This window comes from Kribbella sp. NPDC049227 (assembly GCF_043197265.1).
GTDB lineage: Bacteria > Actinomycetota > Actinomycetes > Propionibacteriales > Kribbellaceae > Kribbella.
This window is the reverse complement of record NZ_JBICST010000002.1, coordinates 449,361-506,013: the sequence shown is the minus strand read 5'-3', so window position 1 is coordinate 506,013 and position 56,653 is coordinate 449,361. Positions and strand designations below refer to the sequence as shown.

The window sequence follows — 56,653 nt, the reverse complement described above, 5'->3', positions numbered from 1 at the left end:
AGCAGCTCGAGCCCGACCTCCTCGAGGAACTGGTCGTCGCCGGTGACGGTGTAGTGCCGCATCACCGCGTCGGCGATGTCGGCGTTGATGTGGAACGCCGCCGTCCCCGCCGGCCAGTAGCCGGAGCACTCCTGCCCGCGGATCGTCCGCCACGGGAACGAGGCGCCGCGCAGCCCCAGCACCGATGCCCGCTCCTTGGCCATGCCGAGGGTGGAATGGCGCCAGCGGAGTGCGTCGGCCGCCGCGTCGGGCATCGTGTAGTTGAGCACCGGCAGCACGAAGCCCTCGGTGTCCCAGAACGTGTGGCCGTCGTACCCGGCGCCGGTCAGGCCCTTCGACGGGATCGCACGTCGCTCCGCGCGTGCACCCGCCTGCAGAACATGGAAGAGCGCGAACCGGACGGCCTGCTGCAGCTCGGAGTGGCCGTGCACCTCGACGTCGGCGCCGTCCCAGAAGTCGTCCAGGAAGTCGGCCTGCTGCTTGACCAGACCGTCCCAGCCCGAGAAGCGCGCACTGGACAGTGCGGCGGCGACCTGGTCCCGGATCGCCGTCTCCGAGCGCAGGCTCGACCAGCCGTACGCGAGGTACTTCACCACCCGCAGGCTCTCCCCCGGCTGCAGCTGGCAGATCACCGTCGACCGGGCCCAGTTCTCCCGCACGTCCAGGTCCATCGCGTACCGCGCGGGTGCCTCGACCTCATGCGTCATCGCGGCCGCCATCAGCTGCCGGCTCCGGGTGGTCCGGTGGATCAGCACGACACCGTTCTCACCACCGTCGTGGCTGACCGGCTTCAACGGATTGTCCAGTACGGCGGCCACCCGCGGATCGTCGGACAGCTTCGGCTGGCTCTCGTTCGCGACCAGTTCGGACTGGATCACGAACCGGGCCGGCTGGTCCACCGGCTCCACGACGTACTCGATCGCGGCGATCGCACGCTGGGTCAGCGACACCAGCCGGCGGCTGCGGACCCGGATCCGCTTGCCACCGGGTGACGTCCAGTCCACGTCGCGCTGCAGGATGCCGGTGCGGAAGTCCAGGGAGCGCTCGTGCTGGGTCAGGTAGCCGTAGCGGATGTCGAACGGCGAGTCGTCCACGAGCAGCCGGATCAGCTTGCCGTTGGTCACGTCCACCAGCGTCTGCCCCGACTCGGGGTAGCCGTACCCGGCTTCGGCGTACGGCAGCGGGCGCTGTTCGTAGAACGAGTTCAGATAGGTGCCCGGGATCGCGTACGGCTCGCCCTCGTCCAGATTGCCGCGCAGTCCGATGTGCCCGTTCGACAGCGCGAACAGCGACTCGGACTGGGCCAGCCGGTCCATCTGCAGCCGCGTCTCGCGCAGCCGCCACGGCTCGATCGGATGGTGCCCGCGATCGATCATCGACCCTCCAGAAGCTCGGCCAGGTCGCGGACCACGACGTCGGCACCGTGGACCTTGAGCTGATCGGCCTGTCCGACCCGGTCAACACCAATCACATGCCCGAAATGCCCGGATCGGCCGGCGGACACGCCGGCCAGCGCGTCCTCGAACACCGCGGCCTCGGACGGATCCACGCCGAACTTCTTCGCCGCGGCCAGGAACGTGTCCGGCGCCGGCTTCCCGTGCAGCCCCTCGGTCCGGATCGTGATGCCGTCGACGACCTCCTCCACGTACTGCGCCAACTCGGTGACGGCGAGGACCTCGCGGGTGTTGGCGCTCGACGACACCACCGCCCGCCGGAGTCCGACCGCCTCGACGGCCTGCAGGTACCGCCGGGAGCCCTCGAACACGTGCACGCCCTCGGTCCGGATCCGCCGCTGGACTGCCTCGTTCTTCCGGTTGCCGAGACCGTTGACGGTCATCGCGTCCGGCGGGTCGTCCGGTGTCCCGTCGGGCAGGCTGATCCCGCGCGCCGTCAGGAAGTCCCGGACTCCGTCGACGCGCGGCTTGCCGTCGACGTAGGCGTCGTACTCCTTCCGGGCATCGAAGGGCGTGAACGGCCGGCCGTGCTCGTCGGCGTACGTCTGGAGGAACTTGTCGAACATCTCCTTCCAGGCCGCGGCATGGACGGCCGCGGTGTCGGTGAGCACACCGTCGAGGTCGAACAGACAGGCCCGGATCCCCGTGGGCAGTCCCAGCATCTTCCACCTTCTCGTGTCCGGTGAGCGTGCCTCCAGATTAGTCAGACAACAGGGGCGGCAGCCCGAAGGCGGGGAAGCGGGAGTAGCCGAACGTGGTGATCTCGCCGATCAGACCGTCAGCTGTGACCCGGAGTACGTCGAGCTTGAACGCACGGAACTCCGTGTCCCCCGGCCGGCGCAGGTACGACGCCGCGGCCGGCTGCCGGTTCGCCAAGGTGGGCACCAGCCGCCAGTCGCCGTCGCGGTCCGGGCCGAACGCCCGCTCGAACAACGGCAGGCACGCCTCCAGACCCTCGAACGACAACAGGTCCGGCGGCATCGAGACGCGCAGATCCTCGGCCGCGATGGCGACCGCGGCCGCCGCGTCGCATCGCTCGTGCGCGTCGATGAAGCGATCGAGGAGCTCCCGCTCGGCGGCGGTCGGACGGGGCGCGGTCCAGTCGGTACGGCGAGCAGGCAACTGTTGCTGCATCGTCGCCCGGGCCCGCTGCAGGGCACTGTTCGCCGCCGCCACGCTTGTCTCGAGCAGTGTGGCGGTGTCGGTGGCGGGCCAGCCCAGTACGTCCCGGGCGATCAGTGCGGCCCGCTGCCGCGGGGGCAACGCCTGCAGTGCGACCAGGAAGGCCAGTTCGATCGTCTCCCGGTCCACCGCGACCGCGTCCGGCTGGTCGGCGGACGGAGCGATCTCGTCCAGCAACCGGTCCGGGTACGGCTGGAGCCACACCATCTCCCCCGGCGACGCGTTCTGCCTGCGCGCGTGCCGCCGGGTTTCGTCCAGGCACACGTTGGTCGCGATCCGGTACAACCACGCCCGGAAGTACGTGCGGCCGTCGTACCCGTCCCGCCCGCGCCAGGCCCGCAGCAGCGTCTCCTGTACGGCGTCCTCCGCATCGTCGAAGGACGCCAGCATCCGGTAGCAGTGCACATGCAGCTCGCGCCGGTACCGGCCCGCGAGGTCGGCGAACGCGGTCTCGTCCCCCGCGAACGCCGCCTCTTCGAGCGTGCTCATGAGGCCTTGCCCACCTCCTGGACCGTCCAGCCGTTGCCGTCCGGGTCCTGGAAGTTGAGGAAGGTGCCGTAGTCGCTGCGGTCCGGGTGCACTCCGTCCTGCTTGCCCGCCGCGGTGAAGTGGAAAGGCTCGCTGACCTCGACACCGCGCTCCACCAGCTCGGTCCGGGCCGCCTCGACGTCGTTCACCACCAGGTGCGTGCCCTCGTACGTGCCCGGCGCGGCCTTGGTCAATCCGGTGCCGATGGTGATCGAGCACGCGGATCCGGGCGGCGTCAGTTGCACGACCCGGAAGTCGTCACCGGCCCGGTGGTCGACGTCTTCGGTGAAACCGAGCTGCTCGGTGTAGAACTTCTTGGCCCGGTCCACGTCGGACACCGGCACGATCACGAGTTCGAGCTTCCAGTCCATCTGCTGCCTCCTGCGGTCGGGTCGGTCACAGTCTGACCGACGCTGTTGACCGTGTAACGACAGCCGCGGCGGAAACTCATCGGTCCAGCGATGACTCCTGTGCGGCGAAGATCTCCGCGAACCAGTTCAGCTGGGCGAGCTGCTGGTACGTCTGCCCGCCCTCGTGCTCGTTGTACTGGTAGACCTCGATCTCCTTCTGCGCGCTGCCGTAGTGGTTGTACGCCGCGAACACGGTCGACGGCGGGCAGGTCGCGTCCATCAGCGCGACCGAGAACAGCGCCGGTGCGGTGGCCAGGCGGCCGAGGTTGACGCCGTCGAAGTAGCTCAGCGTCCGGAGCGCCGGTTCGACGTGCTCGCGGAACCCCTTCAGGAACCGGGTGATCTCGCCGTACGGGTCCTTGTCGGTGATCTGCAGCGCCCGCTGGAAGTGGCACAGGAACGGTACGTCGGGAGCGCAGCCGAGCAGCTCGATCCCGGCCAGGCCCGCGAGCCCGGCGGCCGCGATCGCGATGCCGCCGCCCTGGCTGCCACCGGTGACGATGATCCGGTCCGGGTCCACGAACGGTGACGTCCGGGCCGCCTCCAGTGCCCGGATCGCGTCGATGAAGACCCGCCGGTAATAGTAGGTCTCCGGGTCGGTGATGCCCGCGGTCATGAAGCCGGGAGTGTGGTTGAGACCGGCGTACGCGCTGTCGTCCGCCGTACTGCTGCCGCCGCCGGTGCTGTAGCCCTGCCCGCGGGTGTCCATCACGAAGTGGGCGTAGCCGGCCTGCGCCCACAGGTTGGTGGCGTGCGGGAACCCGCGGCCGCCAGAGTAGCCGAAGTACTGCACCACCGTCGGCAGTGGTCCGGTCGCCCCGGCCGGCACGTGCAGCCAGCCCTTGATCGGAGCGCCGCCGAAGCCGGCGTACGTCACGTCGTAGGTGTCGATCACCGCGAGCTTGTTGTCCACCTCGGTCAACGTCGCGTTGAGGTCGTCGGTACGCGCCTTCTCCAGGGAGCGGCGCCAGAAATCGACCAGGTCGGCGGGTGCGGCCACCTCGGGCCGGTACGCGCGGAGCTTGTCGAGGGAAAAGTCGAACATGGCCATGGGCAACAAACCTAAGGTGGAACCATGCCTTCGCCCAACCTCGTGTTCATCATGTCAGACGACCACGCCGCGCACGCCATCTCGGCGTACGGGAGCAAGGTCAACCAGACCCCGCACCTGGACCGCCTCGCCCAGGACGGCGTGCGGATGGACGCCACCTACTGCACGAACTCGATCTGCTCGCCCTCGCGAGCCTCGATCCTGACCGGAACGTACAGCCATATCAACGGGGTCGCCTCGATCTACACCGACATCGACTACCGCGTGCCGACGTTCGCGGAGGTGCTGCACGAGGCCGGCTACCAGACCGCCCTGTTCGGGAAGTGGCACCTCGGGGAGCGGCCGGAGTCGGCGCCGCGGCACTTCGACTCCTGGCGGGTGTTCCCGGGTCAGGGTGACTACGTGGATCCGTTGATGATCGGGCCGGAAGGCGCACAGACCGTGCCCGGGTACGCCACCGACATCGTCACGGACCAGAGCATCGACTGGCTCCGGCAGCGCGACCCGGACCGGCCGTTCCTGCTGCTGGTGCATCACAAGGCGCCACACCGGCCGTGGGTGCCGGACGAGAAGCACAAGGAGCTCTACCCAATCGGCTCGATCCCGGAGCCGAGCACGCTGTTCGACGACTACTCCACCCGCAGCCGTGCGGTGCGCAGCGTCCGGATGTCCGTGGCGGACGACCTCGGGGCGGAGGAGCTCGGCGAGGAGTTGCCAGAGGAACTGCGCGGGCCCGAGAACCGGACCGAGCGGATGCGGTGGAAGTACCAGCGCTATCTGCGCGACTACCTGCAGTGCGTCCAGTCGATCGACGACAACGTCGGCCGGCTGCTCGACGTACTGGAGGCCGAAGGGCTGGCCGAGGACACGGTGGTCGTCTACACGTCCGACCAGGGGTTCTTCCTCGGCGATCACGGCTGGTTCGACAAGCGGCTGATGTTCGACGAGTCGTTGCAGATGCCGATGCTGATCCGCTGGCCGGGCCGGATCCCGGCCGGCAGCACCTGCGATGCGATGGTGACCAACGTCGACTTCGCCGCGACGTTCCTGGACATGACCGGGATGGACGCCGCCACAGTTCTGCCCACGTCGCAGGGCCGGAGCTTCCTGCCGTTGCTGCGCGGTGAGGAGGTCGCGGACTGGCCGGACGCCATGTACTACCGGTACTGGGAGCACGACGATCCGAATCACCATGCGCCCGCGCACTACGGCGTACGGACGAAGGAGTTCAAGCTGATCCACTACTACGGCGCCGGCCTCGGCGTACCCGGGTCGTCGGAGCAGCTGTCCGAACCGGAGTGGGAGCTCTACGACCTACTGAACGACCCCGAGGAGCTGGTGAACGTCGCCGACGATCCGTCGTACGCCGAGATCCGGACCGCACTGACCATGCGGCTCGCCGAGCTGCAGCACCACTACCAGGACACCCCGTACGCCGGCCCGACAACTCCGCACCCGCACTGGCCGTGGACCTCATGATGACCAGCACCGCCGAGGTGAGTGCAGCCTTGGGTACGCCGGTGTCCGGTGTGGACGTGCTGGACACGTTTGCGGCGTCGGAGGCCGAGGTCCTGCGGCTACGGGTGCGTTCGACGGGTGGGACCCAGACCACTGTCATCGCCAAGCACGCGACCGGCGCCGGGGTGGCGGCGGCGCGGCGTGAGATCCGGTTCTTCGAGGAGCTCGCGCCGCGGTGGGATCATCCGGCGCCGCGGTTGCTGGGGGCCACGGACGCCGGTGACGAAGTCCTGTTGCTGAGCGAGGACCTGGAGGCGGCCGGCTACCGCGTGGTCGGCGCTGAGGTGTCGGAGGCCCAGTTGCACGGCACGATCGACATGCTGGCGGGTTTGCACGCACGGTTCTGGAACGACGTACCGGAGTATCTGGTCAGCGCGTCGGAGCCGTCGGTGACCAGTTCGGCGCAGGCGTTGCCGCGTGAGGTGATCAAGCGGAACGCCGCGGCGGTGCGCGACGAGGCCGCCCACTTCTTCCCGACCGCGACCGAGCTCGACGACGCGGAGCGCTCAGTGCTCGAGGAGATCCTGGAGCAGTGGGAGCGCCAGTTCCTGGCCCGCGTCGCGGACGGTCGCGCGATCACGCTCGTCCACGGCGACCTGCATTTCCTCGGCAACGTGTTCTTCCGCGCGGACGACGCACGGCCGAAGGTGATCGACTGGTCGGAGCTGAAACCCGGGCTCGGGCCGCACGATCTCGCCTACTGCCTGTCGGTGGTCCCGACCGGCGACCGGCTCGCCCGCGATCGTGACCTGCTGCGGCGCTACTGGGAGGCGTTGCGCGCCGCCGGTGTGGACGACTACAGCTGGGAGCTCTGCGAGTGGGACTTCCGGTTCTCGGTGATCAGCAATCTCTTCCAGTCGGTCTTCCAGCGCAGCGTGCGGTGGTACCGGACGTCGCTCGCCGCCATCGACGTTCTCGACGCCCGGGCGACCCTGATCGCGAAGCCGCCCGTCAGCTAGGGCGGCAGCACCCGGTCGAGCTGGCTGCGGGAGGTGATGCCGAGCTTGGTGAAGACCTTGCGCAGGTGGTACTGGACGGTGCGGGCGCTGATGAACAGGCGGGTGGCGATCTCCGGGTTGGACAGGCCGTCGCGGGCCATCCGCGCGATCTGCGCCTCCTGCGCGGTCAACTCGCTCTGAGCCGGTACGACGCGTTTGCGCGCAGCCGCCCCGGCGGCCTGAAGCTCGCGGCGGGCCCGCTCGGCGAAGCCGGCCATCCCCATCGCGTCGAACATCCCGTGCGCCGTCCGCAGATACTCCCGGGCATCGGTACGACGACGCTCGCGCCGCAGCCATTCGCCATACAGGAGTTGGGCGCGGGCGAGCTCGACCCGCAGCCGGGTCTTGTCCAGGTGGGCGATCGCTTCGCGATAGAGCCGTTCGGCGGTGTCACCCGCACTGACCAGTGCCAGCGATCTGGCGTGGACTCCGAGCGCCCACTCGGTGCCGGTCGCCGTCGCCATCTCGCCGAGCCGCTCGCAGGCGCGGTGCGCCGTGTCGATCGACCCACTGCGCACAGCGGCCTCGACGAGCTCACTCGGGGCGAGCATCATCGACGACGCGTCGCGCGGATCCTCCCAAGCTCGCTGCGCCGCCTTGGCCGCGTCCTGGTAGCGGCCGAGGCCGTTGTCGAGGACCGCGGCCGCCCACTCGGCGAACGCGATCCCGATCCCCTCGCCCCGCCGCGACCCGTCCTTCTTGGTGGCCTCCCCCAGCGCCAGCGTCTCGGTCCGGTCGCCGCGGAACGCGGCCAGCGCGAGCCGACCGTACGGCGCGAGGTTGCCGCCGGTCGCCTCGTTGGCAGCCTGGACCTCGTCGGTCAGCGATGCCGCGGCGACCAGGTCGCCGGCGAACAACGACACATAGGCGAGTGAGGTCAGCGCCAGCGCCCGATCGTTGACCACACCGGTCTCGCGGGCGAGCTGCAGGTGCCGCCTGGACAGTTGCTCCCACCGGTCCGCGTCCCACAGCCGCAGCGCGGTGGTGGTTGCCATCCACAGCAGTTGCAGCTCCTCCTCGACGGACACGTCCGTGCCGAACGCCGCCAGAGCCTGGTGCAGTGTCGGCGCTCCAGCGGCGTACCCGTCCCGGTAGTAGATCGCGTTGCCGTCCAGGAGGAGATCCACCGACCGCACAACCTCCGGCCGCGGTGCCGCGGCGGCCTCGCGGGCCACGTCGATCACGTCGCCACCCGGGGTCGCGAGCCGGCTGGCGAAGATCGCCGCCGACAAGGCATCCAGGTACGTCGCCCGCGACAACCCCACGTCGATGGTCTCGAGCCGCTTGGCCGCCTTGAGCATCAGTTGTGGTGCGTCGTTGCCGCGGTTGGTGAAGAAGGCGAGCTGCGCACGCACGAGGTCGGCCCGGGCCCGCTGCAGGTCGGCCAGAGGCTCTGCCTCGGCCATCGCGAGCATGTCCGCCGCCGAGCCGAAGGCACCGGTCCCGAGCTCCGCGTGCGCGGCCGCCAGCGCCCGGTCCGCGCGCTTTGCCGGGTCGAGCGTCAGCGCTGCCGCGCGTTGGAGGAAGGCAGCCGTCGCGGCCAGTCCACCCCGCGCACTCGCCCGCCCGGCCGACAGCTCCAGCTCGGCCGCGACCTCTTCGTCGGGTCCGGGGGTTGCCTGCGCCCGGTGCCACGCCCGCCGATCCGGATCGGCCTCGGCGTCGGTCAGCTCGGCCAGTACGCCGTGCACCTGACGCCGTTCCCCGGCCGATGCCGACCGGTACGCCGCCGATCGCACCAGCGGATGCCGGAACCGGATCCGCGTCCCGAACTCCGCCAGCCCGGCGTCCGCCGCCGCTGTCGCGGCCTCCGGACCGATCCCCAGCCGCTCGGCGGCACGGCGTACCAGCAAGTCGTCGCCAGACGGATCGGCAGCTGCGAGCACGAGCAACCGCCGGGTCTCGTCCGGTACGGCGTTCACCCGGCGGACGAAGCTCTCCTCGATGTTGCCTGCACCCGGGAGACCGAACCCGCCGGCCAACTGCGCCGCGGTCAGCCCACGCGGCAGCTCCAGCAAGGCCAGCGGATTCCCGTGTGCCTCGGAGACCAGCTGGTCCCGCACCTGGGCGTCGATCGGCACGGTCAGTACGGCGTCCAGCAGCCGATGGGCATCCGAGTCGTGCAGACCACCGATGGGATACCCAGGCACGCCGGCCAGGTCACCGGCGACCGCGCGGGTCGCGAAGACCATCGCGACCGACTCGGCGTCCAACCGGCGGGCGACGAAGGCGAGGATCTGTGCCGAGCACCGGTCGAGCCACTGCTGGTCGTCGACCAGACAGACGAGCGGCTCCCGCTCGGCTGCCTCGGACAGCAGCCCGAGCACAGCCAGTCCGATCAGGAACAGGTCCGGTGCGGGGCCTGCGCTGATGCCGAACACCGTCCGTAGCGCTTCCCGCTGGGGAGGCGGCAGTAGATCGATCCGGTCCAGCACCGGTGCGCACAGCTGGTGCAGACCGGAGAACGCCAGCTCCATCTCGGACTGCACCCCCGAGGCGCGCGTCACCCGGCATCCGGCCGACTGCGTCTCGAGGTAGTCGAGCAGTGCGCTCTTGCCGACGCCGGCCTCGCCGTGCAGCACCAGAGCGCGACTCTCGCCGGCCCGGACAGCGCCCATCAGCCGGTCGAGCACGCCGCACTCCAGGTCGCGGCCCGTCAACTCGATCGCACGCCGCCAACCCGGCGGCTCGGCCTGCCCATGCACGTCCTCACGCTAGCGGCTGGCGAGCATGGGCGGACCTGGCTGGCCAGTGGCGGATGCGGACGCGGATCCCCGTCCCGCAGGCTCATGCCGGGCGCGGACCCGCATTCCGGGCCGCGGATCGCCGCAGCGATCCGTTCGCGTCCGGTAATCCGCTGCCCGCCGAAAGGACCCTCGCCATGGCCACACCACTCCAGGACCGCACCGTGCTCGTGATCGGGCGCGGCGGCGGGATCGCCCGCGCCGTGACCACGGCCGCGCGCGACGCGGGGGCGCAGGTCATCGCGGCCGGCCGGGACCAGGAGGCTCTCGCCAAGGCGTACGCCGACGATCCGGGCGTCCGGACCGAGTACGTCGACCTCACCGACGAGGCCACCATCGCCGCCCTCGGGGAGCGGATCGGCAGCGTCGACCACATCGTCTCGACCGCCTCGGCCCGGGCCCGTGGCAAGCTCGCCGACCTCGATCGGGACAAGGTCCGGCTGTCGTTCGACACCAAGGTGATCGGCCCACTGATGCTCGCCAAGCACCTGGCGGTGCGGATCACCGAGGGCGGCTCGTTCACGCTGTTCTCCGGCGTCGCCGCGGCCAAGATCGCCGTCGGCACCCTGGCGGTGGCCATCACCAACGGCGCGGCCGACGTACTGGCCCGGTCGCTCGCACTGGAGCTGGCTCCGATCCGGGTGAACGCCGTCTCCCCCGGCGTGATCGACACCGGCGCCTGGGACGCCCTCGGGGACGCGGCCAAGGCGGACTACTTCGAGGACATGAGCACCCGCAACCCCGCCCGGCGGATCGGCACCACCGACGACATCGCCGCGGCGGTGCTGTTCGCCATGACCAACACCTTCCTGACCGGTACGACGCTGCGCATCGACGGCGGCGAACCGCTGATCTGAGAGGAGCCGAACCATGGGCCTTTCCTGGCAACAGGGTCCGCTCGCCACCGGTGCGATCGGCCGTTTCCTGGTCCCCGACCCACTGCCCGAGCGACTGCTGTTCGCCGAGCCGCTGCGCCGGCGGATGCGGGTGAAGTTCGGCGACCGGTGGATCGCCGACAGTGCGGACGTCGTACTGCTGCATGAGCCCGCGCGGTATCCGGTGGCGTACTTCCCGATCGGTGACATCGTGACCGGTGTCCTGGAGGCCGCGGAGCGGACCACGCAGCATCGCGACCTCGGCGAGACGACCTGGTACACCGTGACCGCGGGCGACAGCAGCAGGACCCGCGCGGCCTGGCAGCACACCGCACTGCCGGATCACGCGAGCGATCTGAAGGGACGCGTCGCGTTCGCGTGGCGGGCGATGGACGCGTTCTACGAGGAGGACGAACGGATCGTCGGCCACGCCGCCGACGCCTACCACCGGATCGACATCCGGCAGACCAGCCGCCATCTCGTCGTCCGCGACGGCGACCGCGTCGTCGCCGAGTCCACCCGGCCGCTCGCCCTCTACGAATCGGGCTTCGCACCGCGGTGGTACGTGCCGCGCGAGGACGTGGACGACTCGGCGCTGACCCCGGTCGAGGGCCAGACCTTCTGCCCGTACAAGGGTCTGTGCAGCTACTGGGACATCGGCGACGCCCGCGGTGCGGCGTGGGGTTACGAGGACGCCTGGACCGAGGTACGGCGGATCTCCGGGATGATCTCGTTCGAGCCGGACAAGGTCGAGGTGGAACTGGACGGCGCGCGGCTGCGGCTGGAACCTGGGCAGAGCGTGATCTCGCACGGGGTCGACCGCGATCTGACCGTGGAGGAACTGTCCGGATGAGCGATGCGGCAACTGTCCTGGCGGTGAACGTCGGCCGGCCGAAGGACGTCGGCTGGAACGGCAAGACCGTCTACACCGGGGTGTGGAAGGAGCCGGTCGACGGCCCGGTCATGGTCCGGCGGCTGAACATCGACGGCGACGGGCAGGGCGACACCGCCGGGCACGGCGGCGAGATGCGCGCCGTACTCGTCTATCAGATCGACTCGTACCGGTACTGGGAGCAGCACTTCGGGCGGGACGACTTCGTCTACGGACAGTTCGGCGAGAACCTCACGGTCGACGGGCTGCCCGACGACGAGGTGTGCATCGGCGACCGGTACCGGATCGGCGAGGCCGAGTTCGAGGTGACCCAGCCGCGGGTCACCTGCTACCGCGTCGGTATGCGCATGGGCGAACCCGAGCTGCCCGCGTTGCTGGTCAGCCATCACCGGCCCGGCTTCTACTGCCGGGTGATCACGGAAGGGCACATCGAGGCCGGTGACCAGATCGTCAAGACGAGGACCGGTCCGGGTGCCCTGAGCGTCGCCGACACCGACGCCCTGCTCTACCTGCCGAACCGGGACGTCGCGAAGCTGCGCATGGCGACACAGATCCCGGCCCTCAGCCCAGGCTGGCTCGGCTCGTTCCGCGATCTGCTGGAAGAGACCACCACCCCCAAGCCGGCCTGGGACGGCTTCCGTCCGTTGCGGGTGACCGAGGTGATCCCGGAGAGCGCGACCGTCTCCTCGATCCGCCTGGCCGCGGCGGACGGGAGCCGGCTGCCGGCCGCACGCGCCGGCCAGTACCTGACGTTCAAACTCGCGGCCGCCGGTCTGCCGGTCCCGGTGCGGAGCTACTCGCTGTCCTCCTCGCCCGGGACCGGCTCGTACCGGATCAGCGTCAAGCACGAACCGCACGGTGTCGGGAGCAGTTACCTGACCACGAAGCTGCGGCCGGGCGCCGTACTGGAGGTCTGCCGCACCGCGGGGCGAGTTCGTGCTGGAGGAATCGTCCGGTCCGATCGTGCTGCTCTCCGCAGGGATCGGGCTGACACCGGTCCTGTCGATGTTGCACGACCTCGCGGAACAACGCAGTACTCGCGAGGTCTGGTGGATCCACTGTGCTCGGGGTCCGGACGAGCATCCGCTGGCCGCTGAGGCGCGGGAGCTGCTCGGGTCTCTGCCCAACACGCACGAGTACATCTGCTACACCGCGACCGCCGGTCGCCTCACCAAGGACAAGCTGGTCGACCTGGACGTCCCGGTCGACGCAACGGCGTACATCTGCGGACCGGCCGGCTTCATGACGGACATGCGCGAGGCGCTCACCGCGATCGGCATCGATCCGGCCGGCATCCGGACCGAACTGTTCGGCGCACTGCCGCCGACGAACCCCGGCATCACCGACCAGACCACACGACCGCCGCACGAGCCACCAGGACCGCCTGGCAACGGGCCTCTGGTGACGTTTGCCCGCAGCGGCATCTCCACGCCGTTCCGGGACGGGAGTGTGCTCGAGCTCGCCGAGGCCTGCGACGTACCGACGCGCTGGAGCTGCCGCACCGGTGTCTGCCACAACTGCATCACTCCACTGCTGTCCGGTGAGGTCACCTACTCCCCCACGCCACTGGAGCCACCGCCCGAAGGTCAGACGCTGATCTGCTGCGCCCGACCGACCACCGATCTAGTTCTGGACATGTGATGGAATTTTCACTGGAAGTCCTCACCCTGGCCGTCCGCGACGTCGACTACCACCCGCGCGACGGCTTCCGGGTCGTCCAGGTGACCCCGCCCGGCTCGGCCTGTTCGATCCAGTTCGGCGACGGGCTGACGGACGCGGCGCCCGGCTCGGCGCGCGCGAACTACCTCGTGGTCGCCGATCTTGCGGCCGCGCACGGCGAACTGGTTGCCCGCGGCATCAAGGTCTCCGACATCCGGCACAAGTCTCCGGTGGACACCTGGGACGGCGCGTTCGCACCCGGTGTGGACCCCGAACGCCGCAGCTACGCGAGCATGGCCGACTTCGCCGACCCCGACGGCAACACCTGGACCCTGCAGGAGATCAGTCGCTCATGAAGCAGAAGGACCCGGGCGACCTGCCGATGTCCATGGTCGGCCCGGCCAGCAGTCCGCTGCGTGCCTTCCTGCGGACCGAGGCCGCCAGCGCCGCGATCCTGGCGGCCGCGATCGTGCTCGCGCTGATCTGGGCGAACGTCGCCACCGACCAGTACGACGCCTTCTGGGACTGGGTTCTCGCGGTCCGGATCGGCCCGTGGTCGGCCGAGCTCGAGCTGCGCACCTGGGTGAACAGCGGGCTGATGGCGTTGTTCTTCCTGGTCGTCGGACTGGAGGCGCGGCGCGAGTTCGACCTCGGCGAACTGCGGGAGCGGCGCCGGATGATCCTCCCGGTCACGGCCGGTCTGGCCGGCATGGTCATCCCGGTCCTGATCTACCTGGCGATCAACCGCTCGGGCTCCGGTGTGCACGGCTGGGGCGCGGCGATGTCGACCGACACCGCGTTGGCACTCGGTGTCTTCGCGGTGGCCGGGCAGCACGTCCCCGATCGGATCCGGACGTTCCTGCTCACCGTGTTCGTCGTCGACGACGTCGCAGCCCTGCTGGTCATCGCGGTCGCGTACACCAGCGAGATCCACCTGACCGGGCTGCTGGTCGCGATCGCGGCGTACGCCGGGGTCCTTGCCAGCACCCGGCTGGGATACCGGTATCGCTGGCCGGTCTTCACCCTGCTCGCGCTCGTGGTCTGGGCGGGGTTGCTTGCCAGCGGCATCGACCCGGTCGTCGCGGGTCTCGCGGTCGGCCTGGCGACGTCGGCGTACGTGCCGCGCCGGGACGCGTTGGAGCAGGCGACCACTCTGGTCCGGCAGTTCCGCGAGCAGCCGACTCCGGAGCTCGCCCGTTCGGCGACGCGCGAGCTCACCGGGACACTGTCGGCGAACGCGCGGCTTCAGCACGCCTTTCACCGGCTGACCAGCTATGTGATCGTTCCGCTGTTCGCGTTGGCCAACGCCGGGATCGTGATCGACGCAGACCTGCTGAAGGCAGCGGTGACCGCGCCGGTCACGGTCGGGATCGTCGTCGCCTTCGTCGTCGGCAAGCCCATCGCCGTCGCAAGCACCTCGTGGATCCTCACTCGGACCACGCATGGCGCCGTACGTCCGTCGGTCGGCTGGGCCGGCGTACTCGGTAGCGGCATGATCTCGGGCGTACCGTTCACCGTCTCCTTCCTGATCGCGGACCTCGCCTTCACCGGCCCGACGCTGGAGGAGGCGAAGCTCGGCGTGCTGGTGGCCGCCGTCGGAGCGGCAGTGCTGAGCGTGAGCTTCTACCGGCTGATCGGATTGCTGCCGGTCCGCACCCGCACCCGTGCGCTGCTCGGGACCGCCACTCTGCCCATCGACCTCGCCCCACCGGTCGACCCTTCCCGCGACCACATCCGCGGTCCGGCCGAGGCGACGGTGACAGTTGTCGAGTACGGCGATTTCGAGTGCCCTTGGACTCAGATGGCCGCACCGACAGCGCGCGAACTGCTCGCCGAGAACAGTCACATCCGCTACGTCTGGCGGCACCTGCCGCTGCCCGACGTACACCCGCACGCGCAGCTCGCCGCGGAGGCCGCCGAGGCCGCCGGCCGGCAGGGCAAGTTCTGGCAGATGCACGACCTCCTGCTCACCAACCAGCAGAATCTCGAGCTCGACGACCTGCTCGGGTACGCGGTCGACCTCGGCCTCGACGTCGACCGCTTCCGCGAGGATCTCGTCCAGCACGACCACACCACTCGCGTGGCGCAGGACGTCGACTCCGCCGACCGCAGCGGCGTGGCCGGCACCCCGACGTTCTTCATCAACGACCACCGCCACGACGGCCCTCAAGACCTGCCCGTCCTCAACCAGGCCATCCAGCTGGCGTACGACGAGCGGCTGGCTACTTCAACGTGACGCCGAAGCCGGGTTCCTCGGACAGCGTGAGGTGGCCGTCGGCGAGGGTGTAGCCGTTCCCGTCGGTGCCCAACGTGTTGCCGGGGACGCCTTCGATGATGGAGACGTTGCCGAGTCCGGCTGCGATGTGGGCGGCGTACAAGGACTTGAGCGGCATCCCCCAGGCGTGTGGGGAGGCCTCGGCCGACGTCTCGGCGAGGCGTGGCATGGTGCGGCGCCAGGCGGTCAGGCCGTGGCCGACGACGTCCATCAGGGCGACGTCGACGAGGCCTTCCTGCGCGAGCCGGAGGATGTGGTCCTCGTCCGGATCGAACTCGCCGTCGGCGATCTTCGGCTGCCACGAGAGCGTGGCGAGGTGCTCGCGGAGGAAGCGGAAGTCCTCCCAGCGTTCCGCGAACGGTTCCTCGATCCAGTACAGGTGGCAGGTGGACACGGCGGCCAGGTAGGCGGTCAGCGCGTTCGCGGTGTAGCCGTCGTTCGGGTCGACCAGGATGTCCGCGTCCGGGTACAGCTCGCGGGTCAGCAGCGTCACCTCGATGTCGCGCTCGAGGCCTTCCTGCGGGTCCATCCAGCGGTAGCCGCGGCCGAGCTTCAGCTTGAAGTCGCGGAAGCCGAACTCGTGGTCCTGGGCCAGGTTCGCCCGGATCGCGTCCGTCCCGGCCGGCGCGTCCTCCGGGTCCAGGTCGTCGAAGTAGATCCCGCCGCTGTAGCTGCGCACCCGCGGCGACCCGGCCGCGCCGAGCATCGCGTACGCGGGTACGTCGAGGATCCGCGCGGCCAGATCGTGCAGTGGATAGTCGAGGAACTCCGCGGCCGGATCGACCACGCCCCGCTCCGGATCGATCAGCTCGGCCAGGTTCTTGCCGATCAACCGCGCCGGATCACCGTCGTACAGCGGCAGTCCCCAGCCACTGGCGCCGCGATCGGTCTCGACGACGTACGCCGTCGAGGTGTTGCCGCTGCCGTGATGACCGCGGAAGGAGTTCCGTCCGACGGCCCGGAGGTAGCGCGAGCCGACCTCGGCGGTCGTGACGGAGCGGACCACATGCCGGGAGAGAGTCACCCTGGAACCCTACGTCCGACCGGCCGGGCGGCGGATGCGAGAGGCGCGTCGTCGGCCTAGAGTGCGAAGGGCTCGGTGGAAGGGAGTGAGGACCGCTGCGACTCAGCGAACGACCACGCGGTCCGGTGGTGATCGCCACGCTCGCGGTCACCACGACCATCGGTTACGGGATCCTCTACTACGCGTTCAGCGCGTTGCTCGAACCGATGCGCACCGATCTGCGCCTCAGCACCACCACAGCCACCGGTGCCCTCACCACGTCCGTGCTGGTCAGTGCGGCGATGGCTGTGCCGGTCGGACGCTGGCTCGACACCCGCGGCGGGTACGGCGTGATGACCGTCGGGTCGGCGCTCGCCACAGTCGCCGTACTCGCCTGGTCACAGGTCCAGACGGCCACCCAGCTGTACGGCGTCTTCGTCCTCATCGGTGCTGCCTCGGCGATGGTGCTCTATCAACCGGCGTTCGCCGTCATCGTTGCCATCACCGCGCCGGCCCGGCGGGCGAACGCGATCCTCAGCATCACTCTGGTGGCCGGGTTCGCCAGCTCGATCTTCATTCCGCTCGCGGGTCAGCTCATCCATGCGCTCGGCTGGCGGCATGCGGTCCTGGTGCTGGCTGTCTTCGTCGGGCTGACCATTCCGCTGCACGGGATCAGCCTGCGCGGGACCAGACCGACGGCCGCGGTCACGCATCAGGGCAGCACGCGCTCACCGGCCCGGGTACTGCGTGATCCCGGCTTCTGGCTGATCGCGTGCGCCTTCGTGCTGCACAACGCCGCGTTGGCGGTCATCGCCGTGCATCTGGTCACGTACCTGGTGCAGTTGGGGCACAAGCCCACTGTCGCCGCCGGCCTCACCGGACTGCTCGGCGTACTGTCCGTCACCGGCCGGATCGTCACCACGGTGGCCAAGCGGTGGCTGTCCATCACGCTCATCACCGCGGCGGTGATGACGTTGCAAGGCGTCGCGATCGGAATGCTGCCGTTCATCGGGCGCAGCATCATCGGGGCGGCGACCAGCCTGATCCTGTTCGGGCTGGGCTTCGGCGTCGCCTCGGTCGCCACTCCGGCCATCCTGCTCGACCGGTACGGCGACGAGGGCTACGCCACCATCTCCGGCATCCTCGGAACCCCGACCACCGTCGGCCGCGCGACGGCACCGCTCATCGCGGCCGCGCTGGCCGTTGCCGTCGGCTATCAGCCGCTGATCCTCGGCTCCGCGGTGACCTGCCTGGTCTCGGCGGTTGCGCTGGCGCTGACTCGCAGTACGGCCCAGAGTCCCCAACCGGCGTGAGAGGTCACCGCAGACCAGGGTCGGCCCGACGCATCCTCCAGGACACCCAGCACAGTGGTGATCGGGACGTGGTGAGTGAGGTGCGTCCACGCCCAGCGCGTTCGACCACACCACCACACCGTCCGGCGCCAGCGCCCGTACCACTTCGTCCGCGAACAACGGCACATCAGCCAGTACGACGGCCTGCGCGCAACCGTCCCGGACCGGCAACCGCGACGCGTCACCCTGCAGCCGCTGCTGCGCTGACGACCGGCGCAGCATCTCCCAGGTCAGGTCCATGCTCACCACCCGCGGCCACACGTCCTCGATCAGACCGGTCAGCAGACCTGTACCGCAGCCGACCTCCAGACAGAGTCCGTCGGGCCACGGTCCACCACGCCGCAACGCGTCCGCGAGAGGCACGGGCCGGTAGCCACCACGTTCGCCGTCCCACTCCGGTGCCAGCTCGGTGTAGCGCCGTACGACCTCGTCGGCCTGGTCCTGCGACCACGACGACGGGTGTACCGCGAGGTTGAGTGACGCCTGCTGGCTGGCGGCTGCCTCCTTGCGGACCGCCTTGCCGGGATCGGCAGGCACGACTCTGGGCAGCTCACGGATCGCACTCATGCCGTCCATCATGCCGTCTGGCCGTGTCTGTGACCTGGCTGTGCCTGTCACTGTCAGTGCTAGGCAGAAGGGAGTGAGGTACGGCGGGTCCGATGTCACGACAGTGGAGAAACCAACCTCCGAAAGGACTTTCTCCCATGAGTGTCGTCGGCCTGACCACCCCCACGGTCAGCCCCTCGCGGCAGCGCCTGGTGTTGCTGGTGCTGCTGACCGCCGGTTTCACCCTCGCGGTCGACTTCTCCATCCTGAACGTCGCGCTGCCGACCATCGGCCAGGACGTCGGGCTGCCCCTCGCACACCTGCAGTGGATCGCCACCGCGTTCGCGCTCTGCGCCGCCGGCTTCACGCTGCTGTTCGGCCGCGTCGCCGACCTGTTCGGCCGCAAGCGCCTCTTCCTCATCGGCATGGCCGTCCTCGGCATCGCCTCGCTGGCCGGCGGACTCGCCACCACACCGACGATCCTGATCGCAGCCCGGATCGCCCAGGGCCTGGCCACCGCCGCGGTCACCCCGGCCGCGCTGTCGCTGCTGACCACCTCGTTCCCCGAAGGACCGCAGCGGGAGCGCGCGCTCAGCCTGAACGGCGCTCTGATGGCCGCAGGCTTCACCACCGGCGCCATCCTCGGCGGCCTGCTGACCGACATCCTGAGCTGGCGCTGGGCCTTCTTCATCAACATCCCGGTCGCAGCGATGGTGCTGCTGCTCGGTCCGCGCACTCTGGTCGAGGGCCGGCCGAAGGACCGGCTGCGGCTGGACGTCTGGGGCGCACTGACCGCGACCGGCGGCCTGCTGGCCCTCGTGTACGGCCTGACCAGGGTCGGCGAGACCTCCTGGACCGACGCCCATGCTCTGATCGCGCTGGCGGCGGCGGTCATCCTGCTGGTCGGCTTCCTCCTGGTCGAGCGGCGGGTGCAGGACGCGCTGGTCCCGCTGCCGGTACTGCGTCGTCCGTCGGTCCGGTGGGGCAACCTGGCCGGTCTGCTCGCGTTCGCCACCGAGACCTCGCTGGTCTTCCTGCTGACCCTCTATCTGCAGAAGGTGCTCGGCTACTCGCCTCTGACGACCGGTCTGTCGTTCGCGGTCCTCGGAATCGGCACAGTCCTCGGCGGCCTGGTCGCACCGAAGGTGCTGGGCCGGATCGGCTCCCGCAAGACGATCGTGACGGGCTTCGTGCTCCAGGCAGCGGCCACTGTCCCGCTGGTGCTGCTAGGCACCTCCAGCGGATGGATGGTTCTGTTGCTCATCACCACGTTCGTGGGCGGCGTGGCCAACCTGATCGCCATCGTCGGCTTCATGGTCACCGCGACGTCCAATCTGCCCGACGACGAGCAGGGCCTGGCGACCGGTCTGACCACGATGAGCCAGCAGGTCGGCATCACGATGGGCATCCCGGTGATGAGCGCCATCGCCACGGCTGCCATGCACGGCGCCGACGGCCCGGACCAGGTGATCAACGGGGTCACGACAGCCATCTGGGTGAACGCCGGCCTGTGCGTACTGGGCGCCGTACTGACTGGTGTTCTGCTGCGGCGGGCGAAGGGCGGCGAGTGACCATGTGCCGGAATTGTGCCGAGTGGGACCCAGGCACCGGCTCTACGATGGACTTCGTGGAGACCGACCTCGGACACTTCCTGCGCAGCCGGCGAGCCCGGCTGCAGCCTCAGGACGTCGGCATGGTCTCGTACGGCGCCCGCCGGGTGCCGGGACTGCGCCGGGAGGAACTCGCTCAACTGGCCGGGGTCAGCATGACCTACTACACCCGGCTCGAGCAGGGCCACAGCGAACAGGCCTCCGACGAGATCCTGCTCGCCATCGCCCGGGCGCTCCGCCTCGACGACGACGAGACGGCCCACCTGCGCAACCTGGCCCGCCCGTCGAACCACCGCCGCCCACAGGCACCGGAGCCCGAGGCCGCTCGGGACGGCGCCCGCCGCCTGGTCACCGCGATGAGCGGTGTCGCCGCGGTCGCGATGGACCGGCGCAGCGACGTACTGGCCTGGAACTCCACAGCCCACCGCCTGCTGGCCGGCCACTACGACGAGCACAGCCCCGACTCGCCCGACACCCGGCCGAACCTGACCCGGATGCTGTTCCTCGACCCCCACACCCGCGAGCTGTACGTCGAGTGGGAGCTGGAGGCCGAGCGGTCCGTGGCGTCCCTGCGGCTGGTCGCCGGGCGGCACCCGGACGACCGCTACCTGGCCGAGCTGATCGGTGAGCTCTCCATGAAGAGCCCTGAGTTCGCCCGGCTCTGGTCGAGCCACTCCGTCCTCAACTGCTCCTTCGGCACGAAGCTCTTCCAGCACCCGACGGTCGGCCGGCTGGAGCTCGGCTACGAGGCCGTGCAGTTCCCGGACGGCTCCGCCCACCGCCTGCTGATGTACACCGCCCGGCCCGACTCCGCCTCCGCCGCCGCCTTCGACCTCCTCGACCGGGGCACCGCGGACATCACTCCCTGAGCCGGACAGCGCGGCCTGTTGCCAATTGCAACGAAGTCGGGCGAAACGTTTCGGGGCCTGGGGCCGATAGGTCTCAGGAGGGGGTGATCCGGTATGTGCGAGGCGACCCGCAGGATGTTGGCGTTACTGCGGCTTCTGGAGGGAGAGCACTCCCAGTCCACGGCGGCGGACGACGACCTACTGCTGGACACCCATTTCGGCGTCCAGTCGCGGGAGTTCCCGTTCGATCGGTTCTGACCTGCCGACCGGCCGGTCCGCGGACTGGGCGAGGGCGCGTCCGGTGGGCCAGACACGGCCTAGGTATGCTGGCGGGGCTTGACCGGCGGTGGGGCTCGCCGGACCGAACCGTCGCCACCCGGCGGCCAACAGTCCCTACCTGTCGAACCGTGCGGCGCTCGGCGCCGGCGCATGTCCAGGTAGGAGATCGATCGGATGCAGCACGAGCGGACGGACCCGGTTCCCTGGGAACCCGTCGACCCTGATGTCGACCTGCGCCACGACCGCCCGGTACGCCGTACCAGGGACGCCGCTGTCCTGAGCGTCATCGCGGCCGGCGGCGCCATCGGCGCGGTGGCTCGGTATCTGGTCGGCCAAGCGTGGCCGACGCCACCCGGCACCTTCCCCTGGGCGACGCTGGTCATCAACGTCGTCGGCTGCGGCCTGATCGGGATCCTCATGGTCGTGGTCAGCGAGGTCCTGACCCGGCAACGACTGATCCGCCCCTTTCTGGGCACCGGCGTACTCGGTGGGTTCACGACGTTCTCGACGTACGCGCTCGACATCCAGCAACTCGTCGCCGGCCGGCATCCCGGGACGGCTCTCCTCTACCTCGCCGCCACGGTCGCCGGAGCGCTGATCGCCGTCTGGGCGACCGTGACCGCGACCCGGGCCCTGGTCGGGAGGATCCGATGAGCGTGCTCCTCGTCATCGCCGGCGCCGTGATCGGAGCGCCGCTGCGGTATCTCACCGATCGCGCTGTCCAGAAGCGCCACGACTCGGCATTCCCGTGGGGCACGATCTCCGTCAACGTCGTCGGCTCACTGATTCTCGGCGTCGTCGCGGGCGCGAGTATGGCGTCCGCGCTGCCGCATCAGGTCCAACTCGTCGTGGGTACAGGGTTCTGCGGCGCGCTCACGACGTACTCGACCTTCTCGTACGAGACGTTGCGGCTCTACGAGGACGGCGGCCGGTTCCTCGCCGTCGCGAACGTGGCCGTCAGCATCGTCGCCGGTCTCGGCAGCGTCTTCCTCGGCGTCGCGATCAGCCAGGCCATCTGGCCATGATCAGGCCGGATCGTCAGGCCAGGGTCATCGTGACCGAGATCGTGTCGCCTTCCCCGATGCCCTCGGCCTTCCGGACGCGATCCTTGAGCGGGAGCACGTAGCCGCCGTTCTTCGGGAACAGCGACGTCTTCCACTCGGTGTCGCCGATGGTCGCGCGGACCGGCACCACACCCCAGCCGTAGGTGACCGACGCCGCGACCTCCTGCAGTTCCGCTGCCTCGTCCTCCGGCACCGTGACGAAGTAGTACGGCGCCGGCCCACGCCACTCCCAGATCTCGCCCTCGAAGTGCAGCTCAAGAAGGTCCACGCGGCAGATGCTAGCCCCCATTCCGGACGTCTACCTTCCGGAACAACAATCTGGCTCAAGCTGACGGGTCGACGTACCAAGCCGGCAGCTGGACCGGGCGGAGGTCGGTGAGGTCGCCGGGGCGGCTCAGGGTGAGGACCGCTCGCTGGATCTCGGGCCGCGCGTTCAGGGCGTCCTCGACCGCGGTCAGCCGGACCGCGACGTCGGACTCGCGATCGTTGCCGGTGACATCGACCGCGGCGACCAGGAAGACCTTGTCCGCGCCGACCCACTCCATGTGCAGGAAGCTGATCCGCTCGATGGCGTCGTGCTCCAGCAGGGCGCGCAGGACCCGGTTGCGGCCCAGGGGCGAGACCGCCTCGCCGGTGAGGAAGTCCATGTTCCGGCTGATCAGGAACAGCGCGACACCGCCGAGCAGCAGACCGACCACGATCGATCCGATCGCGTCCCAGACCGGGTCGCCGGTGAGCTGGTGCAGCAGGATGGCCAGCGCCGCGATCACGATGCCGATCAGCGCCGACAGGTCCTCGACGAACACCGCACGCAGCACGGGATTCGAGGTCAGCCGGACGTACCGCAGCGGCCGCAGCATCCGCTCGAACGCACCGGCCTTCGTCTGCCGCAGCGCCTGCGCGAACGAGATCCCCTCGAGCACGAACGAGATCCCGAGTACGGCGTACGCCCAGCCGTACGACGTACCGCCCTCGCCACTGTGCAGCGACTGGATGCCGTGCCAGACCGAGACCGCCGCACCGACGATGAACAGGCCGAAGGCGGCGAACATCGACCAGACGTAGCCGACCCGGCCGTACCCGAGCGGATGCGTCGCGTCGGCCGGCTTCGAGCCCCGGCGCTCCCCGATCAGCAGGAAGATCTCGTTCCCGGTGTCCGCCCAGGAGTGCGCGGCCTCCGCCAGCATCGCCGCCGAGCCGGTGATCACGGCCACCACCGACTTGGCCGTCGCGATCAGCAGATTGGCCGTCAACGCCACCAGTACGGTGACGAAGCTCTCCCCGTTACCTGAAGCCGCAGCCTCCTGCCCGGAACTCACTCTCCGACCCTAGCCCGGCGTGTCCAGGAGCGTCGGCAACCTGCCCGACCGCACGGTGTCGTCAGCCCGCGCGGCCCTCGCTGTGCACCGACAGGATGTCGGTGATCGCACGGTTGCACGGCGTCGGGATGCCGAGGATGTTGCCCCGCGCAACCACGTCCCCACTGAGCCACGGCACCTCGAGCCGGTTGCCGCGGTCGAGGTCGTGGTGCATCGACGACGTCATGTCGGCGGGCACCGTGTCGATGAACGCGAGCCGTCCGTCGGCGAAGTCGGCCGGCAGCGGCACACCCTGGGCTTGCGCGACCTGCACGACCTCGTCCATCACGTCGTGCAGGAAGGCGCGAGCCCGCGGGTGGCTGCGGATCGGTCCGATCGGCGTACGGGCTGTGGTCGTCGTACCGGACAGGCCGACCAGGAAGACGAACTTCTCCCAGATGGTCTGCTCGATCTGACCGCTGATCTCGGCATCGATGCCACTGGCCACACAGGCGTCGTACAACTCCTGCACCCGCGCCGAGGTGCTGCCGTCGTACTCACCGAAGACCAGCCTCTGCAGCGGACCGGAATGGCGGATGACGCCGGGCTCGGCGATCGTGGCGGCGATGTAGGCGACGCCACCGATGACGTGCTCAGGGCCGAGAACGCTGCGCAGGATGTCGTCCTTGACCACACCGTTCTGGAACGACACCACGCCGGTACGCTCGGTGAGCAGCGGCTCGATCAGCTTGGCCGATGCCTCGGTGTCCCACAGCTTCACACCGAACAAGACCATGTCGACCGGGTCGAGCTGCGCCGGATCGTCGGTGACCGCGACCGTGGGCAGTTGCGCATCGCCGAGTTGGCTCTCCAGGCGGAGGCCACGGGTGCGCAGCGCCTCGAGCTGGCGGCCCCTCGCGATGAACGCGACGTCATGCCCGGCCAGCGCCAGCCGGCCGCCGAAGTACCCGCCGATCCCGCCGGTCCCCATCACCGCGATCCGCATACAGCCTCCTCGTTGAGCGCCCGTACAAGTTATCGCTCAGTCGGCGGCGGCCCCGAACCACCTCGGGAGGTGCCTCTGCAGATCCTCCTGCGCCTCACCGACCCACGCCACGTGGCCGTCCGGCCGCAGCAGCGCCGCGGGCACGTCCAGTTCCTCGCTGACGTCGACGACGTGGTCGACCCGGTCCGCCCAGCCTGCCACCGACAGCCGGCCGGTCTGGTCGAGCAGGAGCCCGCGGCCCTCGTGCATCAGCTCGTAGAGGCGACCGCGCTTCAGCTCCACGTCCCGCAGTCGGCGGCCGAGGAGTTCGTGCCCCTCGCCGAAGTCGTAGCGGATAGCGATCGCGGTGTTCTTCTCGATCAGGTACCGGTTCACGTCCTCGAAGTCCATCAGCTCCCCCAGCAGCCGGCGTAACGCCTGGGGACCGGGCTCGGTGGACAGCAGCTCCATCTGCGCGCGCGTGTTCACCAGTACGTCGGCGGCCACCGGATGCCGTTCGGCCTGGTAGCTGTCCAGCAACCCCTCCGGTGCCCAGCCGTTGATCTCGGCGGCGAGTTTCCAGCCGAGGTTGAAGGCGTCCTGGACGCCCATGTTGAGCCCCTGCCCACCGATCGGCGGATGGACGTGCGCAGCGTCGCCGGCCAGCAGCGCCCGACCGGACCGATAACTCTCTGCCAGCCGGGTGCCGTCGCCGAAGCGGGACAGCCAATTCGGTGAGTGCGCGCCGAAATCGGAGCCGGCAGTCAGCCGCAACTGCTGCTTGAACTCCTCGAGCGTCGGCGCCTCCGCGCGGTCCTCGGACACCACCGGTGCGCCGGGAACAACGAACCGGAACACGGTGCCCCCGACGTGCATGGCGCCGAACCGCAGCTGGGACTTGCGGACCTCGGTCCCCACCGCGGTCACCGTCTCCGGCGGAGCGGTCACCTCCACCTCGCCGAGCAGCGTGTCGACCCGGCTGGGCTCGCCGGGGAAACCGACGCCGAGCAGCTTGCGCACCGTACTGCGGCCGCCGTCGCAGCCGACCAGGTAGCGCGAGCGCAATTGCGTGCCGTCGGCCAACTCGACGGTCACGCCGTCGTCGTCCTGGTTCAGCCCGACCAGTTCGGAGCCGAGCCGGATGTCGGCGCCCAGCTCGGCTGCCCGTTCGGCCAGCAGGCGGTCGGTGATGGCCTGCGGGATGCCGAGGAGGTATCCGTGTGCGGTGTCCAGTCGCTCCGGAGCCGGCTTGTAGATGCCGGCGAAGCCGCCGACCGGGTACTTCGTGCCGAGCGTGAGGAACCTGTCCAGCAGACCACGCTGGTCCATCACCTCGATACTGCGTGCGTGCAGACCCAGCGAGCGGACGATCTTGGTCGGCTCCAGCGCCTTCTCCAGCACGACCACGTCCACACCGTGCAGCCGCAGCTCCGCGGCCAGCATCATGCCGACCGGCCCGCCACCGGCAACGATCACGTCGATCATGGAATCCCCCTGATTTCCGTAGGTTCTGCGTTTCGGTCGGCGATTCTCCAGCAGAACCCGGGGCTTGCGGCAAGTCCCCCGATGCGTTATAGGTTGATAGTGGCAGGGAGAGTGCGAATCTCCTTGCCTTTCCTTTTGCCTCCTGCACAGGCCGCCACCCCCAACGACGTCTGCCCCCACGCGGAGGCGACGTGGGGGCAGACGACCGGTCTTTCCGGCAGAGAACTAGGTGAAGATGCTGACGCCACCCGGCCCGACCAGCAGGCCGATCACGATCAGCGCCGCGCCCCACAGCACCTGGCCGCGGAACAGGGAGACGATCCCGGCGATGACGAGGATCACCGCGATGATCCACAGAATGAGAACCATGGCCCTTCCCATCAGACGGGCCGGGCGAACACCCGGCAACTGAACTCCCCGTGCTCCGCTCCGGTGCCCGCGCCCGACCCCGCACAAACGGGTGGATCCCGGTCCCACCGGGCGGGGCATGGTCGGCGGCCGGACGGGTACTGGGCCTGGCATGAAGCGCGGTGCGATTCTCGCCCGATTGATCGAGGCGATCACGGTCGCGCCCGTGCAGAGCCATCCGGACGAACTGGGGCGTACCTGTCGCGACCTGCTCGGAGCCGACGGTACGTCGATCACGATCGAGAACTCGGTCACGAACCGCGTCACGCTGACCGCCACGGACTCGACGGCCGCGCGGCTCGAGGATCTGCAGGACGTCCTCGGCGAGGGGCCGGGCCATGCGGCGTACGGCGCGGGCGAGGCGGTCGCGGCGCACCTGGAGACCGACAGGCGGTGGCCGGAGTTCGTCCGCTCGGCACTGGCCGCGGTCGGACCGCTGACCATCCGGTGCTTCCCGATCCGCCCGGGCGGACGCCCGTTCGGTGTGCTCAGCGCGTACGTCGCCGACGGCCGGACGTTCACGGAGAGTGCGCAGAGCTCGCAGTTCCTCGCCGACGCACTCGGTGTCGCACTGCTCAACGATCCACCCACCGGCGACGAACCCGACGACCGCAGCCCGTGGATGTCGCGCGCCGTCGTCCATCAGGCGACCGGGATGATCGCGGGCCATCTGGGCCTGGCCATCGAGGATGCCTCGGCGCTCCTGCGGGCCCGCGCCTACGCCCGCGACGAGACGCTGGCGCGGGTGGCCCGACTCATCGTCAGTCGCCGGCTGCAACTCGACGGCGATCGCTGACCGTCGCCCAGGGCAACGATCGGGTTCAGCGACCCAACGTCGTACTCGGCAACTCGCCGAACTGCTCCCGGTAGGCGGCGGCGAACCGACCCAGGTGGTGGAAACCCCAGCGCGCAGCCACGGCCGTGACGGACAGCTTGGCCGGATCGCCGGCCAGGAGCTCGGTGCGAACCTCGGCCAGGCGCAACTGGCGCAGGTACGCCATCGGTGTGATCCCGAGATGCCGCTGGAAGGCGGTCTGAACGGCACGCACCGTCACGCCGGCGGCGGCAGCGACGTCACCGACGGCGACGTCCTGATCGACGCTGGACTCCAGGAAGGCGATCGCCCGCTGCACTGTCCGCGGATGCGCGTCGCGCCCGTCGGCCCGATCCTGCGCGATCAGCGCCGTGTTCGGGAACGCGGCCAGAACACCCGAGGCGAGCAGGCGCGAGACCGAGGACTGCAGCAGCGTCGACGTCCGTACCGCCGAGTTCGGCAGCACCTGATCGCCCAGGTAGTTGATCGTGCTGACCAGGTGGCGGGCGGCCGCGGCCGAGTGCGGGCGATGATCGAGCAGCCGGACCGGCCCACCGGTTCGGTTGTCAACGCCTGCGGCGCGGGTGAGCAGCGCGGGATCGAACATGGTGATGCTGTAGCGCGACCGGGAGACCTTGCCGACGTACGGGCGATCCGGCGGGGCGAACGAGACGACATCGCCCGGGCCGAAGGTGTCCTGCCAGCCGTCGGTGGCGTGGTCCCGCACCGTTCCCGCCTCGACCACGCAGAGGCAGATCTTGCCGAGCGGGTCGGCGTCGTAGTTCATCTCGAAGCCGATGTCGAGCCGGTCGACGCTGATCGACGCCACCGCCTCGCGGGTGATCCGCGCGCTCACGTCGTCCGTGCTGCCGCCGATCCGCATCTTCGTGTACGCGCGGTTGAGGAACTCCTCGGTGCGCGCCAGATCGCGACTCTCGAATGTCAGGGACTCCATGCACCCATCCTGCGAACAGCCCCAGCGGCCGACTTCTTCAGCCGACCCCAAGGTACGCCAAAGGCGGCGGTGCATCCATCTGGGCATTTGGGGCACAGGGAGGGGTGAGAGGTTGCTCAACGCTCGGGCGGTGGGACGCCTCGAGGTCTGGACCCGTTCAGTGGCGCAGCGGGCCCAGACCGCACCAAACGCTCGTTTCCGGCGGCACAATCCGGAGAACGCAGCCTCCGACGGCCGGAGAACGACAATCCTGGCACGGTCACCGAGTTGTTACCCCGCAGCGAGCCCGGATCTGGTCATAGGACCTGCATGATGACCACGGGCGCTCACACGCGGGCGTCCCTGGTGATCTCCAGGAGCTGTGTGTGACCATCATCGACCCGGACGCCAACGACGCGGCGATGGCTTTCGCCCGCCTGGCGGTCGAGTTGCACGACGCCTCGGGCGTGGATGAGACGGTCGACGCCGTCGTCCAGTTCGCCCTGCACGCGCTCAACTGCACGTACGCCGGCGTGGCGCTGTACTCCCGTGGATCACAGGCGGAGATCGCCGCGATCACCGACCCGGTCGTCGCGGAGGTGTACGACCTGCAGCTCACCTCCGAATGTGGGCCGCTGGTGACCGCGCTCCGTGAACGCACCACCGTGCTGATTCGTGACACCACCACCGACGACCGCTGGCCGGAGTGGGCTGCGAAGGTCGCCGCGCTCGGGGTGCGTAGCGTGCTCGACGTACCGCTGGCGACTGGCGGCGGCAATCGCTCCACGGTCGGCGTACTGGGGCTCTACAGCCCGTCACCTGACGCGTTCGGTCCCGACGACGAGGCGATCGCCCACATCCTTGCGCGGCATGCATCCGTTGCCCTCGCCTCCGCGCGGCACGAGGAATCGATGGCGCAGGCCGTCGATGCCCGCAAGCTCGTCGGTCAGGCCATGGGCATCCTGATGGAACGCTTCGACGTCGACGGCGACCGTGCCTTCGCGATCCTCAAGCGCTACTCCCAGGACACCAACACCAAGCTCCGCGACGTCGCCCAGCAGCTGATCGACACCCGCAAGCTCCCGTAGTACTCGACCTCGCATACGCGCCGGTGACGTGGGGTACCAGACCTGGAAACCACCGGACGATCGAGTAGAGACATGACCCAGCCCTACCGGCGCGAGGACGAGAGCTCCGGCGAGCGACTCGACCGGCACTGGAACGAACTGCTGCAGGAACTGCGCCTGGCCCAGACCGGCACGCAGATCTTGTTCGCCTTCCTGCTGAGCATCGCCTTCCAGAACCAGTTCCAGGTCGCCGACAACTTCACCCATTTCGTCTACGCCTGCACGCTGATCGCCTCGGCGCTCGCAGTCGCCCTGTTCCTCGCACCGATCTCGCTGCACCGCATCGTCTACCGGCAAGGTCTGCGCGACCGCCTTGTGACGATCGCCGACTACCTCCTGCGCGCGGGCCTGGTCTTCCTGGTCACCGCGGTCTGCGGTGGGGTCCTGCTCGCGCTGGACGTCGTCGTGTCCCGACCGGTAGCCGTTGGCGTTGTCATCGCCGTACTGGCGTGGTTCGTCACCTTCTGGTTCGTCATCCCGGCGTACGTCCGGCAGACCCGCGAGCCGGACGGCGTCTAGGGCGACGTCACTCGGTGTGGGGGTGTGGTGAGTGACTCCTCGATGAGGTCGATCATGGCGGCGTGGCGTTTGGCCGCGGTGTCGGCCTGGCCGAGGGCGATGATGTCGAGGAAGACGCGGCTGACGATGAGATCCGCTGCGGTCCGCACTCGATCCGGTTCGGCGACGACGTCCTCGGCGCCGCTGAGGATCTCCGCGACCGTGGTGGTGGCTTCGTCGAACAACTCCGCCGCACGGTCGGCGATCTCGGGACGGGCCTGCGCCTCCCGGAAGACGATGATCCGCGCCGCGCGATTGCGTTCCAGTTCCGCGGCCATGGACGACACGACGGCCCGCAGCCGCCGGTGAACCGACCGGCCGCGTGCGGCGGTCCGGAGCACCTCACCCGGGGTCGGCCGCTCGTGCACGATGGCCAGCAGGAGATCCAGCTTGGTGGCGAAGTGGTAGAACACCAGGCCGGTCGGTACGCCGGCCTCGTGCGCGATCAGCGCTGTCGACGTCGCGTCGTACCCACGCTCGGCGAACAGACGCTCGGCCGTCTCGATGATGGCCTCACGTTTGGAGGAGCGCCCGGAAGCGGCGGCGGTCATCATCAGGCCCGTCCCGGGGCGGGTTGGTGATCACCGTCCAGGTCCGCGGCCGCGTGGGCGGCACGACGGAACGACTCGAACACGTACTTCGGGACCCGCAGACCTCGCCGGTGGGCCCAGAGCAACTCGTGCTCGACCCGTCCGACCTGATCGGCGTAGTGCTGAAGATCCGCGTCGTCACCGGTGACGATGCCCAAGGCACGGATCGCCTTGCCGAACTCCAGCCGCTGCTGCTTGTTCTCGGCACCGACCGGGCCGAACGTCTTGCGCCGCAGCGTGCGCACCAGCCACTTCTGCCAGCCGCCCAACTGCGACCAGAGACCACGGGCGGCGATCTGGTAGTAGGCGAAGTGCCCGGGCTCCTGGCGGCGGATCGGCGCGACCACGGTTCTCGCGACGGCCCGCTCCCCCAGCTCGAGCATGCCGGCATGAAGCTTGTTGTAGGCAAGCACCGCCGATCGCTCGGTGGCCAGCCCGGTCAGGTAGTACAGCATCCGGCTGACGTCCTGTACGGCGCCCACCCGGCCGAGCGCCCCGAGCAGCTTGAGCCGGAACGACACGTCGGTCAGGTTGGGTGCGGTGGGCTCGAGACCGGCCAGGACCTGGAGACGGTCGAGGATCAGGCCGTGGTGCGTCTCCTGCGGCATCCACACGTCGGCGTAGAAATGCTGGTCGACCGCGGGTGGGTCGGGAAGCAGGATGTTGAGCTCGAGAACGTTCCGTTCGACCTCGAGCTCGACCCGCGACATGTAGGACAGGACCGACCCGAACCGCTCGGCGAGCAGGCCGGGCCGCTTCATCGTGTAGTCGACACTGTCGAGCGGGATCGGTGGGTGTTCCTCCCCCAGCCGGTCGACATGGTCGGCCAGCCTCGACTCCTCCCGCCGGGCCTTTCTCCGGCGAGACACAGACACATCCGCAAGCGCCACGGTCGGCACCTCACTCCATCGACAGGAATGCCCCAAGTGCAGCACTGTCGAGCGTAGCAAGATAACTGACTGATCAGTCAGTCAGATCCCTGTGACCTCGCTGACAAGTCCGGACATATCAATCGGCGGCCAATACACCACGGTCCACAGCAGGCCTCCGCCGGGGCCGCGGTGACGTGATCCGCCGGCTGCTGCCTAGCCTCGGCTGCATGGCGATCGAACAGCAGGCCCACGTGCGGATAGCCCGTCCCAGCAGGGATCTGACCGCCGTCGAGCGGTTCTGGGTCGACGGTCTCGGGCTGAGTGTGATCTACCGGAAGTCCGAGGACGGCCACCACCTCCTGATGGTCGGCTGGCCCGAGGCGGGCTGGCACCTCGAGCTGGTGCAGCTCGACGGCGATCCGGTGCGACCGCAGCCGACCGAGGAGGACCTCCTGGTCGTCTACCTGGACGGCCCGGTGCCGGACGAACTGGTCGCACGCCTGATCGCGGCCGGCGGCGAGCTGGTTCCGTCGCGCAACCCGTACTGGGACACGTGGGGCGTCACGATCGCCGATCCGGACTCCTACCGCCTGGTCCTGTGTACCCGGGGCTGGAGCAATCACTGAGCGGTGCTGGATGCGGGGTCGTCGTCGGGCGGGCGGGTCGAGGGGACTTGCAGGACCTCGATGATGTTGATGCCGAGCATGTCGAGGTGGTTGAGGATGCCGGCCAGCGCCGCCTGATCGTCGAGGTGGCCGTGCAGGACTGTCTGCGCCGGTTCGGAATCGGCGGTCATCGAGGGAAAGGCGTCGGTCAGGTCGCGCGACAGTTCGCCCTTGACCCTGATGACGTAATGGCCCATGGGAAGCCCCTTTCGCGTCCCGTTGACACGACTCTGCTGCGGGCCGGGTCCTTCGGCCTCCCCCGGACAGGGGGAGACCGAACGCGGCCCGGCGTCCGGTACCCCCGATTCCTGGCGGCAACTCGCATCCCGGTGCGCTACGTGCTGACGGGATCACGGACGGGCGCGTGGATCACCTGGATCGGGTGACCTCGGCCGCCGAAGTAACGCCAGAGCCGGATGGTGTGGGGAGTGGTACGTCGTGCGCATCCTGTGGGAATGACGGCCCTCGCCTGGAGACGATCCCTGCCGCCACTGCTGTTCGCCTTCCTCACCGTGACAATCTTCTGGCTGCCGGACTCAGCAGCAGCCGGCACCACCGCCTCGCCGGACGACTCCGCCGCGCAAGCACTGGCCGAGCGCTACTCCCCCGTCGTCAAACTGCAGGAGGCGTCGCCGAGGTGCGAGGACGGCGAGCAGTTCCAGCCGACCGACGTCGAGGCCGTGCTCGGCGATCAACAGGTCGCGCTGCGCGGCCCGTGGCGTCCGCCGGACCTGGTCAAGACGCAGCCGATAGGCAAGGACATCAGCCCAGGGTTCCCGGGGCACTTCCTCGACTTCCCGGGTGATCCGCTGCGTCCGGGCTGCACCTACGCCGAGTGGTCGACGCTGATCAACGCGGTCCACCCGGCCACTGTCTATGCCCACGTCGTCGCGGATCCGGCGTTCCCCGGCAAGCTCTCGCTGGAGTACTGGTTCTTCTACGTTTTCAACGACTACAACAACACCCACGAAGGCGACTGGGAATCGATCCAGCTCATCTTCGACGCGGCGACCCCTGCGGCCGCGCTGACCACAGAGCCCACGGCGGTCGGATTCAGCCAGCACGGAGGCGCCGAGCGAGCACGCTGGGGCGACGCCAAGCTCGAGGTCGTCGGCGGAACCCATCCGGTCGTCTACCCAGCAGCCGGTTCACATGCCAACAAGTACGGCCAACGTTTGTACCTCGGTCGTGGCTCGGAAGGGCTGGGCTGCGACGACACCACCCGGCCTCAGGCCGCGATCCGTCCCCGGGTCGCCTACGTACCGCTGGCCCGCGCGGACTACCTGCAGGAGTACCCCTGGCTTGGATTCGAAGGGCGGTGGGGCGAACGGCAGCGCTCGTTCTTCGACGGACCGACCGGCCCGAACATGAAAACGTCGTGGCTCACGCCGATCCAGGACGCCGAGAAGACCTGGCGGGACGACAGCGGTACCGTGCCGGCCGGCACCTTGCTCGGCCCCAGCAGCACAGGCGCCTTCTGCGCCGCGGTCGGCACCGGATCCAACCTGGTCCGCGAAACCCTCGATCGGACCTGGCTGCTGGGCCTGGTACTCGCCGCACTCGTCGGGCTGATCTGGTTCGCGGCGAGCCGTACGCAGTGGACCGATGCTGCCCCTCTGCCCGCCAGAAAACGGCGAGCCTGGGGTCAGACGGTGGTCGCCGCGCTGCGCCTGTTCCGGCAGCGGCCAGGCCTGTTCGCGGGGTTCGCGACGGCGTTCATCGTCCTGAGCCTGGCGACTCTGACTCTCGCCAGGTTCCAGGTGGCCAGACGCGACGCACCCACCGACCTCGGCGCGCCGACCGAGAACGCTCCGGGCTTCTGGGCTTCCTTGGTCACATTGGCCGTCACGATCCTCACGATCGCGGCGTACGTCGTACTGCTCGCGGCCGTCACGAGGGTGCTCGACCAACTGGATCGAGGCGAGACCGTCACCGCGATGGGTGTACTGCGCCATGTCTTCTCGCGCCGCCGGCCACTGACCCGGGTGGCCCTGCAGTACTTCGTCGTCCTCGCAGTACTCGCCTTCTTCGTGGCGACGATCCCGGTGGCCGTCTACTACGCGGCAAGCCGGGCGTTCGCGATACCGGTCGTGGTGGCGGAGGGCTGGTCCGGAGGTACGGCGTTGAGACGCAGCCGGATGCTCGTCCGCGGCCATTGGTGGCGGACCGCCGTACCGCTCGCGATCATCATCGGGCTGGGACTGGCCGTCGGACCGGTCGCCGGGATCGTCCTGCTGCTGGCCACCGATCTGTCGCCCGTCCTGATCAACGTGGTCTCGTCGCTGCTCTTCGCGCTCGCGATGCCACTCACCGGATCGGCCGTCGCCTACCTGTACTTCGACCGCGCCACATCCGTACCGGCTTCACCTGGATCGGGTGACATGTCCGGCGCCCGGCGAACCTATTCTCGGGTGGGCGACGGGAGCGTCGAGCATGACGTGCGATCGGTGCGCTCCGACTCCTGAGTGGGCCAGAGGAGGTCCAGATGGTCCAGGCCGACAACGGACAGCCCGGTCCGGCAGCCACACCACCTCCGGACGGCCGGGGTCGCTTCCGGCTCACTCGCGGCCTGTCCCTGGCGATCCTGGGTGGCGCCGTCGTGGGCGCGTTGATCACGTCCCTCATCTTCGTGCTCGTGGATCGCGACGGAGGATCCGCCACCGCCTCGTCCTCGGCCTCGACGGACTCCAGTACGGCGATGTGCGCGGCCATCCCGGTGGCGAACCAGATCCTGCCGTCGATCGTGACGATCTCGGCCAGCAGCGGCGCCTCGGCCGGCACCGGTTCGGGGCAGATCTTCAAGGACGGCGGTTACATCCTCACCAACGACCACGTCATCTCGGTCGCGGCCAACGGCGGCAAGGTGGCCGTCCAGTACAGCGACGGCACGAGTTCGGACGCCACGATCGTCGGCCGTGATCCCAGCACCGACCTTGCCGTGCTCAAGGCCGCGGACGCCGCGAAGGATCGCCCGGTGATCCAGTTCGGTTCGTCCGCCGAGCTGCAGGTCGGACAACCTGTCGTCGCCCTGGGCGCTCCGCTCGGTCTCGCGAGCACGGTCACCTCCGGCATCGTCAGTGCGCTGGATCGCTATGTACCGGTGCCAGGCGACGGGGTGACCCATCACCTGATCGGCGCCATCCAGACCGACGCGGCCATCAACCCCGGCAACAGCGGCGGTGCGCTGGTGGACTGCTCCGGCCATCTGGTCGGAGTGAACGCCGCGATCGCCACGGTCCCGAACGCGTCCGGCGTCGCCGGCGGCGGAAGCGTCGGCCTCGGCTTCGCGATCCCGGTGGACCTGGCGAGCCCGATCGCCGACGAACTCGTCCGTACCGGGGAGCCTGGACACCCGACGACCGGGCTACAGGTCCAGGAGATCCCGCCTGCCCTCGCGAACGCATCGGGCAACCCGGCCGGTCTCTTCGTCGTCTCGGTCGACGCCGGCGGCCCGGGTGCGAAGGCCGGTCTCAAGGCCGGCGACATCATCACCAAGATCGACGGCCAGCCGGCCCAGAGCAGCGAACAGATCGTCGTCGCGACCCTGACCCGCAAGGTCGGCGACACCATCGAGCTGACCTACTCCAGAGCAGGTCAGACGGCCACCACCACACTGACGCTCGCCGCGCCCTGAGCACTCACGACACGTCGGCGGCCGGTGGGACCGGTTGTGAGGCCAGCAGATCGAGGCCGAGGTGACGGGACAGGAAGCGTGCGGTCCACTGGCCTTTGACGCTGTTCCCCGCGTGGTCCAGCCGCGGTGCGAACGTGCCCAACGCGCCCTTGCCCGGCGAAACGGTCACGATGCCGCCGCCGATCCCGCTCTTGCCCGGAACGCCGACATCGAGCAGCCAGTCGCCAGAGGTCTCGTACAACCCCGCGATCGTCATCACGGCCAGCGTCACCCGGGCGATGTCAGGGTCGATCACCCGTATGCCGGTCGTCGGGCACACGCCGCCGTCCGCGAGCGTGGCGCCCATTACCGCGAGATCCACCGCGGTGACCGCCAGACTGCTCTGCCTGGTGTAGAGCACGGTCGCCTCGACGGCATCACCGACCAGGCCGCCGTCGCTGCGGAGCAACTCGGCGAGCGCACGATTGCGATGGTTCGTCTGCAGCGCGGACTCGAGCACATCCGTGTCCAGGGCGAGCTCATGACCCGCGAACCGGGACAGGCCGTCGACGATGAACCTCCAGCGGTCCTCCAGCGACGTACCCGGCGTCAGACTCGTCGTCGCGATCGCCCCGGGGTTGACCATCGGATTGGTGCGTCCGACCGGGGGCTGTTCCACCGCCTGCACCGAGTTGAACGGCAGACCGGTCGCGTTGACGCCAACCAGGTCGCGCACTGCGTCGACGCCGATCGCCTGACTGACCAGCGCGAAGACGAACGGCTTCGCGACGCTCATGATGGTGAACGGGCTCCGCGAGTCGCCCGCCTCGGCCAACCGGCCGTCGGTGGCCGCGACACACACGCCGAACGCATCCGGGTCGACCCGGGCCAGCGCCGGGTAAACGTCCGACACCGCCCCGTCGCCGATCCCACGGCCCAGCTCGTACGCCGCTTGGACCAGTTCGACCACCGCGACTGTTCCGGGCAGTCCGCCGGTGGAGACGTACCTGTCCTCGGCCGGCATGTCAGAACGGCCAGACCAGAGGGATGATCACGAGAGCCGTCAGCAACCACCACAGCATCACCGGCAGGCCGAGCCTCCAGTAGTCGCCGAAGCGGTACCCCGCCGGATTCATGATCATCATGTTCGCGGGAGTCGAGATCGGGGTCAGCAGCGCCGCGGCACCGGCGACGGCGGTGAGCATCAGAACCGGCTGCACCGAGGTCCCCGTCCCCTGGGCGGCCGCGACCGCGATCGGTGCGACGATCAGCACGGTGGCGGTGTTGCTGACGACCTGGCCGAGCGTGGCCGTGAGGACGAAGAGTGCCAGCAGCAACAAATACGGGCGGCCGGGCCCGACCGCGTCGATGATCAGGTCGGCGATCCGGTCGGCGCCGCCGCTGGTCTGAATCGCTGTGGACAAAGGGATCAGCGCGCCGATCAGTACGACGATCTGCCACGAGATCGCGCGGTACGCCTGCCGCGGCCCGACCACCCTGGACGCCACCATCGCCGTCGCGGCCAGCAGCCCGGCCAGGGCAGGCGGGACCACACCGGTGGCGAGGAGAACGACCATGCCGGCAAGGATCGCGACGGCGATCGACGCCTTCGAACCCCAGGGGACGGCCTGGCGCCGGACGAGATCCGGCGAGTCCACAAGCAGGACGTCGCGGTCCCTCGTCAGCTCGTCCAGGGCAGCCCAGGTGCCGTGCACCAGAAGCGCGTCCCCTTCGGCGAGCTCGGTGGGCTGGTTGCCCCGGTCCTTGGCCATCCGCTGCACCGCGATGATCACCAGGTCGTGCGCCCGGTGCATCCCCGGGAAGACCGTCTCCCCGACCAGTGACGACCGCGGCGGGATGACGACCTCGACCACCCCGGCCTCCCGCGTCAGCAGATCGTCGACCGGCGTCGGCGCCATACACACCGCAAGGAGGGAGTCGATCGTCAGGCTGCCCACCTCTTCCGAGGGACCGGTCACCACGAGAACGTCGCCGACGGCAAGAGCGTCGCTCACCCGGGACACTCCGTTCCCGTCCTGGGCTCCGACGATCTGCACACCCGGGTACGGCGTGAGGTCGACGTCGGCCACGCCACGGCCCAGCAACGGCGAGAGTTCGCGGACACGCAGCCGGTAGAAGCCGTCGGTCAGCGCGTAGTGCAGATCCAGCGTGTGCGCATGCCTGGCCAGGTCCGCCGGAGGGTGCGCCGGGCGTGCGGCCGGGAGCAACCGCGGGCCGAGGAACACCGAGATGGCGATCGTCCCGATGACGAGCGGTACGCCGACGACCGCGAAGGAGAAGAACGGAAAGGCGCCCGCACCGGCATCGCTCGACGCTTCGGACACGATGATGTTGACCGGCGTACCCGTCAGCATCAGCAAGGATCCCGCACTGCCGGCGAAGGTGAGCGGCATCAGCATCCGCGACGGCGGCTCCCCGATCCGGACGGCGAGCATGACGACCAGCGGCAGCAGCGCCGCGACCGCACCGTTCAGGGTGATCAAGGCCGTCAGCAGCGCACACAATGCGGTCACGGCGACGAGCAGTCGGGTCCGCTGCGTTCCGGCGTACTTCACGATCGTCTGACCGGCCCAGGTGGTGACGCCGGTCGAGTCGATGCCCTCGCTCACCACGAACAGTGAGGCGATGAAGATGACGACCGGATCCCCGAAGCCCGCGATGATTCCGGGGAAGTCGAGGACTCCGGTCGCCCACAGCGACAGCGCGGCCAGGACCGCCACCAGGTCGACCGGCAGCCGGTTCCACACGAACACGGCGACGGTGAGCCCGAGGATGATCAGGCTGATCGTGCCGTCATCCATTGCGCTCGTACCGCCCTAGCCGAGGTGTACCGGAGCGGACGGTCCCCAGGGAATGCCGAGGACGTACCAGAGCACGTAGAACAGCGTCCAGGTGACCAGGACGATGAAGGTGTACGGCAGCATCATCGACACCACCGTGCCGATACCGGCCTTCTTCCGGTACTTCTGGCACACGAGCACGATGAACGGCAGGTAGACCATCAGCGGCGTGATGACGTTGGCCGGTCCGTCGCCGACCCGGTACGCCGCGATCACCGTCTGCGGCGCGATGCCGAGGCGGTAGAACAACGGGACGAAGATCGGCGCCAGGATCGCCCACTTCGGGATCACGCCGGGCATGATCAGGTCGATGATCAAGACCAGCAGGATGAAGCCGATCAGCAGCGGCAACGCCCCGATGTCGGCCCGCTCGAGCAGGTCGGCCAGACCGGTCGCGGCCAGCGTCGACATGTTCGAGTAGTTGAAGTAGGCAATGAACTGGGCGATCAGCAGCATCAGGAAGATCAGGCCGCCGAGGCCGTTGAACGTCTTGACGATCGCGTTGATGATGTTCGTGCTGCCGGTCAGGGACTTCGAGCCACGGCCGTAGCCGAGCCCGGCGGCCAGGAACAGCATCGAGATGATGAACAGCAGGCTGCTCATGAACGGTGAGTTCCCGAAGATCTCGCCGGTGTCGGGGTTGCGCAGCGGAGCACCCGGGATGAACGTCAGCAGCGAGACGATGGCCACGGCCACCAGCAGGTAGTACACCGACCAGCGCAGTCCGCGCGACTCCAGCGCCATCTCCTCGTCGTTGGGCTGGTGGTCGACCGGCGCGTCGGACGGCGCCTCGGCAGGGTCGTACTTGCCGAGCCTGGGCTCGAGCAGCCGCTCGGTGATGATGGTCATGACGATCGCGCAGAAGAACGTCGACGCGATGCTGAAGAAGAGGTTCTGCGTGACGTTGAGCTGGACGTCGGGCGCGACCAGCGCGATCGTCTCGTTGGTCACCTCGGTGATGATGCCGTCGGCCGGCGTGATCAGGATGTTGACGAAGAACGCGGCACTGACACCGGCGTACGCCGCCGCGATGCCGGCCAGCGGATGGCGCCCGAGCGACGCGAACGCGGCCGCGCCGAGCGGGATCAAGACTAGATAGCCCGCATCGGAGGCAACGCTGGAGATGCCGCCGAGCAGGACGATGATGAAGGTGATCGCACCCTTCGGCGCCACCTTGACCATCTTGCGGATCAGCGCGGCGATCAGTCCGGCCTCCTCGGCCACACCGACGCCGATCATCGCGACCAGGATCACCGCGACGACGCCGAAGTCGTTGAAGTTCTGGACGGCGGTGGTGAAGATGAAGCGGATGCCGTCACCGTCCAGCAGGCTTTCGGCGGTGATCTTCTCGGTGTGCAACTCGAAGTCGGGCACGGCCGGCGCCGGCGGCGTGTCCGAGCCCGCGACGCTCGACCCAGCCTCCTCCTGGGGCATGACCTGGACGGTCTGGGGCTCGGCCACCTCGGTGGTGACGCTCGCCCCGGTCCAGGCCAGGATCTGCGACAGCACGATGACAATGAAGATCAGGGCCAGGAAGATGATGGCCGGGTGCGGGACCTTGTTGCCGACTCGTTCGATCCCGTCCAGGACCCGCTGCATGCCCCCCTTCTTGGCGGGCACCTCCTCGACGGCGCTCACCGCGGCGCCGCCTCACGACTGGCGTCGCCGGGTGTGGCGAACGCACGGGCGAACTCGATCAGCAACTTGGTGCCGAATCCGCTCGCGCCCTTGTTCCGCCAGGTCCGTGGCGCCGGCAGCTGCGCCGTTCCGGCGATGTCGACATGCGCCCACGGCCTGCCGTCGACGAACTCCTCGAGGAACAGCCCCGCGGTGATCGATCCGGCGTTGATCCCGCCCATGTTGGTGAGGTCGGCGATCGACGAGTCGAGTTGCGATCGGTAGGACCGATGCAGCGGAAGCTCCCACACCGGCTCGTCGACAAGATCACCCGCACTCCGCAACTGCTCCACCACGCCCGGATTGTTGCCCATGACACCGGCTATCTCGACGCCGAACGTCCGCAGGCAGGCCCCGGTCAGCGTGGCGATGTCGACGATCGCGTCGACGGGTTCCTCGGTCGCGAGTGCCAGCGCGTCGGCCATCACCAGGCGGCCTTCGGCGTCGGTGTTCAGGACCTCGACCGTTGTACCGTTGCGCATCCGGAGGACGTCACCAAGCTTCATCGCGGATCCCGACGGCATGTTGTCGGTGCACATGAGGTAGCCGGTCACTGCCGTCGTACAGCCCAGAGCCTGCAAGGCGGTCATGGAGGCGAGTACGGCGGCGGCTCCGGTCATGTCGTTCTTCATCTGCGCGTGCGACTCGTCGCTCGGCTTGAGGCTGATCCCACCGGAGTCGTACATGATCCCCTTGCCGACAAGGGCGATCCGGCCGGTGGGCTCGGCGGGTTCGTAGCGCAGGCGGATCATCCGGGGTGGCTCGACACTGCCACGATTGACGCCGAGCAGCCCGCCGCAGCCCATCTCGATCAACTGGTCCTTGTCGAAGACCTCTACCTGCAGGCCGGTCCGCGCACCGACCTCGACCGCGACCTCGGCCATCCGGACAGCGGACAGTGTCGTCGCCGGGCAGTTGGCAAGATCGCGGCCGAGGCTGCACGCCTCGGCGATGATGCGGCCGCGCTCGACTCCGGCAGCGACTTCCGCGGCATCCTCGTCGGAGGCGACGACCAGGAGCGATTCGAGCTGAGGGGTGTCCGCACCCTGGCCGACGAAGTACCGCCAGCGCGCCAGCAGCACACCTTCGGTCACCGCCTGGGCGAAGTCGCCGGCCGAAATACCGGTCGCCCGGGACGGAACCTCGATCGCCAGGCGCTTGTGCCACGGCACCGCGCGGGCGAACTCTGCCGCCAGATCACGCGCGAGCGTGACGTCGACCTGATCCGGTACGCCGGTCCCGACTGCAACCCGGACAGGACCGCCTGACCGGGTCTGGACCAGGGTCTGGCCGCGCGTGCCGCTGAAGCCGGCGGACGCCAGCCCGGCCGCGTCGGTGCCGAGTTCGTCCGGCGGCTCGGTGCCAGAGGCAACTGGTACCGCGAGCGCGTCCGCTTCCTGCTCTGCCTGCTTCAGGGAGCCGACGGTCACCGGTATCCGGCGCCGGGTCGAAGGGATCGGGTCGAAATCGTCCGGGGTCGCGTTCACGAAATCTCCTCTGACACCTGATCAGGACTGCAGGGCCTCGATCAGCTCCTCCTCGCGCTCCTTGGTCAGGCTGGTCTGGATGACGAAGTCCTCCAGGGGCCGACTGGCGCGTCGGGGTTGCGCGCTGGAGGCAATCCCATCAACCGGGCGAGGCGGCGGCCTCCTCCTATTCGGGTGAATTGCCGCCGGCCCGGCTGAGGAAGTCCGACAGTGGGCCGGGGAGCTCCGCGGGCCGCTCGCCCCAGTCGTAGACGACCGCGGTCCCGGCGATCAGGTCGTGCAAGCCGCGATGCTCGCGCTGGAACACGATCAGGAGAAGCCCGAGTCCGGCCGCCAGCACGCTCACGAGGTACGCGCACACCCGCACGAAGGCCCGGCCGGGTCCGATCGTCCCGCCGTCGGACCGCACCACCCGGAGGCCGACGATCCCCTGCCCTGGCGTCCGCGCGGCGACCGCGAGGAACCCGAAGGCGTAGCAGAACGCCAGGACCGCGAGGGCGATCGTCGCCCCCGTCGACTCGCGCCGTACCGACACTCCCCAGAAAGCAGTCGTCAGCAGATCGAGGCCCGCGAAGCCGATCGTGAACGACGTGAAGACGATCAGTATGTCGAGGACGGCCGCCGCGAGTCTGCTCACGGCGCCGGCGTAGTGACCCGTGACGGTCATTCGCCCGTTCATTCCTGCACCTCGAGCAGGCGTGGGGTCGTCGGCTGCGATCCGAGGTCCCTGCGCAGTAGACGGTTCACGACCCGGTCGAGTACGGCGTCCAGCCCGGCGAGTTGCCGGCGGATGAGATCGAGCAGTGAACCGGCCAACTGGGTCTGGCTCTCGACCACGAGACCGGGTACGCCGGAGCGGCGTACGAGGGCCTCGACATCCACCGATCGGAGCAGTTCGTCGAGGTCGACGCCGGCCAGCAGGCGCTGCAGGTCGAGCCGCCCGGCCAGCCGGTCGACATCGATCCGGTCGATCAGCCGGTCCGGGTCGATGCGGTCCAGGATGTGGTTGACATCGACGCGGTCGAGCACGCGGTTCAGGTCCAGGCGGTCGAGCACGTGGTTCAGGTCCACGCGGTCCAGGATGCGGTTCACGTCGACGCGGTCGACCAGGGCGTCGACGTCGATGTGGTCGAGGATCAGGTCCGGCGGGACGGTCTCGACGACCCGGCCCGTGACCTTGCCGGCGAGCCGCCCGAGCGCTGCGACAGGGCGCGGCGTCGTCACCGTGGTCCGGTCCCGCAGCCGCTGTGACGCATCCCGGTGTCCGCCCTGTCTGCTCCGCCTGCCAACACCTTTGTCCGCCGCCGAGGCCGTCGGATCACCCGATCCGGGGGATGAATCCACCCGCCCGGGTGCGGGCCTCAGTTCGACGACTGCTGCGTCAGGCCGACGGCGCGGGCGACGCGCAGGGCCGCGGATCGTTTCTCCACGCCCAGCTTGCGATACAGCGACATCAGATGGGTCTTGACGGTGTTCTCGGTGATGAACAGGGCACGGGCGATCTCGGTGTAGGAGTTCCCGAGCGCGAGCTGGTCGAGTACGTCGGCCTCCCGCGGCGTCAGCCGGATCCGGGCGCCGTCGATCACCGCGTCCAGGCGGCGGGGTGGCGGAACCTGCGCGTCCGGCCGGGCCCGCGCCAGGAGCGACGTACCGCCGACCTCGCTCCAGGCGGCGCGGTACGACGACAGCTGCTCGAGCGTGGCGGCGGCGAACGGATGCGGATTGGGCCCGGCGACATGTCGGTGCAACCGGTCGAGGAAGTCCGGCTCGCGGCCGACCGCCGTGAGCGCGTACAGCATCCGCTGCGGCGTGGCCCGGTTCAACGTGTCCACCAACGCGGCCTCGGCGGCGGCCTCGTCGCCCATCCGCACCAGCAGGACGGTCCGGAACGAGGCGGCCGCGGAAGCCAGCGGAGGGTAGACGTCCGGCCGGTTGAGGGCCTCGTCCACCAGCTTCAGCGTGGTCTGGACGTCACCGCGGACGATCGAGGTGATGGCCCGGATCAGGTCGGCCTCGGACGTGTTCCCGGTCCGGTCGAGTACGTCGCACTGCGTCTCGGCACCGGTGTGGTCCCCGACCATGGTCGCCATCCGGAACCGCAGCAGGGCCAGATCCCGCGACAGGAACGACGGCAGCGGCCCGGCTGACGCAGGATCGGTGGTGAGCTCTGTCAGCGCCTCCTCGAGCCGACCCGCCTCGAGGAGAAGCACCGCTCGCAGGATGGCGCGCAGGCCCGCGACCACCGTGTCGGAGCCGGCCACGTCCGTCGCCACCACCAGTTCGTGCTGGCGCCACGCGCTGTCCACGTCCAGATGACCCAGCGCCGCGAACCCCAGTACGACGTGCGCGCGGACGGCGTACTCCCGAGGAAGCCCCTGCTCGCCGGCCGCGTCGAGAGCGGCCTGCGCCGAGCCGGCCGCGTTCTCCAGCTGGCCGCGCGCGTACTGCACGACGGCCCGGTGAGCCAGTCCCCCGCCGATCAGCCGCCGATGGCCGGCCATCCGGGCGGTGACGAGTGCCTCGTCCAGGTGGCTGAGCGCGGCGTCCAACTCGTCCGCCCACGTCTCCGCCGCCGCGAGCTCGATCAGCAACCAGGCCAGCCGCTCGGGCCCGAGTACGGCGCGCGGCCGGCCATAAGCGTCCGTGGGATCGAGTGCCAGCAGGGTTCTCGCCCGTCCGATCGCGGCGTGGACGTCGTGCCAGCCGTAGCGCGATTCCCACAACCGCAGCAGTACGGCGTCCGCCTCCAGCGCGTTGTCGTCCGGTGTCACCGGCTGCGGGTCTGCGGAGGACGCGAGGTCGTCCGCCGATGCCGCATCCATGATCGCGCCGGTCACGTCGCCGGTGGCACGCCGCAGCAGCCCGCGAACGCCGATGAGGTGCGGATGCCGCTCGACATAGCCTTCCGGAAGGCTCTCGAAGCCGCCCGCGACAAGGCTCAGGTCGCCGGCGGCCAGGATCGCCGGCCCGTGACCGAGCAGGATCCGGGCGACCAGCGCCGGGTCGCCGGCTCCGAGCGCGGCGCGTAGGGCGCTGCCGCCGTCCCCGCGGTTCTCGTAGTACAGCGCCGACCGATGCTGCGCCGCGGTGACGATCTGTGCGTTCTCACTGCGGCCGGCCACCCGTCGCCGGAGCAGCTCGACGAGGAGCGGGTGGAACCGGTAGAGCGGCTCGCTGCCCGGATCGTCGGCGTACGCGGTCACCAGCAGTCCGCTGCCGGCGAGATCCCCCAGCATCGCGCCGGCCTCCGCATCGCCGCTCAGCATGGCCGCCTGGTGTCCGGTCACCGAGGCGGCCCCGAACGTGCTGAGGAGGACAGCTTGGACCCGCTCGTCGAGCGTGCTCAACGTTTCGCCCAGGAGCAGGTCGAGCACCGGCTGCTGGTTGGCGAAGGACCACCCGGAGTCCCCGGAGGCGGCGAGCGTCCGCGCCGCGAGCACCAGAGCGGCAGCCCAGCCCGCTGTCCGCTCCTGGAACAGCTGGACGTCCGCGGCGGTGGCATTCGAGGCGTGGGCCTGGACGAGTTCGGTGGCCTCGGCATCGGTGAAGCGCAGATCCCGTGACCGCAAGGTCAGTGCCATCCCGCGCAGTTCGAGCTCGGACACCGGCAGCGGGAGGTCGTACCGGCTGGCCAGCAACAGCCGGACGGCGTGCGGCGCCTTCTTCAGAATCTGGGCCAGGCCGGTAACCGTTGCCGCAGGCAGCAAATGGGCGTCGTCGATGACGATCGGATCCGGCAGTGTCGCCACGTCGGGACCGGCCAGATGTTCGAGGGCTCCGGCGAGCGCGCCCGGCGCCTGCCCGGGCACCCACAGCACCGGTTGACCCGACCGCCTGCGGCGCGCCACCCAGTCCGACAGCAGCACCGTCTTGCCGGTGCCGGCCGGCGCGATCAGCATCGTCAGCGGCGACCGTAAGCCGAGGTCAAGGGCAGAATGCAACCGCTCGCGGGCCACCAGGGTCAACGGCGGCCGCGGGATGCGACCCGACGCCGAGTGCTGGGATTGCTCCTGCACTCGGTCGGGCTTCAGGCTCGTCACACGCGTCGCCCCTCCCCCTGGCTGGGCGGCTCTGCAGTTGGACTGTTCGATCCTGCATTCCCAAGAACCGAGACTAACCGGTCTACGACGATTCCGGCAGATGCTGAGCGCCGCATGTCGTCCGGTTTCTGGACGCAGGCAAGCGTTTGCATCGCTCGCCTGCGCGCGGGTGGGCCTCAGGCGCGAGGAACTTTCGCCCCGATCCACACCGCCACTGCGATCAGCAGGCCGATTCCGACCAGCCATCCCCACAGGCCCTCGGAGACGGGGCCGAGCCGTCCCAGCCCGAAGCCGCCCGGGTCGTGCTGCTGCTGCAGGCTGACGACGTACGCGATGATCGCCCGCTTGTCCTCGGGGAGGAGCACCGCGTCGGAGAAGACCGGCATCTGCTGCGGGCCGGTCAGCATCGCCTGGTAGAGGTTCCTTGGTGTCGACTCCATCAGCGACGGCGCGTACTTGCCGTTCGGCAGGGCGCCGCCGCGGCCCGCGAAGTTGTGACAGGCCGTGCAGTTGGTCCGGAACAGCTCACCGCCGCGGGTGACTTCCTCCTGCGTCGCGTTGCTGACGTCGTAGTACTGCTCCGGCGGTATCGCGGGCCCCGGTCCGAGCGAGGCGACGTACGCCGACAGCGCCGCGATCTCCTCCTCGGTGTACACCGGAGGTTTCGCCGGTATCTGGGCACCGGGCTGCGTCGCGGGCATCCGCCCCGTACTGACCTGGAAGTCCACCGCGGCCGCGCCCACGCCGATCAGCGAGGGTCCGGTGAAGTTTCCCTCGCCGTCGGTCCCGCCCTCGCCATGGATGCCGTGGCAGCTGGCGCAGCCGACCACGAACAGCTTCCGGCCTTCCTCGATCTGCTGGGACTGCGCTCCGTCGGCACCCATCGCGCCGTTCGGCACCAGTACGGCGTACGCCAGGCCGACCGTCACCAGCGCAGCACCGATGAGCAGGGCCCTGGCGAGTCGGCCTCGGCGCACTGGCCGTGCGCTCGCGCTGTCCGCACCGCGCATCTCCGCTCCTCCCGGCTGCCGCCCGACCAGCAGACACGATGCCGCGACTGCTGGGATCACCCGATTCGGGCGATTTCTCGTCGTAAGTCTCTGTCTTGAGCCCCTCAGCGTGCGTCGCGCTTGGCCTGGCGGCGGGCGCCGGCGGCACGGGTGGACGCGTCCTTCTTCAACCCTCCAGTGGTCTTGGTCGCCTGCCTGGCAGCCACCGACTTGGACTGAGCGGCGGCCACAGGCTGGGCGGCAGCGCGTGCCGCCGGAGCGGCGGACTTGGCCGAGCGCGCCGCTTCGAGCCGTTCGCTACGCAACTCCATCGACGACCGCCTGGCAGCCGCCGCGACTTCCCGGCTCACCCGCGCCAGTACCGTCTCGAAGAGCTCCGCCTTGTCACGGTCCCGCTGGTTCTTCGGGTAGGACAGACCGCGTCCGCCCACCTTCGCCACACTCGCGCTCGCGCCACGGCGATAGTTCTTGACGTACTTCGTGCGAGCCCGCCGGATCCGCTGGTGCAGCTCGAGGAGCTCGTCCTCGTCCAGGCTCTTCAACGCGTCCCGCTCCGTCTCGGCCACAAGCAGCCGCTCGGCCTCGGTCAACGAGTTCAGCAGGCCTTGATTCATCGCCGCCTCCCTAGGGCACGGTTTTGATAGTCCCGCGCGGTCGATGGATTGGTCAACGTCCGCCGTGGCGGTCGGGCGCGATGGCATGATGTGCGTGGGCCTGCGCTATTCGGGGGTGGTGACTGTGTGGCCGGTCGTCGGTGCGGTACTGCCGCAGGCGATGGGGATCGCCCTGAGCCCGGTGCCGATGATCTGCATCGTGCTGGTCCTGATGTCGAGCGGACCGATCCGGGCCGGCCTGAGCTTCTTCGCGGGCTGGGCCGTGGCTCTCGCGATCGCGACCGGGCTCGTGGTCATGCTGACGGACGTGGTCGCCGAGGACGGCAGCGAGGGCGCGCGCGACGGCGTGGACCTCGTCAAACTGGCGATCGGTGTGTTGTTCGCGGTCCTGGCGGTCCGCTACTGGCGCAAGCGGCCGCGGCCCGGTGAGCCACCGCCCCGCCCAGCCATCGTCGACAAGATCACGACCCTCTCCGGTCCCGCTCTCGCGCTGACCGGCGCCGGCGCGGCCCTCGCGAACGTCAAGAACCTCCCCCTGGTGATCGGCGCCGGCACCCAGATCGGCGGTTCCCCTCTCACCCTCGGCGAACAACTCACCGCCGCCGCCCTCTTCGTCCTCGCCGCGTCCCTGACCGTCCTCCTCCCCCTCCTGGCAGTCATCATCGCCGGCCCACGGAGATCCGCCCCGGCCCTGGCATCCCTGGAGCAATGGCTCCTGGCCAACCTGAACACGATCCTCGTCATCCTCCTGGCCGTCCTGTCCACGGTCCTGATCGGCCAGGGCCTCGACCTATTCCGCTGACGCGCGATGTGGACCGCGGCACAGAGGTTCACATCGAGGCTGTACGGCGCGGCGGCATGAACGTCGACCGACTGCTCCATCGACTCGATGAAGTTGCGGTGGGCAACGGTGAAGTCGGCGGTGCCGTGCCAGATCGAGACCCTCGGCCACCGAGCCCGGGGACCCCGCCACGATCGCGCCACCAGCAAAGACATTCGGGTACGTCGCCAGCATGAACCGGCCGGCCGACGGCCAGGCCGGGTGGGGTGTAGCGATACATCTTCAAGTTGGCCGGATTCGAGCCGAAGCCGGTGATCTCCTCCAGATTCGCGGCATCGGCACGGATCACAGGAATCACAGCCGGCAGAATGTCCCGTCGGTCAGGACGAGGCGGGATCCGGCTCCGACGATTCCTTGGGCCTGGGATGGTCGCGTGGCGGCGGGTCGGTGGGCCTCTCCCGATGCCATCGGAGCGTCAGTCGCTGGATGAATGGATGACGTTTTGACCGTCGGTGTCGTGCATTGTCAGCAGTCATTTCTGACCACCTTCCCCGTTAATTTCCAGGCACCATACCTCCGCTCGCGGGCCAGAAGCATCGCCTCGGAGCATCTAGTGACGTTGAGTGAAAGCTGTCACGGTATGGAACTGCCGCCTCAACCGCTGTCCGCCTCGAGGTCCGTGGCCAGGCGAAGGAGGTTCTCGGCGACCGCCGCGCAACGCTCCTCGGCGTGGGATCGGGCCGATCCGGCGTACCGGAGCCGCGCCGAAACCGTGAGCGGATCGGATCGGACCTCGACCAGGCATCCCCCTGGTCTCGGCTGGACTCTGACGGACAGCCGGATCCAGCCACCCAGGCCGCTCCGCAGCCGCAGAACGACCTCGTGCGGCGGGTCCCACGTCTCAACGATCGCGATGGTCAGATGCCGATCGTAGGAATGTCTGCCATGCGGTTCGCGATCGGTGGCCTTCCGCACGACCGCGCCGACGTACGGCCATTTCGGGTCGATGTGCCCCACCGGCGGTACGGCGACGATCCACGCGGTGAACAGACTCGCATCGCTGACGACGGCCATGACGGACTCGGCGCCGACCGCGCCGAACCGCCAAGCCATTACCACGTAAGCACTCTCTGTTCGCGAGACACACGGCGCTGGGTCGAAGTACGCGCCGAAGGCAACGAGTCGGCCGTCAGCACTCTAGCGGATCCAGTGGCCACCTCCGGCCGCTTCGAAACCGGCCCGGTCCCCGACTCGCCGCACCGGATCTGCGGGCCTCGGCGGCGGGGTAACTTCGTTCTCATGACCCGCTCCGCCGAGTCCGCTCGTCCCGATCCGGCGGACAGACCCGCGACGTACGGCGAAGTGTTCGCCGTAGCGGAGTTCCGGTGGATGTGGGGCGCCCAGCTCGGGTCGGTGATCGGCGACCAGTTGGCTCGGGTCGCACTCGCGGTGCTCGTGTTCGACCGGACGGGGTCGGCCGGTCTGTCGGCCGTCACGTACGCACTGACGTTCCTGCCGGACATCGCCGCCGGCCCGCTGCTGTCGTGGCTTGCGGACCGGTTCCCGCGGCGCCGGGTGATGGTGTGGTGCGACCTCGCCCGAGCCGCGCTGGTCGCGTTGATGGCGATTCCGGGAGCGCCGATCTGGCTGCTGTGCGTGCTGCTGGTGGCCGTTCAGTTGCTGGCGGCACCATTCCAGTCCGCGCGGGCGGCCCTGTTGCCGGACATCCTGAGCGGCGACACGTACGTGCTGGCGAGTTCGGTGTCGAATGTGACCGCGCAGGCCGCGCAACTGGCCGGTTTCGTGACTGGTGGCACCTTGGTGGCTGCCTTCGGGACGAGCCAGGCTCTCGCCCTCGATGCGGGCACGTTCCTCTTGTCCGCGGTGCTGGTCCGGGTCGGTGTCCGGGACCGCCCGTTGCCTACGGCCACCAGTTCGGTGGACCGGGTCAGCTGGTGGGGTTCGTTGTCGGCTGGTGCTCGCTTGGTCTGGGGCGATCGACGATTGCGCTATCTGATCGCGCTCGCCTGTGTGGCGGGGTTCTACGTGAGTGTCGAAGGCCTTGCCGCGCCGTACGCCGCCGTCGTCGGCGGAGGGCCGCTCGCGGTCGGCCTGCTGCTCGCCGCGAACCCGGCCGGCCAGATGGTCGGCATGCTGCTCCTGACCCGACTCGCGCCCGCACGTCGATTGGCCCTGATGGGACCCCTGGCGGTCGGGTCGTGTGTCCCACTGATCGTCTGTCTGATCCACCCCGGTCTCTGGATGACGGTCGCCCTGTGGGCGGTCTCGGGACTGTGTTCGTCGTACCAGCTCGCCGCGAACGCGTCGTTCGTGCTGAACGTGCCGGACGCGCAGCGGGGCCAGGCCTTCGGATTGGCCCGCACCGCGCTCATCGTGTCGCAGGGGCTCGGCGTACTGGCCGCCGGCGCCGCGGCAGACCGGTGGCACCCCGCGTCGGTGGTGGCGATCGCGGGTGCCCTCGGGACTGCCGTGGCGCTCGGCGCGGCCATCGGCTACCGGCGTACGACGACTTCGCCGGACTAGTTAGGGTTGTCGGGGCAGGACAGTGTGGCTGCTCAGTGCCAGTCGTTGTTGCGCATGGCGACACACCTCCTCCCGGCATCCGGATCGTCCGCCGACCGGTCAGCCTGAGGCGGTGACGTTGGGTGATTTCGCGGCTACCCTGGTCCGTGGACGAGTGAGGCTTGTTGGGGGACCGATTCATGTCGAGTATCCGGCATTGGCGATTGCGGCGGCGGCATCGCCGCCGAACCGATACCGCACGCCTGGGCGCCTGGCGCCCGAGCCGCTGGGGGCTGTGGTCGGCACCGACCGTAGTCGTCGGCTATGTCCTGGCCGTCGACCTGAGCGCGTTCGCTCTGGTGATCGCTACTGTCGGTGCCATCGACATCCGGGTCCAGGACTGGGTCTGGCTCGGCATGCTCGCGGTCGGCTCCGCCATCCACATCGAGGCAGCACGCGGCATCGAGCGCCTCCGTGAGGTCGCCGCCGAGGGCGTTCCGTACGTGAACCTCAAAGGCATGTGGACGTTCGCCGGGGTCCTGGTCCTGCCACCGCCGCTGGCCTTCGCGTTGATCGCGCTGACCTACACCCACTCGTGGTTCCGGCTCCGCCGCGTCACCCCGTACCGCTGGTTCTTCTCCGCCGCCACCATCGTTCTGGCCGGCGCGGCCGCTGCGGTCTCCCTGGTCGCGCTCTCCCCCGACACGTACCCGGGCTATCCGCCCGGGCCGCTCGGCCTCGTCGCTGTCACCGTCGCCGGGCTCGCGTACTGGTTCGTGAACTACGCCCTCGTCGTCGGCGCCGTCCTACTGTCGAATCCGGACTCGCCGGCCCAGAAGGCGCTCGGCCGGCTGAGCGATCAGCTGATCGTCGCCGGATCACTCGGCCTGGGCGTTGCCACCGCCAGCCTGCTCAGGCATGAGCCCTGGACGGTCGTCGTACTGCTCCTGACCATCCTCGGTCTGCACCGGGCGCTGCTCGTCGGCCAGTTCCAGACCGCGGCGCGCACCGACCCGCAGACCGGCCTGGCCAACAGCGTGTTCTGGCACGAGATGGCCGGGAAGGAACTCGCGCGGGCGGCGCGGACCCAGACCTCGCTCGGCATCGTGTTCCTCGACCTGGACCACTTCAAGACCGTCAACGACACGCACGGACATCCGGCCGGCGACCAGGTCCTGAAGGCGATCGCGGACGAACTCCGCCGTGAGGTGCGGACCGACGACCTGGTCGGCAGGTTCGGCGGTGAGGAGTTCGCCGTACTGCTCCCCACCACCGACCCGAAGGACACCACCGCGACCGGAGAACGCATCCGGCACCGGATCGAGGCCCTGACCGTCACCATCACCACGCCCCGCGGCCAGACCACTCTCGACGGCCTCACCTGCTCCGTCGGCACCGCGACGTACCCCAGCTGCGGAACGACCCTCGAGGAACTCATCCTCGCCGCCGACACCGCCACCTACGTCGCCAAACAAGCCGGCCGAAACCGCGTCGTCACAGCCCCGGCCACCGAACCAGCCGACGAAACACCGAACCCCGGTAACTAGCCGTCGGGTGGGTTCCGGACGCCCGTTCCGGGCGGCCGCGGACAGCCACGCGCGGCTGTCGGTACGCCGTGCGCTCACGTCGGGTGGAGATGTAGTTACCGCTGGACAGGGACCACATGGCGGGATTACTGTCTCAGCTCAACTAATTCTATTCAACGTGAGAATAAATGACGAAGCTGGTGCGAGGCAGTGCCGGGACCCGGACGGCGAACCGCGGGGCGATCATCGCCGCGCTGCTGTCGGGTGCCGGGATCGACCGACGGCAACTGGTCGAGCAGACCGGACTGAGCTGGGCGACCGTGGCCCGGATCGTGGACGACCTGCTCGCCGACGGGCTGGCCCTGGAGCAGCACAAGATCGTCCGGGAAGGGCCGGGCCGGCAGGCTGCCGCGCTCGGCTTCAACCCGCGGTCCGGGCTGGTCTGCGGCATCGATCTCGGTGGCACGTACTGCCGGATGGTGATCGCCGACGGGATCGGTTCGGCGATCATCCGCTGCCGGGACGAGACACCGCGGGACCTGGGCGCCGCCGAGCTGGCGTCCTGGATCGCGGCCCGGGTGCTCGGTCTGGTCCAGCGGTACGGCGACGGCGTACCGCTGACGTCGGTCGCGATCGGCCTGCCCGGTGTGGTTGCCTCGAGCAAGGACCGGGTGGTCGGCGCGTTCAACCTGCCGCAGATCCTCGGCACCACCTTCGTCGAGACCGTCAGCGCCGAACTCGGCGTACCGACGATCATCGACAACGACTCCAACCTGGCCCTGCTGGGTGAGCTGCACTACGGCGACCTGCCCAGGGACGAGACCGTCGTCCTGTTCAGCCTGGGCACCGGTCTCGGCTCGGCGGTCGCCATCAACCGGCAGGTGCTGGCCGGACCCGAGGGTCTGCTCGGCGAGTTCGGCCGGCTGCGGTTGCCCGGCCGCAAGGAACGCCTGCGGGACCTGCTGTCCGGTGCGGGACTGCTCGCGTTCGCGCAGGCGGCCGGGCATCAGCTCGGCTCGGCCAACGATGTGTTCGCCGACCCGGACCGTTTCGGCGGCCTCGTCGACGAGATCCACGAGGCGCTGCTGCACCTGGTGTCGATCGTCGCTCTGGCCTACGAGCCGAGCACGGTGGTCTTCACCGGCGGCTTCTCCGGTGCGTTCAGCGACTCCGTACTGGAGACGGTGAGCGCCGAGACGTACGAGACCGTCGGTGTGCACAGCGATCTGCACCGATCCGTGCTCGGCGAGTCCGGCGGCCTGCTGGGTGCGATGGCCGCAGCACTGAGCGGTTACTACACCGCGATCGGGGTGGCGCGCCACCAGGTCGCCTCGATCACCACGTCCGCCCCCGGTGTCGTGGCCCAGCTGGACGGCTGCGCTGTCGACCAATCAGCGAAAGAGGAACCGACATGAAGCGTTGGAAGACGTTGGGTGTCATCGCGTCCATCTCAGCCGCCTTCGTCAGCCTGGCCGCCTGCGGCGGGTCCGACCCGGGCAAGGCAGCACCGACCAACAAGCTCACGGTCTGGATGATGACCGGCGGCCCGGGTGACAACAAGATCATCGACGACGTGACCGAGCAGTTCCACCAGAAGCACCCCGACGTAGAGGTCAAGGTCGAGGTGCAGCAGTGGGACAACATCGTCACCAAGCTGACCACCGCGCTGGCCTCGGACAATCCGCCGGACATCGTCGAGATGGGCAACACGCAGACGCCGATGCTGACCGCCTCCGGCGCGTTGGCCGAGCTGACCGCCGACAAGGCCGGCTTCGAGTCGTCCGACAAGTGGCTGGCCGGTCTGGCCGGGCCATCGACGTACCAGGACAAGCTGTACGCCGCTCCGTTGTATGGCGGGACCAAGGTGGTCATGTACAGCAAGAAGATGTTCGCCGCGGCGGGCATCGCCAAGCCGCCGGCCACCCTCGACGAGCTGGTCGCGGACTGCGCGACGCTGGCCAAGGCGCACACCTCGATCCCCAACTTCTCCGCGTTCTACATGCCCGGCCAGTACTGGTTCGCCGGGATGCCGTTCCTGTTCGGCAAGGGCGGCAAGATCGCCACCGAGGACAACAGCAAGTGGACCGCGACGATGAGCAGCGCGGAGAACCAGGCCGGGCTGGCGGAGTGGAAGAAGTTCCAGAACGCCTGCTCGACGCCGTCCTCGATCGGGGCGAACACCGACAGTCCGGATCAGGACCAGATCTTCGCCGATCAGAAGGCGGCCATGATCTACGTCAAGGCGTGGGAACCGGGCGCGGTGAAGGAGATCAACGCCAAGGCCGCCGCGGACGCCGGCTACTTCATCATGCCGGGCTACCAGGCCGGCTCGCCGTTGCCGGTGATCGTTGCCGGTTCCACCATCGGCATCGCCCAGAACAGCCCGAACAAAGAGACCGCGGTCGACTGGCTGAAGATCGTCACCGGCAAGACCTTCCAGCAGACGATGACGCAGACCATCCACCAACTCCCGGTCGTCACCGACTTCCTGCCGACCCAGAACGTGCCGGACGTGCTGAAGCTCGGCGCTCAAGCCGCGACCGTCAGCCAGGCCCTGCCGGCCACTCCGGGCGAGGCGACGCTGGAGACCGAGAGCTACAACGAGCAGTTCTTCTCCAAGATCGCCAAGGGCAGTGACATCGGCAGCGCCGCCGCGGAGTACGACAAACACGCGACCGAAGCGTTCAACGCCCAGTCCGGTCCGCGCTGACGGTAGCGGCTGATGACCTCGCTCACCCAAGCGCCGGAGGCGGGAACCGCCGCGCCGACGCCACCACGCAGCGACGAGACGGTCCGGACGAACCGGCTCGCCCGCTTCACGCCGTACGGGCTGGTCGGGCCGGCCGTGCTCGCGTTCGCGGTCGTGCTCGGGTACCCGATGGTGCGGCTGATCTGGCTGTCGGTGCAGGACTTCGGGCCGCGGTCGCTGTTCACCGGGGAGGCGCCGTTCGTTGGCCTGGGCAACTTCACCCGGGTGCTCGGCGACAGCGACTTCTGGTCCGTCCTGCTCCGCACGCTGATCGTCAGCGTGGCCTGTGTCGCCGCGCTGATGGTGATCGGGTTCCTGCTCGCGTCGCTGCTGCGCCAGGTGTCGAGCTGGGCCCGGGTGATGCTGTCGGTCTGTCTGGTGCTGGTCTGGGCGATGCCGATGGTGTCCGCGTCGATGATCTGGCGGTGGCTGTTCGAGCCGCAGTACGGCGTACTGAACTGGGTGATCACGCAGCTCAAGGTCTTCGGTGACTTCTCCGCGCACGACTGGTTCGGGTCGCCGGGCCAGGCGCTGTTCCTGATCATCGCGCTGATCGTCTGGAAGGGGCTGCCGTTCGTGGCGCTGACCCTGTACGCCGCGATGGGCCAGATCCCCGACGACCTGTACGAGGCGGCCGGCCTGGACGGTGCCGGGCGGTGGTCGATGGCGCGCCATGTCACGCTGCCGATCCTCGCCCCGGTGCTCGCCGTCCTCGTGCTGCTGGAGGTCATCTGGTCGGTCAACTCGTTCACGCCGTTCTGGGTGCTCACCCAGGGCGGCCCGGACGGCGGTACGACGACGCTCGGCGTCTACTCGTACCTCGAGGCCTTCACCCGCAACGACTACGGCGGCGGCGCGGCGATCGCGATCATCACCGTCATCCTGCTCGCCGCCCTGGCCGTGCTCTATGTACGACGGTTGTTCGCGCAAGGCGAGGTGACCGCATGAGGGCCGCGGGAGCGCCCGGCCGGAAGCGGACCGTGCCCAACGTGATCGCGGTCGTCGTCTCGCTGATCGTGATCTTCCCGGTCTACTGGATGTTCGCGACCGCGTTGAAGGAGCCGGGCAAGATCCTGTCGGCGACGCCGGAGTTCATCCCGTGGCCGATCAGTCTGGAGAACTTCCGTACGGCGCTCACCCACGGCTCGTTCCTGCACTACGTGCGCAACTCGTTGCTGGTCTCGGTGTCGACCGTACTGATCGCGCTGGTCGTTGCCCTCGGCGCCTCGATCGCGCTGGCCCGGTTCCGGTTCGTCGGCCGCCGGGCGTTCCTGATCGGGCTCGTGCTCGTCCAGATGGTGCCGGGGTCGGCGATGGTGATCCCGCTCTACCTGATGCTGCGCTCGGTCGGGGCGATCGACTTCGTCCCCGGTCTGATCATCACCTACATGACCTTCGTACTGCCCTTCACGATCTGGACCCTGCGCGGCTTCGTGCACGGGATCCCGCTGGAGCTGGAGGAGGCCGCGATGGTCGACGGCTGCGGCCGGTTCGGTGCCTTCTGGCACATCCAGCTCCCGCTGCTCGCCCCGGGCATCGTGGCCACCTCGATCTTCGCCTTCATCAGCGCGTGGGACGACTACCTGTTCGCCTATGTGTTCCTGAAGTCGCAGAGCAACTACACGCTGCCGGTCTGGCTGGTGTCGTTCCAGACCTCCGACGGCATCGACAACGGCGCCACCATCGCGGCGTCGGCGATCTTCTCGCTCCCGGTGCTGGTCGTCTTCCTGCTGGTCCAGCGCCGGCTG

The 56,653-nt window shown here is 69.2% G+C and carries 53 protein-coding genes and 1 pseudogene (2 of these 54 only partly in view); 27 read left to right on the top strand and 27 right to left on the bottom strand.

Annotated elements, in window-relative coordinates:
- From ACGFH6_RS09220 to ACGFH6_RS09200, 5 genes are all read right to left on the bottom strand, one after another.
- Positions 1–1,376, bottom strand: the 5' portion of a protein-coding gene (locus tag ACGFH6_RS09220; protein ID WP_393381937.1) for a glycoside hydrolase family 65 protein. Its footprint begins 991 nt before the window's first position; only the first 1,376 of its 2,367 coding nucleotides appear in the window; its start codon is at positions 1,374–1,376; its stop codon lies off the left edge, out of view.
- A complete protein-coding gene (locus tag ACGFH6_RS09215; protein ID WP_393381936.1) occupies positions 1,373–2,116 on the bottom strand; it encodes a beta-phosphoglucomutase family hydrolase in 744 nt (247 codons plus the stop codon). Before ACGFH6_RS09215 ends, ACGFH6_RS09220 begins: the two co-directional genes overlap by 4 nt.
- A gap of 37 nt (positions 2,117–2,153) precedes the next feature.
- Complete coding sequence (locus ACGFH6_RS09210; RefSeq protein WP_393381934.1) at positions 2,154–3,125, bottom strand: RNA polymerase subunit sigma-70; 972 nt, start codon at positions 3,123–3,125, stop codon at positions 2,154–2,156.
- Positions 3,122–3,535, bottom strand: a complete 414-nt coding sequence (locus tag ACGFH6_RS09205; protein ID WP_393381933.1) for a VOC family protein — start codon at positions 3,533–3,535, stop codon at positions 3,122–3,124. The genes ACGFH6_RS09210 and ACGFH6_RS09205 overlap by 4 nt, the downstream gene beginning before the upstream one ends.
- Positions 3,536–3,611: 76 nt before the next feature.
- Positions 3,612–4,619 carry an acetylxylan esterase gene (locus ACGFH6_RS09200; RefSeq protein ID WP_393381931.1) on the bottom strand — a complete coding sequence of 336 codons (1,008 nt, stop codon included), beginning with the start codon at positions 4,617–4,619 and terminating at the stop codon, positions 3,612–3,614.
- Between the two features lie 30 nt (positions 4,620–4,649).
- On the opposite strand from ACGFH6_RS09200, the gene ACGFH6_RS09195 reads away from it, so the two are divergent.
- Both ACGFH6_RS09195 and ACGFH6_RS09190 read left to right on the top strand, forming a co-directional pair.
- A complete protein-coding gene (locus tag ACGFH6_RS09195) occupies positions 4,650–6,104 on the top strand; it encodes a sulfatase (RefSeq protein WP_393381930.1) in 1,455 nt (484 codons plus the stop codon).
- On the top strand, positions 6,104–7,102 hold the full coding sequence (locus tag ACGFH6_RS09190) for an aminoglycoside phosphotransferase family protein (RefSeq protein WP_393381928.1): 999 nt from the start codon (positions 6,104–6,106) through the stop codon (positions 7,100–7,102). The genes ACGFH6_RS09195 and ACGFH6_RS09190 overlap by 1 nt, the downstream gene beginning before the upstream one ends.
- On the opposite strand, the gene ACGFH6_RS09185 is transcribed toward ACGFH6_RS09190, so the two are convergent.
- Positions 7,099–9,846, bottom strand: coding sequence for an AAA family ATPase (locus ACGFH6_RS09185; RefSeq protein ID WP_393381927.1), 2,748 nt, complete (start codon positions 9,844–9,846; stop codon positions 7,099–7,101). The genes ACGFH6_RS09190 and ACGFH6_RS09185 overlap by 4 nt on opposite strands.
- 176 nt (positions 9,847–10,022) lie before the next feature.
- Between ACGFH6_RS09185 and ACGFH6_RS09180 the strand changes: the two genes are divergently transcribed.
- The 6 genes from ACGFH6_RS09180 to ACGFH6_RS09155 are packed head-to-tail and all read left to right on the top strand — an operon-like array spanning position 10,023 to position 15,547.
- Positions 10,023–10,742 carry an SDR family oxidoreductase gene (locus tag ACGFH6_RS09180; RefSeq protein ID WP_393381926.1) on the top strand — a complete coding sequence of 240 codons (720 nt, stop codon included), beginning with the start codon at positions 10,023–10,025 and terminating at the stop codon, positions 10,740–10,742.
- 13 nt (positions 10,743–10,755) lie between these two features.
- Positions 10,756–11,613: a DUF427 domain-containing protein gene (locus ACGFH6_RS09175; protein WP_393381924.1), complete on the top strand. Its 858-nt coding sequence runs from the start codon at positions 10,756–10,758 to the stop codon at positions 11,611–11,613.
- Complete coding sequence (locus tag ACGFH6_RS09170) at positions 11,610–12,749, top strand: MOSC domain-containing protein (RefSeq protein ID WP_393381923.1); 1,140 nt, start codon at positions 11,610–11,612, stop codon at positions 12,747–12,749. Before ACGFH6_RS09175 ends, ACGFH6_RS09170 begins: the two co-directional genes overlap by 4 nt.
- Positions 12,658–13,293, top strand: coding sequence for a flavin reductase family protein (locus tag ACGFH6_RS09165; protein ID WP_393381921.1), 636 nt, complete (start codon positions 12,658–12,660; stop codon positions 13,291–13,293). The genes ACGFH6_RS09170 and ACGFH6_RS09165 overlap by 92 nt, the downstream gene beginning before the upstream one ends.
- A complete protein-coding gene (locus ACGFH6_RS09160) occupies positions 13,293–13,667 on the top strand; it encodes a VOC family protein (protein WP_393381919.1) in 375 nt (124 codons plus the stop codon). The genes ACGFH6_RS09165 and ACGFH6_RS09160 overlap by 1 nt, the downstream gene beginning before the upstream one ends.
- Entirely contained in the window at positions 13,664–15,547 is a 1,884-nt protein-coding gene (locus tag ACGFH6_RS09155; RefSeq protein WP_393381918.1) for a Na+/H+ antiporter NhaA, read from the top strand. The genes ACGFH6_RS09160 and ACGFH6_RS09155 overlap by 4 nt, the downstream gene beginning before the upstream one ends.
- Here the strand turns inward: ACGFH6_RS09155 and ACGFH6_RS09150 are convergent.
- Positions 15,534–16,610 carry a mandelate racemase/muconate lactonizing enzyme family protein gene (locus ACGFH6_RS09150; RefSeq protein WP_393381916.1) on the bottom strand — a complete coding sequence of 359 codons (1,077 nt, stop codon included), beginning with the start codon at positions 16,608–16,610 and terminating at the stop codon, positions 15,534–15,536. The two genes, ACGFH6_RS09155 and ACGFH6_RS09150, sit on opposite strands and share 14 nt — an antisense overlap.
- Positions 16,611–16,738: 128 nt before the next feature.
- Here ACGFH6_RS09150 and ACGFH6_RS09145 point away from each other — a divergent pair, with 128 nt between their 5' ends.
- Complete coding sequence (locus tag ACGFH6_RS09145) at positions 16,739–17,902, top strand: MFS transporter (protein ID WP_393381915.1); 1,164 nt, start codon at positions 16,739–16,741, stop codon at positions 17,900–17,902.
- 123 nt (positions 17,903–18,025) lie between these two features.
- On the opposite strand, the pseudogene ACGFH6_RS09140 reads toward ACGFH6_RS09145, so the two are convergent.
- Positions 18,026–18,508, bottom strand: a pseudogene (locus tag ACGFH6_RS09140) (class I SAM-dependent methyltransferase); the annotation flags it as partial.
- Between the two features lie 137 nt (positions 18,509–18,645).
- Between ACGFH6_RS09140 and ACGFH6_RS09135 the strand changes: the two are divergent.
- The 5 genes from ACGFH6_RS09135 (at position 18,646) to crcB (ACGFH6_RS09115) (ending at position 22,249) form a co-directional block, all read left to right on the top strand.
- Entirely contained in the window at positions 18,646–20,058 is a 1,413-nt protein-coding gene (locus ACGFH6_RS09135) for an MFS transporter (RefSeq protein ID WP_393381914.1), read from the top strand.
- Between the two features lie 56 nt (positions 20,059–20,114).
- Positions 20,115–20,966 (top strand): helix-turn-helix domain-containing protein, encoded by an 852-nt coding sequence (locus ACGFH6_RS09130; RefSeq protein ID WP_393381912.1) that lies wholly within the window; start codon positions 20,115–20,117, stop codon positions 20,964–20,966.
- A gap of 93 nt (positions 20,967–21,059) precedes the next feature.
- Entirely contained in the window at positions 21,060–21,203 is a 144-nt protein-coding gene (locus ACGFH6_RS09125; RefSeq protein ID WP_393381911.1) for a hypothetical protein, read from the top strand.
- Between the two features lie 195 nt (positions 21,204–21,398).
- Complete coding sequence (gene crcB / locus ACGFH6_RS09120) at positions 21,399–21,878, top strand: fluoride efflux transporter CrcB (protein ID WP_393381909.1); 480 nt, start codon at positions 21,399–21,401, stop codon at positions 21,876–21,878.
- Positions 21,875–22,249 (top strand): fluoride efflux transporter CrcB, encoded by a 375-nt coding sequence (gene crcB, locus ACGFH6_RS09115; RefSeq protein ID WP_393381907.1) that lies wholly within the window; start codon positions 21,875–21,877, stop codon positions 22,247–22,249. The genes crcB (ACGFH6_RS09120) and crcB (ACGFH6_RS09115) overlap by 4 nt, the downstream gene beginning before the upstream one ends.
- A 13-nt stretch (positions 22,250–22,262) precedes the next feature.
- Here the strand turns inward: crcB (ACGFH6_RS09115) and ACGFH6_RS09110 are convergent, their stop codons facing one another.
- The 5 genes from ACGFH6_RS09110 to ACGFH6_RS09090 all read right to left on the bottom strand — a co-directional run bounded on the left by ACGFH6_RS09110 (position 22,263) and on the right by ACGFH6_RS09090 (position 26,425).
- Complete coding sequence (locus ACGFH6_RS09110; protein ID WP_393381906.1) at positions 22,263–22,556, bottom strand: DUF1905 domain-containing protein; 294 nt, start codon at positions 22,554–22,556, stop codon at positions 22,263–22,265.
- Positions 22,557–22,611: 55 nt separating this feature from the next.
- On the bottom strand, positions 22,612–23,607 hold the full coding sequence (locus ACGFH6_RS09105; RefSeq protein WP_393381905.1) for a cation diffusion facilitator family transporter: 996 nt from the start codon (positions 23,605–23,607) through the stop codon (positions 22,612–22,614).
- A 61-nt stretch (positions 23,608–23,668) separates the two neighbouring features.
- Complete coding sequence (locus ACGFH6_RS09100; protein WP_393381904.1) at positions 23,669–24,592, bottom strand: ketopantoate reductase family protein; 924 nt, start codon at positions 24,590–24,592, stop codon at positions 23,669–23,671.
- 36 nt (positions 24,593–24,628) lie between these two features.
- The gene (rox, locus tag ACGFH6_RS09095) at positions 24,629–26,056 is read right to left on the bottom strand and encodes a rifampin monooxygenase (RefSeq protein WP_393381903.1); all 1,428 of its coding nucleotides are present in this window, start codon (positions 26,054–26,056) and stop codon (positions 24,629–24,631) included.
- A gap of 225 nt (positions 26,057–26,281) precedes the next feature.
- Positions 26,282–26,425: a GPGG-motif small membrane protein gene (locus tag ACGFH6_RS09090; protein WP_393381902.1), complete on the bottom strand. Its 144-nt coding sequence runs from the start codon at positions 26,423–26,425 to the stop codon at positions 26,282–26,284.
- A gap of 151 nt (positions 26,426–26,576) precedes the next feature.
- Between ACGFH6_RS09090 and ACGFH6_RS09085 the strand changes: the two genes are divergently transcribed.
- Positions 26,577–27,260, top strand: a complete 684-nt coding sequence (locus tag ACGFH6_RS09085; protein WP_393381901.1) for a GAF and ANTAR domain-containing protein — start codon at positions 26,577–26,579, stop codon at positions 27,258–27,260.
- 25 nt (positions 27,261–27,285) lie between these two features.
- On the opposite strand, the gene ACGFH6_RS09080 is transcribed toward ACGFH6_RS09085, so the two are convergent.
- On the bottom strand, positions 27,286–28,233 hold the full coding sequence (locus tag ACGFH6_RS09080) for a helix-turn-helix domain-containing protein (RefSeq protein WP_393381900.1): 948 nt from the start codon (positions 28,231–28,233) through the stop codon (positions 27,286–27,288).
- A gap of 401 nt (positions 28,234–28,634) precedes the next feature.
- Here ACGFH6_RS09080 and ACGFH6_RS09075 point away from each other — a divergent pair, with 401 nt between their 5' ends.
- Together ACGFH6_RS09075 and ACGFH6_RS09070 are read left to right on the top strand one after the other, a co-directional pair.
- Positions 28,635–29,300, top strand: coding sequence for a GAF and ANTAR domain-containing protein (locus ACGFH6_RS09075; protein ID WP_393383013.1), 666 nt, complete (start codon positions 28,635–28,637; stop codon positions 29,298–29,300).
- Between the two features lie 72 nt (positions 29,301–29,372).
- Positions 29,373–29,858, top strand: a complete 486-nt coding sequence (locus ACGFH6_RS09070; RefSeq protein WP_393381898.1) for a DUF6328 family protein — start codon at positions 29,373–29,375, stop codon at positions 29,856–29,858.
- Here ACGFH6_RS09070 and ACGFH6_RS09065 read toward each other — a convergent pair.
- Together ACGFH6_RS09065 and ACGFH6_RS09060 are read right to left on the bottom strand one after the other, a co-directional pair.
- Positions 29,855–30,451 carry a TetR/AcrR family transcriptional regulator gene (locus ACGFH6_RS09065; RefSeq protein WP_393381896.1) on the bottom strand — a complete coding sequence of 199 codons (597 nt, stop codon included), beginning with the start codon at positions 30,449–30,451 and terminating at the stop codon, positions 29,855–29,857. The genes ACGFH6_RS09070 and ACGFH6_RS09065 overlap by 4 nt on opposite strands.
- On the bottom strand, positions 30,451–31,356 hold the full coding sequence (locus ACGFH6_RS09060; protein ID WP_393381894.1) for a GTP-binding protein LepA: 906 nt from the start codon (positions 31,354–31,356) through the stop codon (positions 30,451–30,453). Before ACGFH6_RS09060 ends, ACGFH6_RS09065 begins: the two co-directional genes overlap by 1 nt.
- A 230-nt stretch (positions 31,357–31,586) precedes the next feature.
- On the opposite strand from ACGFH6_RS09060, the gene ACGFH6_RS09055 reads away from it, so the two are divergent.
- The gene (locus ACGFH6_RS09055) at positions 31,587–31,985 is read left to right on the top strand and encodes a VOC family protein (RefSeq protein WP_393381892.1); all 399 of its coding nucleotides are present in this window, start codon (positions 31,587–31,589) and stop codon (positions 31,983–31,985) included.
- Here the strand turns inward: ACGFH6_RS09055 and ACGFH6_RS09050 are convergent.
- Positions 31,979–32,221 carry a hypothetical protein gene (locus tag ACGFH6_RS09050; protein WP_360454522.1) on the bottom strand — a complete coding sequence of 81 codons (243 nt, stop codon included), beginning with the start codon at positions 32,219–32,221 and terminating at the stop codon, positions 31,979–31,981. The genes ACGFH6_RS09055 and ACGFH6_RS09050 overlap by 7 nt on opposite strands.
- Positions 32,222–32,479: 258 nt before the next feature.
- On the opposite strand from ACGFH6_RS09050, the gene ACGFH6_RS09045 reads away from it, so the two are divergent.
- Together ACGFH6_RS09045 and ACGFH6_RS09040 are read left to right on the top strand one after the other, a co-directional pair.
- Complete coding sequence (locus ACGFH6_RS09045; protein WP_393381890.1) at positions 32,480–34,489, top strand: hypothetical protein; 2,010 nt, start codon at positions 32,480–32,482, stop codon at positions 34,487–34,489.
- A 20-nt stretch (positions 34,490–34,509) separates the two neighbouring features.
- The gene (locus ACGFH6_RS09040; RefSeq protein ID WP_393381888.1) at positions 34,510–35,658 is read left to right on the top strand and encodes a S1C family serine protease; all 1,149 of its coding nucleotides are present in this window, start codon (positions 34,510–34,512) and stop codon (positions 35,656–35,658) included.
- Between the two features lie 4 nt (positions 35,659–35,662).
- Here ACGFH6_RS09040 and glsA read toward each other — a convergent pair whose 3' ends face one another.
- From glsA to ACGFH6_RS08995, 9 genes are all read right to left on the bottom strand, one after another.
- Complete coding sequence (glsA, locus tag ACGFH6_RS09035; RefSeq protein WP_393381887.1) at positions 35,663–36,661, bottom strand: glutaminase A; 999 nt, start codon at positions 36,659–36,661, stop codon at positions 35,663–35,665.
- A gap of 1 nt (position 36,662) precedes the next feature.
- Positions 36,663–38,459, bottom strand: coding sequence for an SLC13 family permease (locus ACGFH6_RS09030; RefSeq protein WP_393381885.1), 1,797 nt, complete (start codon positions 38,457–38,459; stop codon positions 36,663–36,665).
- A gap of 15 nt (positions 38,460–38,474) precedes the next feature.
- On the bottom strand, positions 38,475–40,097 hold the full coding sequence (locus ACGFH6_RS09025) for an AbgT family transporter (RefSeq protein WP_393381884.1): 1,623 nt from the start codon (positions 40,095–40,097) through the stop codon (positions 38,475–38,477).
- A gap of 35 nt (positions 40,098–40,132) precedes the next feature.
- On the bottom strand, positions 40,133–41,662 hold the full coding sequence (locus ACGFH6_RS09020; protein WP_393381882.1) for a leucyl aminopeptidase family protein: 1,530 nt from the start codon (positions 41,660–41,662) through the stop codon (positions 40,133–40,135).
- Positions 41,663–41,828: 166 nt separating this feature from the next.
- Positions 41,829–42,341: an RDD family protein gene (locus ACGFH6_RS09015; protein WP_393381880.1), complete on the bottom strand. Its 513-nt coding sequence runs from the start codon at positions 42,339–42,341 to the stop codon at positions 41,829–41,831.
- The gene (locus ACGFH6_RS09010; RefSeq protein WP_393381878.1) at positions 42,338–42,886 is read right to left on the bottom strand and encodes a hypothetical protein; all 549 of its coding nucleotides are present in this window, start codon (positions 42,884–42,886) and stop codon (positions 42,338–42,340) included. Before ACGFH6_RS09010 ends, ACGFH6_RS09015 begins: the two co-directional genes overlap by 4 nt.
- Before the next feature lie 137 nt (positions 42,887–43,023).
- Positions 43,024–45,702, bottom strand: a complete 2,679-nt coding sequence (locus ACGFH6_RS09005) for a LuxR C-terminal-related transcriptional regulator (protein ID WP_393381877.1) — start codon at positions 45,700–45,702, stop codon at positions 43,024–43,026.
- 176 nt (positions 45,703–45,878) lie between these two features.
- Entirely contained in the window at positions 45,879–46,712 is an 834-nt protein-coding gene (locus ACGFH6_RS09000) for a c-type cytochrome (protein WP_393381875.1), read from the bottom strand.
- 104 nt (positions 46,713–46,816) lie between these two features.
- Positions 46,817–47,326 carry a hypothetical protein gene (locus tag ACGFH6_RS08995; protein ID WP_393381874.1) on the bottom strand — a complete coding sequence of 170 codons (510 nt, stop codon included), beginning with the start codon at positions 47,324–47,326 and terminating at the stop codon, positions 46,817–46,819.
- A 118-nt stretch (positions 47,327–47,444) separates the two neighbouring features.
- Here ACGFH6_RS08995 and ACGFH6_RS08990 point away from each other — a divergent pair, with 118 nt between their 5' ends.
- The gene (locus ACGFH6_RS08990; RefSeq protein ID WP_393381872.1) at positions 47,445–48,128 is read left to right on the top strand and encodes a GAP family protein; all 684 of its coding nucleotides are present in this window, start codon (positions 47,445–47,447) and stop codon (positions 48,126–48,128) included.
- A gap of 633 nt (positions 48,129–48,761) precedes the next feature.
- Here the strand turns inward: ACGFH6_RS08990 and ACGFH6_RS08985 are convergent.
- Positions 48,762–49,226: a hypothetical protein gene (locus tag ACGFH6_RS08985; protein ID WP_393381871.1), complete on the bottom strand. Its 465-nt coding sequence runs from the start codon at positions 49,224–49,226 to the stop codon at positions 48,762–48,764.
- Between the two features lie 180 nt (positions 49,227–49,406).
- Between ACGFH6_RS08985 and ACGFH6_RS08980 the strand changes: the two genes are divergently transcribed.
- From ACGFH6_RS08980 to ACGFH6_RS08955, 6 genes are all read left to right on the top strand, one after another.
- Positions 49,407–50,651 carry an MFS transporter gene (locus ACGFH6_RS08980; RefSeq protein ID WP_393381869.1) on the top strand — a complete coding sequence of 415 codons (1,245 nt, stop codon included), beginning with the start codon at positions 49,407–49,409 and terminating at the stop codon, positions 50,649–50,651.
- Between the two features lie 179 nt (positions 50,652–50,830).
- On the top strand, positions 50,831–52,177 hold the full coding sequence (locus ACGFH6_RS08975; protein WP_393381867.1) for a diguanylate cyclase: 1,347 nt from the start codon (positions 50,831–50,833) through the stop codon (positions 52,175–52,177).
- A 167-nt stretch (positions 52,178–52,344) separates the two neighbouring features.
- Entirely contained in the window at positions 52,345–53,571 is a 1,227-nt protein-coding gene (locus ACGFH6_RS08970; RefSeq protein ID WP_393381865.1) for an ROK family transcriptional regulator, read from the top strand.
- Positions 53,568–54,866: an extracellular solute-binding protein gene (locus ACGFH6_RS08965; RefSeq protein WP_393381864.1), complete on the top strand. Its 1,299-nt coding sequence runs from the start codon at positions 53,568–53,570 to the stop codon at positions 54,864–54,866. The genes ACGFH6_RS08970 and ACGFH6_RS08965 overlap by 4 nt, the downstream gene beginning before the upstream one ends.
- Before the next feature lie 12 nt (positions 54,867–54,878).
- The gene (locus ACGFH6_RS08960) at positions 54,879–55,853 is read left to right on the top strand and encodes a carbohydrate ABC transporter permease (protein WP_393381862.1); all 975 of its coding nucleotides are present in this window, start codon (positions 54,879–54,881) and stop codon (positions 55,851–55,853) included.
- Positions 55,850–56,653 carry the 5' portion of a carbohydrate ABC transporter permease gene (locus ACGFH6_RS08955; protein ID WP_393381860.1) on the top strand. It continues 36 nt past the right edge of the window, so 804 of the gene's 840 nt are visible here — the first part of the coding sequence; the start codon lies at positions 55,850–55,852; its stop codon lies off the right edge, out of view. Before ACGFH6_RS08960 ends, ACGFH6_RS08955 begins: the two co-directional genes overlap by 4 nt.

Coding starts and splice junctions, on each gene's coding strand:
- ACGFH6_RS09215 (WP_393381936.1), bottom strand. CDS start 2,116: ATGCTGGGACTGCCCACGGGGATCCGGGCCTGTCTGTTCGACCTCGAC.
- ACGFH6_RS09210 (WP_393381934.1), bottom strand. CDS start 3,125: ATGAGCACGCTCGAAGAGGCGGCGTTCGCGGGGGACGAGACCGCGTTC.
- ACGFH6_RS09205 (WP_393381933.1), bottom strand. CDS start 3,535: ATGGACTGGAAGCTCGAACTCGTGATCGTGCCGGTGTCCGACGTGGAC.
- ACGFH6_RS09200 (WP_393381931.1), bottom strand. CDS start 4,619: ATGTTCGACTTTTCCCTCGACAAGCTCCGCGCGTACCGGCCCGAGGTG.
- ACGFH6_RS09195 (WP_393381930.1), top strand. CDS start 4,650: ATGCCTTCGCCCAACCTCGTGTTCATCATGTCAGACGACCACGCCGCG.
- ACGFH6_RS09190 (WP_393381928.1), top strand. CDS start 6,104: ATGACCAGCACCGCCGAGGTGAGTGCAGCCTTGGGTACGCCGGTGTCC.
- ACGFH6_RS09180 (WP_393381926.1), top strand. CDS start 10,023: ATGGCCACACCACTCCAGGACCGCACCGTGCTCGTGATCGGGCGCGGC.
- ACGFH6_RS09175 (WP_393381924.1), top strand. CDS start 10,756: ATGGGCCTTTCCTGGCAACAGGGTCCGCTCGCCACCGGTGCGATCGGC.
- ACGFH6_RS09170 (WP_393381923.1), top strand. CDS start 11,610: ATGAGCGATGCGGCAACTGTCCTGGCGGTGAACGTCGGCCGGCCGAAG.
- ACGFH6_RS09165 (WP_393381921.1), top strand. CDS start 12,658: ATGTTGCACGACCTCGCGGAACAACGCAGTACTCGCGAGGTCTGGTGG.
- ACGFH6_RS09160 (WP_393381919.1), top strand. CDS start 13,293: ATGGAATTTTCACTGGAAGTCCTCACCCTGGCCGTCCGCGACGTCGAC.
- ACGFH6_RS09155 (WP_393381918.1), top strand. CDS start 13,664: ATGAAGCAGAAGGACCCGGGCGACCTGCCGATGTCCATGGTCGGCCCG.
- ACGFH6_RS09135 (WP_393381914.1), top strand. CDS start 18,646: ATGAGTGTCGTCGGCCTGACCACCCCCACGGTCAGCCCCTCGCGGCAG.
- ACGFH6_RS09125 (WP_393381911.1), top strand. CDS start 21,060: ATGTGCGAGGCGACCCGCAGGATGTTGGCGTTACTGCGGCTTCTGGAG.
- crcB (WP_393381909.1), top strand. CDS start 21,399: ATGCAGCACGAGCGGACGGACCCGGTTCCCTGGGAACCCGTCGACCCT.
- crcB (WP_393381907.1), top strand. CDS start 21,875: ATGAGCGTGCTCCTCGTCATCGCCGGCGCCGTGATCGGAGCGCCGCTG.
- ACGFH6_RS09100 (WP_393381904.1), bottom strand. CDS start 24,592: ATGCGGATCGCGGTGATGGGGACCGGCGGGATCGGCGGGTACTTCGGC.
- rox (WP_393381903.1), bottom strand. CDS start 26,056: ATGATCGACGTGATCGTTGCCGGTGGCGGGCCGGTCGGCATGATGCTG.
- ACGFH6_RS09090 (WP_393381902.1), bottom strand. CDS start 26,425: ATGGTTCTCATTCTGTGGATCATCGCGGTGATCCTCGTCATCGCCGGG.
- ACGFH6_RS09085 (WP_393381901.1), top strand. CDS start 26,577: ATGAAGCGCGGTGCGATTCTCGCCCGATTGATCGAGGCGATCACGGTC.
- ACGFH6_RS09080 (WP_393381900.1), bottom strand. CDS start 28,233: ATGGAGTCCCTGACATTCGAGAGTCGCGATCTGGCGCGCACCGAGGAG.
- ACGFH6_RS09075 (WP_393383013.1), top strand. CDS start 28,635: ATGGCTTTCGCCCGCCTGGCGGTCGAGTTGCACGACGCCTCGGGCGTG.
- ACGFH6_RS09070 (WP_393381898.1), top strand. CDS start 29,373: ATGACCCAGCCCTACCGGCGCGAGGACGAGAGCTCCGGCGAGCGACTC.
- ACGFH6_RS09065 (WP_393381896.1), bottom strand. CDS start 30,451: ATGATGACCGCCGCCGCTTCCGGGCGCTCCTCCAAACGTGAGGCCATC.
- ACGFH6_RS09055 (WP_393381892.1), top strand. CDS start 31,587: ATGGCGATCGAACAGCAGGCCCACGTGCGGATAGCCCGTCCCAGCAGG.
- ACGFH6_RS09050 (WP_360454522.1), bottom strand. CDS start 32,221: ATGGGCCATTACGTCATCAGGGTCAAGGGCGAACTGTCGCGCGACCTG.
- ACGFH6_RS09045 (WP_393381890.1), top strand. CDS start 32,480: ATGACGGCCCTCGCCTGGAGACGATCCCTGCCGCCACTGCTGTTCGCC.
- ACGFH6_RS09040 (WP_393381888.1), top strand. CDS start 34,510: ATGGTCCAGGCCGACAACGGACAGCCCGGTCCGGCAGCCACACCACCT.
- glsA (WP_393381887.1), bottom strand. CDS start 36,661: ATGCCGGCCGAGGACAGGTACGTCTCCACCGGCGGACTGCCCGGAACA.
- ACGFH6_RS09030 (WP_393381885.1), bottom strand. CDS start 38,459: ATGGATGACGGCACGATCAGCCTGATCATCCTCGGGCTCACCGTCGCC.
- ACGFH6_RS09025 (WP_393381884.1), bottom strand. CDS start 40,097: ATGCAGCGGGTCCTGGACGGGATCGAACGAGTCGGCAACAAGGTCCCG.
- ACGFH6_RS09015 (WP_393381880.1), bottom strand. CDS start 42,341: ATGAACGGGCGAATGACCGTCACGGGTCACTACGCCGGCGCCGTGAGC.
- ACGFH6_RS09000 (WP_393381875.1), bottom strand. CDS start 46,712: ATGCGCGGTGCGGACAGCGCGAGCGCACGGCCAGTGCGCCGAGGCCGA.
- ACGFH6_RS08995 (WP_393381874.1), bottom strand. CDS start 47,326: ATGAATCAAGGCCTGCTGAACTCGTTGACCGAGGCCGAGCGGCTGCTT.
- ACGFH6_RS08980 (WP_393381869.1), top strand. CDS start 49,407: ATGACCCGCTCCGCCGAGTCCGCTCGTCCCGATCCGGCGGACAGACCC.
- ACGFH6_RS08975 (WP_393381867.1), top strand. CDS start 50,831: ATGTCGAGTATCCGGCATTGGCGATTGCGGCGGCGGCATCGCCGCCGA.
- ACGFH6_RS08970 (WP_393381865.1), top strand. CDS start 52,345: ATGACGAAGCTGGTGCGAGGCAGTGCCGGGACCCGGACGGCGAACCGC.
- ACGFH6_RS08965 (WP_393381864.1), top strand. CDS start 53,568: ATGAAGCGTTGGAAGACGTTGGGTGTCATCGCGTCCATCTCAGCCGCC.
- ACGFH6_RS08960 (WP_393381862.1), top strand. CDS start 54,879: ATGACCTCGCTCACCCAAGCGCCGGAGGCGGGAACCGCCGCGCCGACG.